This is a genomic window from Phycicoccus jejuensis, assembly GCF_044797865.1.
Classification (GTDB): Bacteria; Actinomycetota; Actinomycetes; order Actinomycetales; family Dermatophilaceae; genus Phycicoccus; species Phycicoccus jejuensis.
On sequence record NZ_CP085209.1, the window covers coordinates 680914 to 738000 of the forward strand.

The 57087-nt window shown below is 65.2% G+C and carries 54 protein-coding genes, 1 pseudogene, 1 riboswitch and 1 other annotated feature (2 of these 57 cut by a window edge); of the genes and pseudogenes, 47 read left to right on the plus strand and 8 right to left on the minus strand.

The features are described 5' to 3' along the window. The 13 genes from LG324_RS03100 to LG324_RS03160 all read left to right on the plus strand — a co-directional run. Positions 1–464, plus strand: partial view of an extracellular solute-binding protein gene (locus tag LG324_RS03100; RefSeq protein WP_404351702.1) — the 3' portion only. Its footprint begins 424 nt before the window's first position; 464 of the gene's 888 nt are visible here — the last part of the coding sequence; its start codon lies off the left edge, out of view; its stop codon occupies positions 462–464. 124 nt (positions 465–588) lie between these two features. After that, positions 589–1320, plus strand: coding sequence for an ABC transporter permease (locus tag LG324_RS03105; protein WP_404351704.1), 732 nt, complete (start codon positions 589–591; stop codon positions 1318–1320). Next, the gene (locus LG324_RS03110; RefSeq protein WP_404351706.1) at positions 1317–2132 is read left to right on the plus strand and encodes an ABC transporter permease; all 816 of its coding nucleotides are present in this window, start codon (positions 1317–1319) and stop codon (positions 2130–2132) included. The genes LG324_RS03105 and LG324_RS03110 overlap by 4 nt, the downstream gene beginning before the upstream one ends. 89 nt (positions 2133–2221) lie before the next feature. Continuing rightward, positions 2222–3295: an ABC transporter ATP-binding protein gene (locus tag LG324_RS03115; RefSeq protein WP_404351708.1), complete on the plus strand. Its 1074-nt coding sequence runs from the start codon at positions 2222–2224 to the stop codon at positions 3293–3295. Positions 3296–3423: 128 nt separating this feature from the next. After that, positions 3424–4350, plus strand: coding sequence for a LysR family transcriptional regulator (locus LG324_RS03120; RefSeq protein ID WP_048696987.1), 927 nt, complete (start codon positions 3424–3426; stop codon positions 4348–4350). Positions 4351–4511: 161 nt separating this feature from the next. Next, the gene (locus LG324_RS03125) at positions 4512–5966 is read left to right on the plus strand and encodes an NAD(P)/FAD-dependent oxidoreductase (protein ID WP_083433649.1); all 1455 of its coding nucleotides are present in this window, start codon (positions 4512–4514) and stop codon (positions 5964–5966) included. Next, positions 5959–6747, plus strand: coding sequence for an FAD-dependent oxidoreductase (locus LG324_RS03130; protein ID WP_083433650.1), 789 nt, complete (start codon positions 5959–5961; stop codon positions 6745–6747). Before LG324_RS03125 ends, LG324_RS03130 begins: the two co-directional genes overlap by 8 nt. Before the next feature lie 30 nt (positions 6748–6777). Next, on the plus strand, positions 6778–7011 hold the full coding sequence (locus LG324_RS03135) for a hypothetical protein (RefSeq protein WP_048696996.1): 234 nt from the start codon (positions 6778–6780) through the stop codon (positions 7009–7011). A 14-nt stretch (positions 7012–7025) separates the two neighbouring features. Further along, complete coding sequence (locus tag LG324_RS03140) at positions 7026–7862, plus strand: class II fructose-bisphosphate aldolase (protein ID WP_226283161.1); 837 nt, start codon at positions 7026–7028, stop codon at positions 7860–7862. Beyond that, positions 7859–8677: an HAD-IA family hydrolase gene (locus LG324_RS03145; RefSeq protein WP_053084050.1), complete on the plus strand. Its 819-nt coding sequence runs from the start codon at positions 7859–7861 to the stop codon at positions 8675–8677. Before LG324_RS03140 ends, LG324_RS03145 begins: the two co-directional genes overlap by 4 nt. After that, positions 8668–9942: an ethanolamine utilization protein EutH gene (eutH, locus tag LG324_RS03150; protein WP_048697000.1), complete on the plus strand. Its 1275-nt coding sequence runs from the start codon at positions 8668–8670 to the stop codon at positions 9940–9942. Before LG324_RS03145 ends, eutH begins: the two co-directional genes overlap by 10 nt. Then, positions 9939–10934 carry a phosphotransferase gene (locus LG324_RS03155; protein ID WP_192912060.1) on the plus strand — a complete coding sequence of 332 codons (996 nt, stop codon included), beginning with the start codon at positions 9939–9941 and terminating at the stop codon, positions 10932–10934. The genes eutH and LG324_RS03155 overlap by 4 nt, the downstream gene beginning before the upstream one ends. Next, positions 10909–12231, plus strand: coding sequence for a transaldolase family protein (locus LG324_RS03160; RefSeq protein WP_053084051.1), 1323 nt, complete (start codon positions 10909–10911; stop codon positions 12229–12231). Before LG324_RS03155 ends, LG324_RS03160 begins: the two co-directional genes overlap by 26 nt. A 390-nt stretch (positions 12232–12621) precedes the next feature. Here LG324_RS03160 and LG324_RS03165 read toward each other — a convergent pair whose 3' ends face one another. Together LG324_RS03165 and LG324_RS03170 are read right to left on the minus strand one after the other, a co-directional pair. Next, positions 12622–12915, minus strand: a complete 294-nt coding sequence (locus tag LG324_RS03165) for a hypothetical protein (RefSeq protein ID WP_318843261.1) — start codon at positions 12913–12915, stop codon at positions 12622–12624. A 280-nt stretch (positions 12916–13195) separates the two neighbouring features. After that, positions 13196–13999 (minus strand): amino acid permease, encoded by an 804-nt coding sequence (locus LG324_RS03170; protein ID WP_318843262.1) that lies wholly within the window; start codon positions 13997–13999, stop codon positions 13196–13198. Positions 14000–14541: 542 nt separating this feature from the next. On the opposite strand from LG324_RS03170, the gene LG324_RS03175 reads away from it, so the two are divergent. The 11 genes from LG324_RS03175 to LG324_RS03225 all read left to right on the plus strand — a co-directional run bounded on the left by LG324_RS03175 (position 14542) and on the right by LG324_RS03225 (position 28258). Beyond that, the gene (locus LG324_RS03175) at positions 14542–15903 is read left to right on the plus strand and encodes a glutamine synthetase family protein (RefSeq protein WP_048699970.1); all 1362 of its coding nucleotides are present in this window, start codon (positions 14542–14544) and stop codon (positions 15901–15903) included. Between the two features lie 70 nt (positions 15904–15973). Continuing rightward, positions 15974–17275, plus strand: coding sequence for an aldehyde dehydrogenase family protein (locus LG324_RS03180; RefSeq protein ID WP_404353173.1), 1302 nt, complete (start codon positions 15974–15976; stop codon positions 17273–17275). A 91-nt stretch (positions 17276–17366) separates the two neighbouring features. Beyond that, positions 17367–18134 carry a 3-oxoacyl-ACP reductase gene (locus tag LG324_RS03185; RefSeq protein ID WP_048702000.1) on the plus strand — a complete coding sequence of 256 codons (768 nt, stop codon included), beginning with the start codon at positions 17367–17369 and terminating at the stop codon, positions 18132–18134. Continuing rightward, entirely contained in the window at positions 18134–18832 is a 699-nt protein-coding gene (locus LG324_RS03190) for a gamma-glutamyl-gamma-aminobutyrate hydrolase family protein (RefSeq protein WP_048702002.1), read from the plus strand. Before LG324_RS03185 ends, LG324_RS03190 begins: the two co-directional genes overlap by 1 nt. A gap of 219 nt (positions 18833–19051) precedes the next feature. After that, positions 19052–19855 (plus strand): FadR/GntR family transcriptional regulator, encoded by an 804-nt coding sequence (locus tag LG324_RS03195; protein ID WP_239700637.1) that lies wholly within the window; start codon positions 19052–19054, stop codon positions 19853–19855. A 139-nt stretch (positions 19856–19994) separates the two neighbouring features. Then, a riboswitch (glycine riboswitch) is annotated at positions 19995–20091 on the plus strand. A gap of 148 nt (positions 20092–20239) precedes the next feature. Next, the gene (gcvP, locus tag LG324_RS03200) at positions 20240–23122 is read left to right on the plus strand and encodes an aminomethyl-transferring glycine dehydrogenase (protein ID WP_192912063.1); all 2883 of its coding nucleotides are present in this window, start codon (positions 20240–20242) and stop codon (positions 23120–23122) included. Continuing rightward, positions 23119–24234: a glycine cleavage system aminomethyltransferase GcvT gene (gene gcvT, locus LG324_RS03205; RefSeq protein ID WP_192912064.1), complete on the plus strand. Its 1116-nt coding sequence runs from the start codon at positions 23119–23121 to the stop codon at positions 24232–24234. The genes gcvP and gcvT overlap by 4 nt, the downstream gene beginning before the upstream one ends. Before the next feature lie 60 nt (positions 24235–24294). Then, positions 24295–24669: a glycine cleavage system protein GcvH gene (gene gcvH, locus LG324_RS03210; RefSeq protein WP_192912065.1), complete on the plus strand. Its 375-nt coding sequence runs from the start codon at positions 24295–24297 to the stop codon at positions 24667–24669. Position 24670: 1 nt separating this feature from the next. Next, positions 24671–25942, plus strand: a complete 1272-nt coding sequence (gene glyA, locus LG324_RS03215) for a serine hydroxymethyltransferase (RefSeq protein ID WP_192912066.1) — start codon at positions 24671–24673, stop codon at positions 25940–25942. 16 nt (positions 25943–25958) lie between these two features. Next, positions 25959–26888 (plus strand): lipoyl synthase, encoded by a 930-nt coding sequence (gene lipA, locus LG324_RS03220; protein WP_192912067.1) that lies wholly within the window; start codon positions 25959–25961, stop codon positions 26886–26888. Then, a complete protein-coding gene (locus LG324_RS03225) occupies positions 26885–28258 on the plus strand; it encodes an L-serine ammonia-lyase (protein ID WP_192912068.1) in 1374 nt (457 codons plus the stop codon). The genes lipA and LG324_RS03225 overlap by 4 nt, the downstream gene beginning before the upstream one ends. Before the next feature lie 70 nt (positions 28259–28328). On the opposite strand, the gene LG324_RS03230 is transcribed toward LG324_RS03225, so the two are convergent. Then, positions 28329–29069 carry a FadR/GntR family transcriptional regulator gene (locus tag LG324_RS03230; RefSeq protein WP_192912069.1) on the minus strand — a complete coding sequence of 247 codons (741 nt, stop codon included), beginning with the start codon at positions 29067–29069 and terminating at the stop codon, positions 28329–28331. Positions 29070–29598: 529 nt separating this feature from the next. On the opposite strand from LG324_RS03230, the gene LG324_RS03235 reads away from it, so the two are divergent. Further along, a complete protein-coding gene (locus tag LG324_RS03235) occupies positions 29599–30681 on the plus strand; it encodes an IS110 family transposase (RefSeq protein WP_192912052.1) in 1083 nt (360 codons plus the stop codon). Between the two features lie 23 nt (positions 30682–30704). Here the strand turns inward: LG324_RS03235 and LG324_RS03240 are convergent. Both LG324_RS03240 and LG324_RS03245 read right to left on the minus strand, forming a co-directional pair. Continuing rightward, positions 30705–31969 (minus strand): IS3 family transposase gene (locus LG324_RS03240; protein WP_404353117.1). Its coding sequence is split into 2 segments (ribosomal slippage): positions 30705–31678 and positions 31678–31969, totalling 1266 coding nucleotides; the frame shifts between segments, so codons are not numbered across the junction. Then, positions 31557–31685: a sequence feature (AL1L pseudoknot), on the minus strand. Its footprint overlaps the gene before it by 129 nt. A 59-nt stretch (positions 31970–32028) precedes the next feature. After that, entirely contained in the window at positions 32029–33111 is a 1083-nt protein-coding gene (locus tag LG324_RS03245; protein WP_192912052.1) for an IS110 family transposase, read from the minus strand. A gap of 492 nt (positions 33112–33603) precedes the next feature. Here LG324_RS03245 and LG324_RS03250 point away from each other — a divergent pair, with 492 nt between their 5' ends. Next, positions 33604–35187 (plus strand): P-loop ATPase, Sll1717 family, encoded by a 1584-nt coding sequence (locus LG324_RS03250; RefSeq protein WP_404351717.1) that lies wholly within the window; start codon positions 33604–33606, stop codon positions 35185–35187. Positions 35188–35196: 9 nt separating this feature from the next. Further along, positions 35197–35967 (plus strand): FRG domain-containing protein, encoded by a 771-nt coding sequence (locus LG324_RS03255; RefSeq protein ID WP_404351719.1) that lies wholly within the window; start codon positions 35197–35199, stop codon positions 35965–35967. A 128-nt stretch (positions 35968–36095) separates the two neighbouring features. Here the strand turns inward: LG324_RS03255 and LG324_RS03260 are convergent, their stop codons facing one another. Beyond that, positions 36096–36590: a putative immunity protein gene (locus tag LG324_RS03260; protein WP_404351721.1), complete on the minus strand. Its 495-nt coding sequence runs from the start codon at positions 36588–36590 to the stop codon at positions 36096–36098. A 334-nt stretch (positions 36591–36924) separates the two neighbouring features. Between LG324_RS03260 and LG324_RS03265 the strand changes: the two genes are divergently transcribed. The 3 genes from LG324_RS03265 to LG324_RS03275 are packed head-to-tail and all read left to right on the plus strand — an operon-like array spanning position 36925 to position 38408. Next, positions 36925–37797, plus strand: coding sequence for a tyrosine-type recombinase/integrase (locus LG324_RS03265; protein ID WP_404351723.1), 873 nt, complete (start codon positions 36925–36927; stop codon positions 37795–37797). 58 nt (positions 37798–37855) lie between these two features. Further along, positions 37856–38179, plus strand: coding sequence for a hypothetical protein (locus tag LG324_RS03270; RefSeq protein ID WP_404351725.1), 324 nt, complete (start codon positions 37856–37858; stop codon positions 38177–38179). After that, positions 38163–38408, plus strand: a complete 246-nt coding sequence (locus tag LG324_RS03275; RefSeq protein WP_404351727.1) for a hypothetical protein — start codon at positions 38163–38165, stop codon at positions 38406–38408. Before LG324_RS03270 ends, LG324_RS03275 begins: the two co-directional genes overlap by 17 nt. 19 nt (positions 38409–38427) lie before the next feature. Here LG324_RS03275 and LG324_RS03280 read toward each other — a convergent pair whose 3' ends face one another. Then, the gene (locus tag LG324_RS03280) at positions 38428–39627 is read right to left on the minus strand and encodes an IS110 family transposase (protein WP_404351729.1); all 1200 of its coding nucleotides are present in this window, start codon (positions 39625–39627) and stop codon (positions 38428–38430) included. Positions 39628–40155: 528 nt separating this feature from the next. Here LG324_RS03280 and LG324_RS03285 point away from each other — a divergent pair. The 16 genes and pseudogenes from LG324_RS03285 to LG324_RS03360 all read left to right on the plus strand — a co-directional run bounded on the left by LG324_RS03285 (position 40156) and on the right by LG324_RS03360 (position 54911). Continuing rightward, a complete protein-coding gene (locus LG324_RS03285) occupies positions 40156–40596 on the plus strand; it encodes a helix-turn-helix transcriptional regulator (RefSeq protein ID WP_215512004.1) in 441 nt (146 codons plus the stop codon). 1367 nt (positions 40597–41963) lie between these two features. Further along, the gene (locus LG324_RS03290; protein ID WP_404351731.1) at positions 41964–42362 is read left to right on the plus strand and encodes a hypothetical protein; all 399 of its coding nucleotides are present in this window, start codon (positions 41964–41966) and stop codon (positions 42360–42362) included. A 92-nt stretch (positions 42363–42454) separates the two neighbouring features. Then, entirely contained in the window at positions 42455–43093 is a 639-nt protein-coding gene (locus LG324_RS03295; RefSeq protein ID WP_404351733.1) for an SAF domain-containing protein, read from the plus strand. A gap of 4 nt (positions 43094–43097) precedes the next feature. Further along, a complete protein-coding gene (locus tag LG324_RS03300) occupies positions 43098–43919 on the plus strand; it encodes a hypothetical protein (protein WP_404351735.1) in 822 nt (273 codons plus the stop codon). Next, positions 43916–45517 carry a CpaF family protein gene (locus LG324_RS03305; RefSeq protein ID WP_404351737.1) on the plus strand — a complete coding sequence of 534 codons (1602 nt, stop codon included), beginning with the start codon at positions 43916–43918 and terminating at the stop codon, positions 45515–45517. Before LG324_RS03300 ends, LG324_RS03305 begins: the two co-directional genes overlap by 4 nt. Further along, the gene (locus LG324_RS03310; RefSeq protein ID WP_404351739.1) at positions 45514–46380 is read left to right on the plus strand and encodes a type II secretion system F family protein; all 867 of its coding nucleotides are present in this window, start codon (positions 45514–45516) and stop codon (positions 46378–46380) included. Before LG324_RS03305 ends, LG324_RS03310 begins: the two co-directional genes overlap by 4 nt. Beyond that, the gene (locus tag LG324_RS03315) at positions 46377–47282 is read left to right on the plus strand and encodes a hypothetical protein (protein WP_404351741.1); all 906 of its coding nucleotides are present in this window, start codon (positions 46377–46379) and stop codon (positions 47280–47282) included. The genes LG324_RS03310 and LG324_RS03315 overlap by 4 nt, the downstream gene beginning before the upstream one ends. Positions 47283–47317: 35 nt before the next feature. Next, on the plus strand, positions 47318–47542 hold the full coding sequence (locus tag LG324_RS03320) for a hypothetical protein (protein WP_404351743.1): 225 nt from the start codon (positions 47318–47320) through the stop codon (positions 47540–47542). Positions 47543–47642: 100 nt separating this feature from the next. Then, entirely contained in the window at positions 47643–47969 is a 327-nt protein-coding gene (locus LG324_RS03325; RefSeq protein WP_404351745.1) for a TadE/TadG family type IV pilus assembly protein, read from the plus strand. Further along, positions 47966–48394, plus strand: a complete 429-nt coding sequence (locus tag LG324_RS03330; RefSeq protein WP_404351747.1) for a TadE/TadG family type IV pilus assembly protein — start codon at positions 47966–47968, stop codon at positions 48392–48394. The genes LG324_RS03325 and LG324_RS03330 overlap by 4 nt, the downstream gene beginning before the upstream one ends. 60 nt (positions 48395–48454) lie before the next feature. Further along, positions 48455–48838 carry a pilus assembly protein TadG-related protein gene (locus tag LG324_RS03335; RefSeq protein ID WP_404351749.1) on the plus strand — a complete coding sequence of 128 codons (384 nt, stop codon included), beginning with the start codon at positions 48455–48457 and terminating at the stop codon, positions 48836–48838. Continuing rightward, positions 48835–52071, plus strand: coding sequence for a hypothetical protein (locus LG324_RS03340; RefSeq protein ID WP_404351751.1), 3237 nt, complete (start codon positions 48835–48837; stop codon positions 52069–52071). Before LG324_RS03335 ends, LG324_RS03340 begins: the two co-directional genes overlap by 4 nt. 229 nt (positions 52072–52300) lie before the next feature. Then, positions 52301–53469, plus strand: a pseudogene (locus tag LG324_RS03345) (IS3 family transposase). A gap of 54 nt (positions 53470–53523) precedes the next feature. Beyond that, the gene (locus LG324_RS03350; RefSeq protein WP_404351754.1) at positions 53524–53943 is read left to right on the plus strand and encodes a TIR domain-containing protein; all 420 of its coding nucleotides are present in this window, start codon (positions 53524–53526) and stop codon (positions 53941–53943) included. Further along, a complete protein-coding gene (locus tag LG324_RS03355; protein ID WP_404351756.1) occupies positions 53940–54386 on the plus strand; it encodes an HIT family protein in 447 nt (148 codons plus the stop codon). The genes LG324_RS03350 and LG324_RS03355 overlap by 4 nt, the downstream gene beginning before the upstream one ends. Positions 54387–54392: 6 nt before the next feature. Further along, positions 54393–54911 (plus strand): hypothetical protein, encoded by a 519-nt coding sequence (locus LG324_RS03360; RefSeq protein ID WP_404351758.1) that lies wholly within the window; start codon positions 54393–54395, stop codon positions 54909–54911. Between the two features lie 450 nt (positions 54912–55361). Here LG324_RS03360 and LG324_RS03365 read toward each other — a convergent pair whose 3' ends face one another. Next, on the minus strand, positions 55362–56411 hold the full coding sequence (locus tag LG324_RS03365; protein ID WP_404351760.1) for a hypothetical protein: 1050 nt from the start codon (positions 56409–56411) through the stop codon (positions 55362–55364). Positions 56412–56489: 78 nt separating this feature from the next. On the opposite strand from LG324_RS03365, the gene LG324_RS03370 reads away from it, so the two are divergent. Next, positions 56490–57087, plus strand: the beginning of a protein-coding gene (locus LG324_RS03370) for a helicase-related protein (protein WP_404351762.1). The gene runs 2699 nt beyond the window's last position; 598 of the gene's 3297 nt are visible here — the first part of the coding sequence; it begins with the start codon at positions 56490–56492; the stop codon falls past the right edge of the window.

Consider the following 57087-nt stretch of genomic DNA (forward strand, 5'->3'; position numbering starts at 1 on the left):
TCGATCGGGCCTTCGCTAAGTTGGACACCATCAAGGAAGATTTGGTGTTCTGGTCTACCGGGGCGCAAGCAACACAGATGGTTGAGTCTAGTCAGGCGGCGATGGGCATTTTCTGGTCCGGTCGCGTGTTGGGGGCTGTTGAGAACGGTGCCAACTGGGAGCCTGTTTATGATCGCCCGCTCGTGCAGTACGACGAGCTGGTCATCCCTAAGAGTGCGCCGAACCCAATTGCCGCCATGGCGCTGATCAACTACGCTCTAGGAGCTGAGCAGATGGAGATCGTCACACAGGAAACCAGCTACCCTGGGACCAACGTGAATTCGGATCCGAAGCTTGATCCTCTCGTCGCGAAGTATCAGGCCAGTCAAGCTCCGTACGTTGACCCTGTCACCGTTGATAGCGCATGGTGGGGCGATAACATTGGCAGCCTCACTGACCGGTGGACGACCTGGATCAATGGTTAGAAGCTCGTCCACGGCGGCGCGAGCGCTAAGACCCAGTGCGAGCCGACCGCGGTGGAGTCGAGCGCTGGTAGCCCCTGCGCTTCTTCTCATCGCGTTTGCGATTCTCTACCCTCTTGCCACCAGCGTGTGGCAGTCGATCACCTTGCGGGAGGAGGGGACGAACGCGTACGCATGGGTCTTCGGCAACTCGGTCTACTTAAAGATCATCTGGCGTACCATCACTACGGGTCTCTTTGTTGCGGCAATATGTCTTGCAGCGGGGTACCCGCTTGCTTATCTCATATCGAGCAGCGGGCCACGTGTTGCTGCGGTTCTTATGGTGTTCACGATCCTGCCCTTTTGGACGAGTTTACTGGTTCGGGTGTTTGCTTGGCTTATCCTGTTCCAGCCGCACGGGATTGCGGACAACGCGCTGGGCCTCTTCGGGTTCGACGGGGTGCTGTTGGGAACTCGTTGGGCGCCTACCATTGCAATGGCGCAGTTGTTGTTGCCATTCATGGTCCTACCGCTGGTTGCGAGCATGCGCGGCATAGACAAGGGGCTGGTGCGTGCGGCTGAAAGTTTAGGAGCGTCTCCCTTCAGGGCTTTTCGGTCCATATTTCTTCCCTTGTCTATGCCCGGGGTCGTCGCGGGTAGTCTCATCGTGTTTATTATGAGTCTGGGGTTTTATTTGGCACCCGCCCTTCTTGGATCGCCGTCGAGTTCGTTGCTTGCTCAAGCTATGTTTCAACAGGTGGGGTCGTTGCTGAACTTCGGACGCGGCGGGGCGTTGGCAACACTGCTACTGGTCGTCACTTTCGGTGTACTAGGCACCGCGCTTGCGGTTCGCAGAGTGTTGAGCGGGGGGCGACCATGACCGCCGTGCGCGCGCGACGCCTTCTTTTATGGCTCGCTGGTCTGCTCGTTTTGCTGTGGCTGACTCTGCCAACCCTCATCATCATTCCCGTCAGCTTCACGGATAAGGCGTCGTTCTTATTCCCTCCAAAGGGTTGGTCACTTCGCTGGTACCGAAACCTGTTCGAGGATCCAGCGTGGCGTGACGCTGCACTCAACTCGGTCTTGATCGCAGCGCTGTCAGCATTGATCGCCGTGGTTTTGGGCACAGCGGCCGCTGTAGGCCTCTTTCGATGGGGCAGGCTTCGTGGGAGGGAGCCCATCCGAGCAGCCTTGCTTACGCCCCTCATTATTCCGGAGATCGTGCTAGGTATAGGAATATATGCGGCGTTTTTGCGTCTCGGTCTCGTCGGGACGCTGCCTGGCTTTCTTTTAGCCCACTCCGCTTTGGGGATGCCTATGGTGGTAACTACGGTCCTCGCGAGTCTCGCCAGTTTCGACGAGAATCTCGAACGGGCGGCAGCTAGCCTTGGTGCCGGTCCGTGGTCGACCGCTCGGCTAGTTACCCTCCCGCTTGTTTCGCCTGGTCTGATAGCCGGGGCGCTGTTCGCCTTCATACTGTCGTTCGATAACGTTGTGATCTCGATTTTCCTCCAGACGCCAGCACTGACCACCTTGCCGGTTCTGATTTGGTCGTCGATGACTCGGGATACGGATCCAACTGTCGCAGCGGCTGCCTCTCTTATTCTCCTTTTTACCGTTTCCGTCCTGGCCTTAGCGCTGTGGATCATGGGCCGTCGAACACAGCGCACGAAGAAGGGCATAATGTTATGACGAATTCCGCCCGTGCCACCGGGGCCCGCATCGACATTAGTCATCTCACTAAGACGTATGGATCACAACGTGCCGTGGATGATGTGTCGGTGTCTGTTGAGCCCGGTGAGTTCATGACGCTGCTCGGGCCTTCTGGCTCGGGGAAAACTACTACCTTGAACCTCATCGCTGGCTTCAATACGCCGGACGAAGGCAGTATCCACGTCAATGGTCGCGATGTTGGGCACCTCCCACCTCATAAGCGAAATTTGGGGGTGGTCTTCCAGAACTACGCTTTATTTCCCCACTTGAGCGTTAGCGATAATGTGGCGTTCCCGCTAAAGCAGCGTCGGGTTAGCTCATCAGAGCGGAAAAAGCAGGTTGCGCAGGCGTTGGAAACGGTGCACTTGCATGGAATGGCTGACCGGCGACCAAGTCAGCTTTCAGGTGGGCAACAGCAGCGTGTAGCCCTGGCACGGTCTATCGTTTTCAAACCCTCCGTGCTACTGATGGACGAACCATTGGGCGCGCTGGATCGCAAACTTCGAGACAGCATGCAATTAGAGGTGCGCCGGATCCATCGTGAGGTTGGAAGCACTGTTATCTTCGTGACCCACGATCAGGAAGAGGCACTGGCTCTTTCCGATCGCATTGCGGTTTTTCGTGACGGCAGAATCGAACAGATCGGCACCGGTAGGGAGTTGTATGAATCTCCGGCTTCCATCTTTATCGCAACGTTCCTCGGGGAGTCCACGTTGATTGCGGGGAAGGTAAGAAGCGATGGTCGGGGTTCTTTCGTCGAAGGTGCGGCGAAGGTCCGCGTGAACGGCTCTTTGCCTGATGGGTCAGCAGGTGTCGTTATGGTGCGGCCGGAGCGGCTCCGACTGGAAGCTGCGGGAGCGGTCTCGGCCACCGCGGAGCAAAACGCAGTCGAGGTTACGGTACTGAACGAGATGTACTTGGGTTCCTCGCGCAGGCTTGGCGTCCGATTGCCTGACGGGACCACTGGCCTGGTCAGGGAGCCAGCTAGTACGGCCTCTGCAGTTCGCGCCGGAGACCGTGCCGTTCTTCGATGGCCTGTGAATGACGGCGTCCTCCTAGTTGCAGACCCTGCGGCGGAAGCGGTCAGCGCATCGCCCGCCTTCCAGGAAGGGCACGTGGCCCCGGGACGGTCGGCCGGTTAGTGCCAACCGGGGCCACGGCCTTCCGGTGGCCCGGGGTCTGCCTTGGGGTGCCGTGACAGCCTGGGAGGTCAAGACCCTGCCCCCGCCGAGCGGTTGGGCTAGAACGATGCGTCACAAGGGGATACGAAGTGCCGTCACTGCAGGATGTCTGGAACGTCACTCGTCTGAGGTTGCTTGTAGAGCTGGAGAAGTGCAGCAGCTTGTCGCAGGCGGCCGAGGCGGTTGGTGTCAGCCAACCTAGCGCCAGCGAGCATATTCGCTTGTTGAACGCTGCCGCGGGAGAACCGATTGTTGAGCGCTACGGACGGTCGCTACGGCTCACCCACGCGGGTCGCGTGTTAGCCGTCTACGCCTCCCAAGCACTCTCGAACCTCACTGCCGGCGAGTCCGCCCTTGCCGCCCGCGCGGGACTGCGCACCGGCACGCTCGAGCTCGGCGCGTCTTCGGTGCCTGGAACTTATTTGGTTCCAGACATCATCGAGCAGTTCCAGCAGGAATGTCCCGATGTCAACGTGCACGTGTCGGTGGGATCGACCGCAGAAGTTCGTCAATGGCTAAGTTCGGGTCGAGTCACGTGCGCTGTCACGTGTGGTGATATGCGCGACGAGCGCCTGACAGTGACCGCCCTTGGCCCTGATGAGATCGTCGGTGTAGCCAGACCCCGCTTCCTTGACCTGTCCTCGGACGGCTATGTGGACGCCGCCGCCCTCGATGATTTCACGCTTCTGGTTCAAGAAACGGGCTCAAGCACCCGCGAGTACGCCTTGGGACTTTTGTCCGGCACTGACTACTCGTTCCGCAACGTATGGGAACTGGGTTCGGTGGACGCGGTCAAGCGGGCGGCGCGTCGAGGCCGTGGAGTCGGCTTCCTGTCCACTCACACCATTGCGGACGAGCAACGGCGGGGGGAGGTCGTCGCTTTCCGGGTGACGGATTTGCCTTCGCCAGCGCGGCGAGTGTGTTGGGTCCGGCTGACGCGGGCGTCTGTCAGTCCCGCCGAAACGTACTTCGAGTCGATGCTGCGGTCGCACCTCTCCCGCGCGGGTGGGGTGTAGTCGTTAACCGGACGTATCGGGTAATCCGATACATAGCCGGCTGGAACTCCCATCTGCCGATGTGGCAGGCGCGAGTGCCGAGGATTCATTGACTCGACTTATAGTCCGCTCCTATCGTTCAACGATCGTTAGTTGATCCCAGACGACTTTAGGAGCGGCGGATGCAATCAAGCGGCCTCCCACTTGTGGAGACTCCAGATGTCCTGATCGTGGGGGCGGGTGTCATTGGTACGTCGATTGCTATGGCCCTCTCCCATCTTGACGTGGACGTTGCGGTCGTTGAGCGGCGACACGACGTCGGCGAGGAGACGTCCCGCGCCAACAGCGGTATCGCTAATTGCGGCTGGTCTCTTGCGCCGGGCAGCCTTGAGGCGCAGTTGGTTTGTGCCTCGAGTCCGCGGTGGGAGGACATTGCCTCGAGGCTAGGTGTCACGTTTCGCCGGGTGGGCCTGACCCTTTTGGCCTTCTCGGAGGAGGAGGCATCCGGGATCTCGGCGTTGTGCGAACGAGCCACGGAGAACGGCGTCACAGTCCGAGAGGTGCGCGGTGATGAACTCGCTGAAGTTGCTCCGCACGCCTCTGGTCGGGCGGTAGCCGGCATCTATGTCCCCGATGAGGGGGTCGTCGACTCAGTGCGGTTGCCAGTCGCATTCGCCGAGCTCGCCTCCGTTAACGGGGTGCGCTTCTATCTGGGGGAGTCGGTGGTCTCAGCCTCTTTAGGCAATGGACAGGTCGAAGAGGTGCTGACGACAAAACGTCGCTTCCGGCCGCGGTTTGTCGTGAACGCCGCTGGCCTGGGGGCGGACTTCGTTTCGAAGTCTCTAGGCGGCGACGAATTCTCCATCACTCCGCGCCGAGGGCAGTGGGTTCTGCTCGATAGGGAGTTCGGGAAACGAGTTCCGTCGATCCTCACCGGAATGCCGGGGAAGCTCGGTCACGGTCCGATGGTTATCCCGACCGCCCACGGGTCGGTGCTCATCGGTCCGGACGCAGAGGACCTCGAAGACAAGACAGATAAGTCTACGACCGGAGCAGGTCTTGACGACGTGGTGGATCGGTGTCGTGTCTTGATGCCGGACATTGACACGAAGTTCGCTATCAAGACCTTCGCGGGTCTGCGACCCCACAGCGACAAGACGTACCGCGTCGGCTGGTCTGAGACTGCAGGGAACCTCCTCCAAGCCGCGGGCATTCGCTCGACAGGGGTCTCCTCATCGCTGGCGATGGGAGACCACATCCGTGATTTGCTCGTCGGAGCGGGGCTCAGCGATCGGCTGGACGCGGGAGCTCGTAACGACCTCGAGTACACGCCGCCGCTATGGGCGGACGGCGACTACGCGCGGGTTGCTAAGGACCCGTTGGGCCGCACGGTGGTGTGTGCCTGCGAGAAGGTCACCGCTGCCGACATCCATCAAGCCCTGCGGGAGCCGTTGCCGGCGACATCCATCGGGGGAGTGGCCAGACGGACCCATGCGACGTGGGGGCGTTGCCAAGGTTCGGCGTGCCTGTCCGGAGTCTCGTTCATCACCTCGCTCTATACCCCAGGAGAGGCGTGGGAAACGCCGATGCATGAGCCGGGATCAACGCTTGGCGCGGGGGTGACGACCGGTGAGTGACGTGGTCGTTGCGGGTGCTGGACGTACCGGCATCTTGGTGTCGCGGATGCTCGCGGAGCGTGGAATCGGTGTAACGCTCGTCGAGCGATTGCCGGCTCCGGGGGGCCAGGAGCCGGAGACCGATGCCGCTCAGCTTGCTCGGGCCGCGTCGCGCGCCGGCGTGCGGATGATGCTTGGCACTCTCGCGGCCGAGTTCCGCCAGGGTCAGGTCCATACCCTGGGGGTAGAGGGTGCAGTCACGCTGTCGGCCGATGCACTCGTCGTGGCTACGGGATCTCGGCCGCAAACGCGTGCCGAGCTTGGCATCGCAGGGGAGCGCGGTGCCGGGGTCATGCCCGGGTCCGCGACCCGGCACCTCCTGGACTCGGGTGTGCTTTTGGGCCGTCACCCGCTGGTGATCGGAGACGGTCATTTGGCTGAGGAGCTCTGCTCGGCCTTAGGCTCTGCCGGCGCCATCACGGTGACGTCGGTTCGAGCCGGGTCGGACGGGGTTGATCCATGGCCTGGCACGAACACCTTCACCGATGCCCGGGTTCTGAGCGTGCACGGTTTTCCCCGGGTGAACCGGGCAGTGGTGTCCCAGGGCGATCGCCTGACCCATGTGCACGCGGACGCGGTGATCTTGGCTGCCAGTCGGGTTGCGATGCGCAACATCGAGGGGGCTGTCTTCGGAGGACCCCACGTCGTCGAATGCTTCAGCCTCGCCGAACCCAAGACGTTCGACAACGCCGAAGCAGCGGCGATGCAAGCCTGCGAACAAACCATGCTCACGTTGCGCTGACCGTCAAAAACGCCTGATCAGGAGACCCCAATGCAAGTGCTTTCACCAGTTGGAGAGTTCAAAGTCGCCGTCGACGGCGTACGTATCCGTGACGGCCGGCTGGTTGTTCACATGTCCATGGGCGCCTGGCGCTCCGAGGCCACGCTCGAGCGTGGTGACCTGCCCTACGTTGGTGTCGCCGCGAGCTTGCTCTTCGGCACGTTCTATATGGGTCGTCAGTCAGTAAAAATCGCCCTCAAGGCCCGAGAGTTGGGCTCACGATGACTGTGGCTAAGTTGGTGCCCGTCCTTGAGGCCGCCACGGCGGGCGGCTATGGCGTCCTGGCGGTCAACATCGTGAACGGGCTGACGCTCAGGGCGGTGGTTGATGCGGCCGAAGAACTACGCGCACCGGTGATAGTTCAGACGTCCGTCAAGACGGTCCTGTCGCAAGGTATTCCCGAGACCATGTCCATGTATCGCCACGCCGCCGAGCGCGCGACCGTGCCGGTGGTGCTCCATCTAGACCACTGCACCGATCGAAATGTGCTCCTCGACTGCCTGAAGGCTGGCTGGGGTTCTGTGCTTTTCGACTGTTCGGGTCGCACGCTCGAGGAGGCGACCGAGCAAACCAAGCAGGTAGTGAGGGAGGCTCGGAGCTTTGGGGCGGACGTCGAGGGTGAGATCGAGGGGATAACGGGTGTCGAGGACGGGGTCGGCAGCGACGACAAATCGGAGCTTTACCCCCTGGATGACGCAGTGCGCTTCATACGCGAGACAGGGATCGACTGCTTCGCGCCAGCCATTGGCAACGCACACGGTGACTACCCCCAGCTTCCCAACCTTGACGTCGACCGGGTGGACTCGCTGGTGGACGCGACCGGGCTCCCTATGGCGTTGCATGGCGGGAGCGGGCTGAGCGACGACCAGTTTCGGGACCTGATTTCCCGTGGCTGCGCCAAGGTGAACATCTCCACCGCACTCAAGCAGGCATACATCGACGCGCACCGGGATTTCCTGGCGGAGAACCCGGACTGCCATGAACCCTTGACGTTGATGGCGTTTGTGTCGAGCCGCGTGAGCATGGTCGCGCAGGGGCTCATCAAGGTATTCGGCAGCGAAGGGCGTGTCGCATGAGGGCGCTCATCTTCGATTGCGACGGCGTACTCGCAGAAACTGAGCGCGACGGACACCGGGCGGCCTTCAACCGGATGTTCGCCGCGGAGGGTCTCGACTTCGAGTGGACTGAAGACGACTACGCCTCGGTGCTGAGCGTCGCAGGCGGCAAGGAGCGACTGCGCCGGTTATGCACCGACGCGTTCGTGGAGCGACACGGGCTACCGACCGAGCAGGCAGCACTTGATGAGCTCGTGGCGTTGTGGCATCGACGCAAGACGCAGATTTTCTTGGACCTCGTCGCCGAGGGGCGGATGCCATCTCGCGCCGGCGTCCGACGCCTCGCTTCTGAGGCGCGCGCCGCTGGGTGGCGTTTAGCCGTGGCGTCCACGTCCGCTGTCGTGTCGGTGGAGGCAATCGCTGAACAGGTGCTGGGCCGAGAGTTGCTGGGTGAGTGCGTGATCGCTGCTGGTGACATGGTGGAGAACAAGAAACCCGCGCCGGACATCTACCTCCATGCGGCACGTCTGCTGGGGATCGACGCATACGACGCCGTGGCCGTGGAGGACTCGCATGTCGGGGTGTCGGCCGCCGTGGCCGCCGGCATGCGCGTAGTAGCAACAGTCAGTCATTACACGGCAGATGAGGACTTGACTGCAGCCGACATCGTTGTCGACGGCCTCGGGGAGCCCGACGGTGCTGCAATCGCGGTGTACAAGAACGACACAAAAACAGAGATCAAAACTCATGTCGCTTTGGAGCACGTCGCCTCGTTGTTGGGTCAATCAGGGGCTATGCGTGGAGCGGCCCTGCCGAAGGTGGACTCATGGAAATAATTAGCGACACGGTCATCTACATTATGATGGCGTTCGTCCTGATCGGCGCGGTGGCGGCTATCAGAGACGATCAGGGGGGCATTGGCAAAGAGTTCATGCAAGGCCTGCACTCGATCGGCTATCTGTTCATCCCCGTCGCCGGAGTGATGGCTTCGCTTCCATACCTGAGCATCTTCGTCGAGAAGGTCCTAGGGCCAATTTGGTCGGCTCTAGGAGCCGATCCGGCCATAGCCGCCACGACGTTCATTGCGTCCGATATGGGTGGCTATCAGCTGGCAGAGGCAACGGCCCAAAGTGACGGCGCATGGATCACCGCCATGGTCACCGGCTACATGGCCGGAGCGACAATTGTGTTCACGATTCCGGTGGGCTTGGCGATGTTGCAGAAGGCAGACCACAAGTATATGGCACTTGGCATCATGTCCGGGATTCTTACGATCCCGATTGGTGTCGCGGTGACTATGCTTATCGTCTTGGCGACCGGGGCCGATATCCGGTCCGAATCAAGCACCACCGGGCCAGCGGACACGCCGATCTCCGGGCTTGATGTGGGCGCCCTCGTCGGCAATCTGGTGCCCCTTGTGATCGTCGTGCTTTTGATCGCCGCCGGTCTTAAATTCTTGCCCGACCTGATGATCAAACTTTTCATGGTCTTCGGCCGATTCATTGACGCGGCGGTCAAAATCATTCTGGCCCTGTCAATCGTCGAGTACTTCACCGGGGTCTTTTCGCGTGTTTTTGGTTCCTGGGGCTTCGACGCCATCATTGCCACTGAGGATAATACGTTCCGAGCGCTGGAAGTCGCTGGATACGTTGGAATTATGCTTGCCGGGGCGTTCCCGATGGTTTACGCAATTCAGAAGTACATGTCGCGTCCGCTGAACGCAGTGGGTTCAAAGTTCGGCATCAGCCAGCCAGGTATGGCTGGAATTCTAGGTGGATCGGCCAACGTGCTGGCTTTGTTCCACCTGATCAAGGAGATGCCCCCGAAGGACAAGGTGCTGGCCGTAGCCTTCGCCACGACGGGGGGATTCCTGCTCGGCGACCACCTGTCGTTCACAGCGAACTTTCAACCGAATCTGATTGTCCCCGTCCTGATCGGCAAGTTGACGGCTGCCCTTCTCGCCATGGCGCTGGCCTACAAAATCGCTGTGCCAACCGCCCGCCGGCTGGAGGCAGCCGACCTCGAGCCTGGCCTCGCCTCAAGCCCCCCAGTTGCGGGGCTTGGCGCGACCGGGACAGAGACGCGGGGGTCTGACGAATGACCCAATCCCTGAACAACGTCGCGGCTTGTGACCCGCCGTGCGTCCGACAGGCGGTAGCCCGGCTGTGGCCAGGAGCCACCTGGTCCGCGGAGCCGCTTGACGGCGGCATGACGAATCGAAACTTCAAGGTCGAGGTACAGATAACCGACCGAGAGCAACGTACGGTGGTCGTTCAGGAGCAACTGCCTGACGCGCTCGCAGCACGGGTCGGTATTCATCGTGAGAACCAAGTTCGCGCCATGGCCATGGTGCTGGACTTGGGTTTGGCACCCGAAGTGCTCGGACAGTGGACAGAACCCCGGGTTCTAGTCTCCGAGTTCGTAGAAGGCGCGTTGCTGTCCGCGGTCCCGGATCGGGTTCATGCGACCGCGCTGGTGGGTCAAGCCCTGGCGAAGCTGCACAAGCACACGCAGGGCGTGGTAATGACGGGTCCTATTTCCGACCCATACAGCGGCACCGCGTGGATCCTGAATCAGGTCAAGAGCGAGGCCCCGGCCACGGCGGAGACGTTCGCGTGGACGATGGACATTCTCGCCCGCATTCAGGCTGCGTGCGGGCCGTACACGCCCAGTCTGCTCCACTCGGATGTCTCCGAGGGCAACGTGATCATCCTTCCCGACCGGGCGGTGCTCATCGATTGGGAGTACGTCGGAGCGGGCGACCCCTACTACGACGTAGGGGACTTCGCTGAGAAAGTGAAGCTCTCCAGCTCGGAGGAGGAGGCACTTCTGTGCGCCTACGACGGCGTCCTAGTGCCCACTTCGTTGGCTATGGCGCGCTTGTACCGGTTTGTCAGCATGCTGCGCGAGGCATTGTGGTCCGTCCGAGCAGGTACGACGGGCTTCACAGAGTTCGACTACGCCAATTACGCCCGTGCATGCCTAGCAAGGATGAGAGAAATTTCGCAGTCCTCGGAATTCGCTGACAGCTTGCACCTACTCGAGAACACCAATCAAGGAGAAATGAATGACTTACGCCAACGGCACAGCTGACCCCGTAGGCCTGGATGCGACACGGTTCGAAACCAGAATCGGACACGAGGGCTACGTCCGGCGGCTCCCGGAGCGAGTCACCCGCACCATCACCGCCAGCAAATTGGAGGTCACCGACCGGTTCCGGGAGGTAGTAGACCTGTTCGGCGAGGACCACCAGGAGACCCCCGCAGGGTTCCGCATCGAGATGGCTACCCACGGTTCGGTCACCAGCGTCGACCTCGTCCGAGACATCGGATACGAACGGGGCGGCACGCCCCGGCCAACGCCGCTGCTGTTCTCGGCCGACTCCGCCAACCCCTACGAGGTCTCGGACTGCGCGCCCCTGATCGCCAACGTCACCTGCAACCCTGGGATCGTCTACGACCTCTTCATCAATAACCCGGACGCAAACATCGGTGGACACTTCACGACCCTCGACGAAGTCCTTGTGGAGTTGAGCAAGGCGGCCGGACCAGGATGCGATGTCTCAGTCGAGATCGCGAACCCTTATGGCGACATCAACGAGATCCTGGAGGAGGTAGCGCGCTACGAGGAGATCCTGACCCGGCACCGGCTGGTGGTGAAGGTTCCACATACCGGCCCGCTCTCCGCAGACACGGCTGGCGACCTTCTCAAGGGCAACGGATTGCTTCGCAAACGCTACAACTCTGGTGCCCCGCGCGACATGCTGCGGGGCCACGCGCTCGCTCGGCAACTGCACGACCTTGGGCACCGGGTGAACTTCACTTTGATGTTCGAGCCGCACCAAACGCCGTTGGCGCTGCAGGCACGCCCCTACTTCATCAACGCCTTTGTGCGGCACCGAGCTGACGCCACGAGGCGGATGCGTGGATTCGTCGCTGCCTACGACGCGACTTCAGACGAGCAGTTCGTCGCGGACCTCAGGGACTACCTCGTTCGCATGGACTACCTCGGTACCGACGACAAGGCCTTGGACCTCCTGACGGTCCTGCGGTTGACTCGCACACTTCTGCGTCAGCGAGACGATGGCCCCGACGACGGTATGGACAGTGTCCGCAGGTCGCTGCGCTGGCTATCCACCACACACCTGCCGGAGACCCGTCTGATCGTCTGTTCGATGGACGGCGAGCAGATGTTTCCGGATCTCATGACCATGCTCAGTGAACCCGAGTTCTTACCACTACACCGGCGGGTGCTCGTTACGGCCGATCCGGCCTACCTGGCTCGGTGGACTACCAGCCCACACGTAGTGACCTACCAGCGTCGATTCCTGTCCGCCGTCCGTTCGGCACCGGACGCACTCAGCGCCGGCACATCGTCATCCAGGTCCTGATCGTCCACCAATCGTGTTAGCACCACACAAGGCCATCCACCCCTCGGCCGTCTCCTGGCCCTATGCCCCGTGGTGCGGGCTATGGGTCCCGGAGTGGCAGAACGCCGGGCATCACCGCGGACGGCAGCTCGGGTCCCCGTGGCGGGGTCCGCGATGGGCGGCCCCCGCCAACCGGGCGACGGCACCATTCCGAGCCGCCACGAGGGACCCGAGCGTGGCTACCGGTCCCTTCGGGAAACCGGGCCAGATACGCGTGATCGGGCCAGCCCCAAGACGTCCGCCTCACCGTTCGGTGCCGCCATTTGCCCGTGGTATTGAGTTCACCCAGTTCCGTCCCTGACACGAGCTTTGCAGCATCTCCCAATGAGACTAGCCGACCGTTGAGACGGCTCAGGACAACTCGGACTCAGCCTGCTGAATGGCCGCGAACTCCTCCTCGGGGGCGCTTGCGACGAGGCGGTGTCGGCTGTAGAACCAGAAGTAGGCCAGCGCAACAACGAAGATGAGCGCCGTGATTCCGGCCGCCTTCTCATCCACGAAGAACGTCGCAATCACTGCCGTCAGCGCGAGGGTTAGCGCAACGGCGGTCGTGACCACTCCGCCGGGAGTGCGGTAGGGCCGCTCGAGCTCGGGCTCACGGATCCTGAGCACGATATGCGAGACCATCATGAGCACGTACGACACGGTCGCACCGAACACAGCGATGTTGATCAACAAGGCGCCGCGAACACGATCGAGAAAAAGCTGGCGACTAGGCCCGCTAAGCCCACGTAGTTGACGAAGTCGGCTACCCAGGTGTCCCCGCCAAAGGCGGATCGGATGGCCTCCGGAAGAGGGTTGTCCGAGTCCGCAATCGCCGAGGACCCGGCACCGCCGGGCGCAATGAACAGCATCAGTGCAGCCGGTCACGAGCAGAATCGTCATCGCAGTGATGATCCCGCGTGGCATGTCCCGCTCCGGGTCGTTAGCCTCTTCTGCTGCCAACGGGACTCCCTCGACCGCAAAGGAAGAACCAAATTCCGTACACCAGTTCGCCTAGAACGCCGGCATACCCGAACGGAATGAAACTGTTCGCGCCGGCCGCGCCTGTCGGCTCGATGTCAAACAGGTTAGCGAACTCAAACTTCGGAGCCATTGCGATCACAAAGACCACCAGCGCAACGAGGGCCACGGCCTCGACGGCTACGGCTCTCTGGTCCGCGGCCCTCCCGCCGTAGGGCCCGACAACCCCGAGCGTCGCCACGGTGATGGCAAACATCAACCGCATTGCCTCACCCACGCCGTACAGATGGATCCCAACGAACACGGCATAGCACGCCAGGTAGATCGGCCACCCACTTGTCAGGCCGAACAAGCCAAGAGCCTCAATGTAGCCGCCGATGAACACCGAGATGGCCGCTGGAGCTATGGCGTACTCGATCAGGATGGCCATTCCCGTTGCGAAGCCTCCAAGTGGCCCCAACGCCCGGCGCGCGAAACCATAGCCAGCGCCCGCCACCGGCAGAGCGGACGCAAGCTCGGCCAGACCGAAGACCATGCACGTGTACATGGTCGCCATTAGGACCGTCGCAATGAATAGACCACCCCACCCGCCCTCTGCCAGCCCAAAGTTCCATCCGGCGAAGTCCCCCGAGATCACGTACGCGACCCCGAGCCCCGCGAGCAGGACCCAACCCGCAGCGCCCCGGCGCAACTGGCGATGCTCCAAGTAGTCAGAACTGACCTGCTCGTAGTCGACTCCACGCGCTCGGCGTCGTGCAGTGCTCATGCGGCTCCCTGTCCTCATCGGTACGGCACCTCGCGCCACGCGCGCAAAGGGGCGATGAGGGTGACGCGCGCCACACGCACGTGTCAACCCCCAGGAGGCTTGCGGCCGAGGGCCCCTGCACTTGGGCCTAAAGGATTGTCACCAAGCCATTGACATGGCGAGGACCGCACTGCTTCCATGGTCGCAATGGACCGCAGTCAGGCCAAGCCGGCCGCGAGCGGTCCTTGGGACCTCCTCGACTGCAACACGGCGAGGCGGGCACGTCAGCGCAGGCGAAGCCCGGGATGGCGGGGTAGTTCGGGCATCTTGCGAGGGCTGGCACAGCTCGTGTCCTGAGACTAAATCTGGAGCTGAACTCGGTTTGCTAGGACTCACCATTGGCGCGCTTACCGACCATTAGTCGTTGACGCTCGTTCTTGTACCTGAAACACTGTTGGATCGAACACGATGGGAACGCGCCGCGTTCGGACCCCTCAATGGTGTGTTACACGGCCATTGCTTGGGACAAGCGACGCAGGCCTGCTTACGAAAGGGATGGCTTAGTGACACGGCGAAACGCGCGGCTCTTAAGCGCAGACGAACTCGTAGCCCGTATTGAGGCGGACCTGATCGACACGGTGATCGTGGCGTTCACGGACATGCAGGGACGGCTCCTGGGCAAACGCTTCCACGGTCGGTACTTCGTGGATGTGGTTGCAAAGCATGGCACCGAGGGGTGTAACTACCTACTCAGTGTAGACGTTGATATGAACACGGTTGAGGGATACGCCATGAGCTCGTGGGAAAAGGGCTACGGAGACATGGAGTTCGCCCTCGACTTCGACACAATCCGCGTTCTTAAGCATCTGCCAAAGACCGCGATCATCCAGTGCGACCTAACGTGGCTCGACGAGAGTCCCGTGATCCAGTCGCCACGCACGATCCTCAAAGCGCAGGTTGAGAAGGCAACGCAAGCCGGCTACGTCGCCAAAGCGGGTACCGAGCTGGAGTTCATCGTCTTCGATACAACCTACGAAGAGGCCTGGTCGTCGAACTACCGGGATCTGACACCTTCTAACCAGTACAACGTGGACTATTCGATCCTCGGCACTTCTCGCGTCGAGCCACTCCTACGCGACATCCGTAACACGATGTACGCGGCGGGCATGGATGTTGAATGCGCGAAGGGGGAATGCAACTTCGGTCAACATGAGATCGGCTTCTTGTACGACGATGTCGTTGCTACCGCCGACAACCACTCGGTATACAAGACCGCCGCCAAGGAGATCGCCGCGCAGCACGGCCAAGCGCTGACGTTTATGGCTAAGTATAACGAGCGTGAAGGCAACTCCTGCCACATCCACCTGTCGCTGCGTGGCTTGGAGGACGAGATCGTGTTCTGGCGCGACGGCGCCCGCACACCGCTCTACGACCAATTCATCGCGGGGGTCCTAACGATGATGCGAGACTTTACGTTGCTGTACGCGCCGAACGTCAATTCATACAAACGTTTCGCCGACGGTTCTTTCGCCCCGACCACCGTTGCGTGGGGACTCGACAACCGCTCCTGCGCGATCCGGTTGGTGGGGAAGGGAGCGGGGGCGCGGATGGAGAACCGCGTGCCTGGCGGTGACGCGAACCCATACCTAGCTCTCGCGGCGATGCTGGGCGCTGGCCTCTACGGCATCGAGCACAAGTTGGAACTCGAGCCGGAGTTGACCGGAAACGCGTACACCTCCGACAAGCCAAAGGTCCCGAACACCCTGCGTGAAGCGCGCGACGCCTTCACCACGTCGGCGGCCGCCAGGCAGATTCTCGGCGACGAAGTTGTCGATCACTACACCACCATGGCCGACGTCGAACTCAAGGCCTTTGAAGCGTCCGTCACCGACTGGGAGCTGCGTCGCAGCTTCGAACGCATGTAAGGGAGCCCCCGTGAGCGACACATATACCGTGGTGAACCCTGCGACTGAACAGGCCGTCGCAGATGTGCAAATGGCCGACCTCGCGGCCGTTGATGCCGCAATAGACCGAGCGGCCGCAGCCCTGCCAGCCTGGCGGGCCATCACGCCTGGGGAGCGCGCCACTCTGCTGCGTCGATTTGCTTCGGTTGTCGATGCGCACGTGGAGGAACTTGCCGAACTCGAAGTACGCAATTCCGGCCACACGTGGGGCAACGCGGTGTGGGAAGCGGGCAACGTCCGCGACGTGCTCAACTACTACTCGGCGAGTCCAGAACGTCTGACTGGACACCAGATTCCCGTGGGTGGTGGTGTCGACATAACTTTCCACGAGCCGCTTGGTGTCGTCGGCATCATCATGCCGTGGAATTTCCCGATGCCTATCGCGGCCTGGGGTTTCGGTCCTGCGCTGGCGGCCGGCAACACCGTCGTCCTTAAACCGGCCGAGCTGACTCCGCTGACCGCCATCCGTCTGGGTGAGTTGGCGCTGATGGCCGGCCTGCCTGAGGGCGTTCTTACGATCGTGCCCGGACGAGGATCGATTGTGGGTGAGCGGTTCGTGACCCACCCGACCGTTCGGAAGGTATGCTTCACCGGCTCGACGGGGGTCGGTAAACGCATCATGGCTGGCTGCGCCGACCAAGTGAAGCGCGTGACGCTCGAGCTTGGCGGTAAGAGCGCCAACATCGTGTTTGCGGACGCCGACCTAGCTAAGGCCGCGGCAGCTGCGCCGTCCGCAGTGTTCGACAATGCTGGGCAGGATTGCTGCGCCCGCTCTCGCATCCTTGTGGAGCGCTCCGCCTACGACGAGTTCGTATCGCTGCTCGAACCGGCCGTGCAGGGCGTCAAGGTACTCGACCCCTCTGATCGCTCCAGCGAAATGGGCCCCCTCATTTCGGCGGCACAGAAGGCCACCGTGCAGGGCTACGTCGACGACGTTGAGGTAGCTTTTTCCGGCTCGCGCCCCGACGGCCCCGGGTTTTGGTTCGCACCGACGGTCGTCTTGACGGACGATCCAAGCGAGCGCATCTGGCGCGATGAGGTGTTCGGTCCGGTCGTGGCGGTGATGCCCTTTGACGACGAGGCGCAGGCAGTTCAACTCGCCAACGACACCGAGTTTGGTTTGTCCGGGTCGATTTTCACGCGGGACGTCGGTCGGGCGCTGCGAGTATCGCGCGCCGTCGAGGCCGGAAACCTGAGCATCAACTCTCATTCGGCCGTGCGCTACTGGACACCGTTCGGCGGGTTCAAGCAATCCGGTCTGGGCCGCGAGCTCGGTCCCGACGCGCCCCACTCGTTCACTGAGGTCAAGAACGTCTTCATCAGTAACGAGTAGTTGGACCCCACCGGCGAGCGGAAGTTGGCGTTCGCCCCTCACGCAACCGTCTCCCCATTATTGGATGATCATCGAAAAGGAAGTGGAAGTCATGGCAGGACGCATCGAAGGCAAGGTCGCCGTCGTTACCGGGGGTTGCTCCGGCATCGGCCTTGCGGTCGTGCAGAGGTTCGCTGCAGAGGGCGCGAAGGTGGTCATCGGCGACGTCGACGACGTAAAGGGGCCCACGATCGCTGAGCAGGTCGGCGGCACCTACGTGCACGTGGACGTTACAGACAAGCGGCAAGTCGACGCACTGTTCAAGACGGCGTTCACCACCTACGGATCGGTGGACATCGCGTTTAACAACGCCGGGATCTCGCCGCCGGAGGACGCCTCGATCCTCGACACCGAACTGGAGGCGTGGAAGCGGGTCCAGGAGGTCAATCTGACCAGCGTTTACCTGTGCTGCAAGGCCGCGCTGCCCTACATGCTCGAGCAGAAAAGCGGCTCCATCATCAACACCGCCTCGTTCGTCGCCGTGATGGGTGCGGCTACGTCGCAGATCTCGTACTCGGCGTCGAAGGGCGGTGTGCTGTCGATGTCGCGCGAATTGGGTGTGCAATTCGCTCGCGAGGGCGTGAGAGTTAACGCGCTGTGTCCAGGACCGGTCAACACGCCCTTGCTGCAGGAACTGTTCGCAACGGACCCGGAGCGTGCCCAGCGCCGACTGGTACACGTTCCGCTCGGCCGGTTTGCTGAGCCCGCGGAGATGGCCAATGCTGTTTTGTTCTTGGCCTCCGACGAGTCAAGCTTTATCACCGCCTCTACCTTCTTGGTGGACGGCGGCATTTCAGGCGCCTACGTTACCCCTGTGTGATGCACCCGGTCATCGGCATATCTGCCGCTCGTGAAACCTCGCAATGGGGGGTGTGGGACGAAGTAGCGGACGTTCTGCCCGCAAGCTATTCGCAGTCTGTGGAACGGGCTGGCGGGGCGCCAGTGCTGCTCCCGCCGAGCGTCCCGCGGGTAGCCGCATCGGTGGTACGTCGGCTGGACGGGCTCGTGATCGCCGGGGGCCCCGACGTGCAGCCGATGAGGTACGGGGAACGGCCGCACGAGCGGACTATGGGCTGGCGCGAGGACCGTGACGCGTGGGAGCTCGCCCTCCTCGACGAAGCCGCCAGGATCAACCTGCCCGTGCTAGGCATCTGCCGAGGCATGCAACTCATGGCGGTGCACGCTGGGGGAGTGCTTGAACAGCATGTGCCTGACCGCGTCGGCTCACAGCAGCACTCGCCGGGTGGGAACTCGTACGGCGACATCGCGGTTGACATCGTTGTCGCCAGCCGACTGGCTCGAGCTATAGGGGCGCGGGGCGCCGTGAGGTGTCACCACCATCAAGCGGTCAGCGCCCATCCGGGCTTCGAACCAGTCGCCTGGGCCGCCGACGGAACCCTGGAGGCGATGGAGGACCCGCAACACCCGTTCCGGCTTGCAGTGCAATGGCACCCGGAGACCCAGGAGGACGCGGGCTTGTTCAGGGCATTGGTCGCAGCCGCGGCGGCGGCTCCTTGATCGGCGTCCTGGTCGCGGTGCGTTCACTCGTCCAGCGAACCAGCTTGACGGGCCCCACGCGCCCTCCTCGCTCCACGGCTCGGCTGGTAGACGTTCGGTGTGCGGCTCAGACGATGGACGATGCTGCGGGAGCGCCGCCCTGCCACGTGAGACCTGCGTTAAGTATTTCCGGGAGCATTAGCGAGCGATGGCACCAAGGTCGCGACTATGGTGACCGAAATGAATGACGAGTCCGCCAACGAGGCCCTGCTCCGACCGGTGCGGTCGGGCAATGTCTTTGAAGAGACCGTCAACCGGCTATTGCAGCTGGTGTGGCTTGGCGTGTACGAGCCCGGTGACGCCCTGCCGCCCGAGCGGGAACTCGCAAGTAAACTGGGAGTGGGCAGGGACACCGTCCGGCAGGCGATCAAGTCACTATCGGACGCGGAATACTTCACCACCAAGCGCGGACGGTACGGAGGGACGTTTTTCGCAGACACGGTGCCGAGGCGCCACTCGACGGTGTCGAGACGTGTGTGGACGCCAGCGGACATTGCTGACCTGCTCGGCATGCGTGAAGTCCTCGAGGTTGGGGCCATCCGGTTGGCTTCGAGGCGAACCCTGACGGCTGTGGAGCGCGACGTGCTGTGGATGCGTCTCAGTGAGGTTGAGCAGGCCGGACCGGACGATTATCGAAGGCTGGACTCTCGCCTGCACCTGACTTTTGCAGAACTGGCAGGGGTACGAACGTTGACCCCACTGTTAGCCGACAACCGTATGGCGCTCAACGAACTGCTCGATCAGATACCGCTGCTCGGCCCCAACATTGCGCACTCCAACCACCAGCACCGTGCCGCCGCGATGGCCGTGCTGACAGGCGACGAGTCAGGCGCAGCCGGAGCAATGCAAGAACACCTGTCGGGGACGGCGGCCCTTCTCCATGGGTTCCTGGACGGGGCGCCGACGCGCCAGGGCAACGAGGATCGCGACGCGACCGATCTTGTTGAGACCGGTCCCCATGGGCCGCCCGGGCTCCCCTCCTAACGCACCCTGTCGACGTGTCCTTACAGCTTGACCCACCAGGGTCGCGATACTTTCGCTGAGCTCCATCCCGTGGTCCGTTGACATCACTCGGTGCCACGACTACGTTCTAGACTTAGATAACTGAAGACTATTCGCCGCTTGAACCACAGCGGGAGAGTCCTTCCTCTACTCGAGGGGGGCGCCGAAGGAGCAACTCTCCCCGAGAATCTCTCAGGCCCCGTTACCGCTGTCGTGAGGCGAACTCTGGAAAGTCAGGACTAGTGTCCTGCACCCACGGTGCAAGTTGCCCACTCGGCAGCGAAGCTCTCAGGTTTTCCGATGACAGAGCGGGGAGGCCACCCACCAGGTGTCGCATTCGCGGCCCTAGGACCAGGAGCCTCTGCTATGACATCGTTGAGTGCAGACGACTACGACCGCGGTTTTGTTGGTCGTCACATCGGTATTGACGCCGAAAGTCGCGCCAAAATGCTCGCCGAGATCGGTTTTCCGGATCTGGACAGCTTGATCGACACGGCTGTCCCTGGGAAGATCCGCACCACCAGCGGTCTTCGTCTGCCGGAACCGGCCACGGAGGCCGAAGCGGCCGGAGAACTGGCGACCCTTGCGGGAAGCAATGTCGTTTCGGTGCCAATGATCGGTCTCGGCTATTACCCATCGCTTACCCCAGCGGTGATCCGGCGCAACGTGCTTGAGGATCCGGCCTGGTACACGGCCTACACCCCTTACCAACCCGAAGTCAGCCAAGGCCGACTTGAGGCGCTGCTGAACTTCCAGACGATGGTCGGCGATCTGACGGGTCTGCCCATGTCCAATGCCTCCCTTTTGGACGAGTCCACTGCAGTGGCGGAGGCCGTTATGGTCATGCGCCGCGGATCGACGTCAAAGTCCAGCAAGGTGCTGGTCGACACGGACACGTTGCCGCAAACCCTCGACATTCTTCGGACACGCGCCACGGCAGTTGGAGTGGAGGTCGTCGAAGTCGACGTTACCCAGCCGCTGCCGAAGGATGACTTCTTCGGCCTAGTTGTCTCCTACCCCGGCGCCTCCGGAGCGGTCCGTGACCACCGGCACCTCGTGCGCAGCGCGCAGGACCGCGGCGCCCTAGTCACCATCGCCGCCGACCTTCTGGCCCTGACCATGTTTCTCTCGCCGGGAGAGTGCGGCGCCGATATTGCGGTCGGATCAACCCAGCGCTTCGGGGTGCCGTTGTTCTACGGTGGCCCTCACGCCGGTTACATCGCGGTGCGTGACGGGCTGCAACGTCACCTTCCCGGACGATTGGTAGGTGTCTCTCGGGACAGCGACGGGAAGCCCGCGTACCGCCTGTCGCTGCAAACGCGAGAGCAGCACATCCGTCGCGACAAGGCGACCTCCAACATCTGCACCGCCCAAGTGCTGCTGGCCGTCGTAGCTTCCATGTACGCGGTCTACCACGGCCCTGTCGGGCTGAGACGAATCGCGGAACGGGTCCACGCCCATGCCAACGCCATCGAAAGCGGGCTCCGAGAAGTTGGTATACCGGTCGTACATGGCGCTTACTTCGATACCTTGCTGGTGCGCGTCCCGGGCCATGCCGACGAGGTGCTCGCGGCCGCGGCCGCTAAGGGCCTGCGGCTGCGGGGGGTGGATTCCGACCACGTCGGAGTCAGTTGCTCCGAGATCACCACCAGCTCACACGTGGACCTGGTACTTGAGGCGTTCAGCACCCTTGAGCAGGTCGACGTGATGGATCAGCGGAAACCCGATGCCATGCCCTCGACGCTGCGGCGCGAGAGTCCGTTCCTCACGCATCAGGTTTTCCACAGCTATCGTTCAGAGACCGAGATGCTGCGGTACCTACGTCGCCTTTCGGCTCGCGACTTTGCGCTGGACCGAGGCATGATTCCGCTGGGTTCATGCACTATGAAACTGAATGCGACGACCGAGATGGAGCCGATAAGCTTGCCCGGCTTCGCGAACTTGCATCCGTTCGCCCCCGCCGAGGACGCCTCCGGATACACCGAGCTTGTGCGCCAATTGGAGGGGTGGTTGGCCGAAATTACCGGTTATGCCGCGGTGTCAATTCAGCCCAACGCCGGCTCGCAGGGGGAGTTAGCGGGACTTTTGGCCATTAGGGGTTGGCACCGGGATCGCGGAGACGAGCAGCGAGATGTCTGCTTGATCCCTTCTAGCGCGCACGGGACGAATGCTGCGTCCGCGGTCTTGGCGGGGATGCGAGTCGTTGTTGTGGGTTCTCACGACGATGGCACGATCGACTTGGGGGAGCTGGAAAAAAAGTGTATTGAGCACACTGACAACCTGGCCGCCATCATGGTGACCTACCCGTCGACGCATGGTGTCTACGAGGACAGCATCACCCAGCTCTGCGACGTCGTGCACGCGCATGGGGGACAGGTGTACGTGGATGGGGCAAATCTCAACGCCCTACTTGGTATCGCCAAGCCCGGCGAGTTCGGAGGCGACGTCTCCCACCTGAACCTGCATAAGACTTTTTGCATCCCCCATGGTGGAGGTGGACCCGGGGTCGGGCCGGTCGCGGTAGCGGAACACCTAGTTCCGTATATGCCGACCCACCCCTTACATCCAGACGCCGATCGTCGCGGGAACCACGGAAGCATCAGCGCTGCTCCCTACGGGTCAGCCGGGATCCTTCCCATCCCGTGGGCGTACATCCGGATGATGGGTGGCTCCGGCTTAACCGAGTGCAGTCACGTTGCCGTGCTGAACGCGAACTATGTCGCCCATCGACTGGCGTCACACTTCCCAATTCTGTTCACCGGCGAAGATGGGTTGGTCGCACACGAGTGCATCGTCGACATCCGACCAGCCACTGCGAAGACCGGGGTCACCGTCGAGGATGTCGCCAAACGGCTGATCGACTACGGCTTCCACGCCCCCACGATGTCTTTCCCGGTCGCGGGCACGCTGATGATCGAGCCGACCGAGTCTGAGAGCCTCGCGGAGATCGACCGGTTCTGTGATGCGATGATCGCAATTGCAGCCGAGATAAAGCAGGTAGCCGCGGGCACTTGGTCGGTGGAGGAGAGTCCGCTGCGCCACGCGCCCCACACCTTGGCGGATCTCGTGGGTCAATGGGGGCGCTCGTACCCGAGAACAGTCGGCGCGTTCCCGGCCGGTGTGGATCCCGACAAGTACTGGCCTCCCGTGGGGCGCATCGAGAACGCGCATGGTGACAGGAACCTCGTCTGCTCTTGCCCGCCCCCTGAAGCGTTTGCCGCTGTGGGACCACAGGGAGCTTCGGCATGACGTCGCCTCTAGCGGCAAGGACCACACCGCTGCATGACATTCATCGGCAACTCGGCGCGACGCTTACAGACTTCGCCGGCTGGTCTATGCCGCTGAAGTACACGTCTGAAGTCGCAGAACACCACGCGGTCAGACGCGCGGCGGGGATGTTCGATCTGTCCCACATGGGTGAACTCGAGTTGAGTGGCCCCGAGGCCGGAGCCGCCCTCGACTACGCCTTGGTCAGTATGCCGTCACGGATGCAGGTTGGTCAGGCCCGCTACTCCATGCTGGTTTCCGCCAACGGCGGCATCCTCGACGACCTCATCGTGTACCGACTCACTCAAGAGAAGTTCATGGTTGTGGCCAATGCCGCCAATGTGCGAAGGGTGTACGAGGAACTGGTGGCACGGGCAAGCGGTTACACGAGCGAGGTTCGCGACGCCTCCGCGGAGTGGGGCCTGATCGCGGTCCAGGGGCCCTCGTCGGCGCTGATTGTCGCCGAGGCGACCGGGGATGACGTGTCGGGTCTCACCTATTACTCGGTCGCTGGAGCCAGGGTGGGCAAGCATGATGTGCTGCTGGCCCGTACCGGGTATACCGGCGAGGACGGCTTCGAGGTGTACTGCGCGGCGGACGCCGCCGTTGAGGTCTGGTCGGAGTTCGCCGTTCTGGGCAGCCCGCATGGGCTGGTCCCCGCTGGACTTGCCTGCCGTGACTCCCTTCGGCTCGAGGCGGGTATGCCACTTTATGGTCAGGAGCTGACCTCTCAATTAACTCCGTTTGACGTCGGTCTCGGCAAGGTGGTCGTGCACGACAAGCCCGCCGGCAGTGTCGGTGCTGCGGCGCTCTTAGAAGCCCGTGACGTCGACCGCGCTCGCCGTCTGATCGGTCTGGCTAGTGTCGGGAGGCGCGCACCGCGAACCGGACATGCCGTGCTCCGGCCCGGCACCGGTGAGCGAATTGGGACCGTTACCAGCGGTGTCCCGTCCCCGACCCTCGGGCATGCGGTCGCCATGGCAATCGTCGACGCAGACGACGTAGAACCAGGCACCAAACTTGAAATCGACGTCCGCGGGCGGACCGAGCAGGTCGAAGTAGTCAAGCTTCCGTTCTACCGACGCCACCGCTGATGCGCGGGTCGTGGCACGAACCCACCCGGGCAGACAACTACTAGCTTGCAGGAGATTCCTATGACCATCCCAACTGACCTCAGCTACACCGACCAGCACGAGTGGCTCAAGGTCGACGGCGACAACGCGCGCGTCGGAGTGACCGCTTACGCATCCGAAGCCCTCGGCGACGTCGTGTTCATCGAGCTCCCGGCCATCGGCAGCAAACTTTCTGCTGGCGAGCCCTGCGGCGAGCTTGAATCCACAAAGTCCGTCAGCGATCTCTTTTCTCCTGCTAACGGAGAAGTTGTCGAGATCAACCAGGCGGTCGTGGACAACCCGCAACTGCTCAACGACGACCCGTTTGGTACCGGATGGCTTTTCGTCATGCGCTTAGAGGGCGAAGCCCCGCTGCTGGATGCTACGGCCTACGCCAAACTTACGACCGAGGGCTGAGATGACCATGCTTAACGAGTCTTTGGCGTCCTACGACCCGGAAGTTCACGCCGCGATCCGAGCGGAACTAGACCGTCAGCAGTCCACCCTGGAACTCATCGCAAGCGAGAATTTCGCACCCGTTGCGGTGATGGAGGCTCAGGGGTCGGTCCTGACGAACAAGTACGCGGAAGGCTACCCCGGACGGCGTTACTACGGGGGATGCGAGCACGTCGACACCATCGAGCAGCTCGCCATCTCGAGAGTAAAGGAGCTGTTCGGCGCGGAGCACGCCAACGTTCAGCCCCATTCTGGCGCCCAGGCTAACGCCGCCACCATGGCCGCCCTGCTCCAGCCGGGTGACACCATCCTCGGTCTGGACCTGGCACATGGCGGACACCTCACTCACGGCATGCGCCTCAACTTCTCAGGCAAGCTGTACAACGTCGCGGCCTATCACGTCGACGACACCACCTACCGCGTGGACATGGAGGAAGTACAGCGATTGGCGGTCGAACATCGGCCGAAACTGATCGTAGCCGGTTGGTCGGCCTACCCGCGCCACCTGGACTTCGCCCATTTCCGCAAGATCGCCGATGAGGTGGACGCGTACCTCATGGTCGACATGGCCCACTTCGCCGGCCTCGTCGCGGCTGGCCAGCATCCCAACCCCACGCCTTTTGCTGATGTCGTGACCACCACCACCCACAAGACGCTCGGCGGGCCCCGCGGTGGTGTCATTCTCACGAATCGTGCGGATCTGGCAAAGAAACTCAACAGCGCCGTATTCCCCGGCCAACAAGGTGGGCCTCTTGAGCACGTGATCGCGGCGAAGGCCGTGGGTTTCAGAATGGCCGCGTCGCCAGAGTTCCGCGACCGACAGATCCGCACCCTGCTGGGGGCAAGCATCATTGCCGATCGGCTGGCTGCTCCAGGCATGGCAGAGGCCGGGGTATCGGTGCTCACAGGAGGCACCGAGGTCCACCTGGTGCTGGTAGACCTTCGTGAGTCGGAGCTCAACGGTCAGGAGGCCGAGAACCGGCTCCATTCAATTGGACTCACTGTGAACCGGAACGCCGTGCCATTCGATCCCCGCCCGCCGATGGTCACCTCGGGGTTGCGTATCGGCACCCCGGCGCTCGCTACGCGGGGGTTCACGGAGCAGGACTTCGCGGAGGTCGGTGACATCATCGCCGAGTCGCTGGTGCCAGCGTTCGACGACAAGGTGGCGAACCGGTTACGTGACCGCGTAATCAACCTAGCGGCCGCTCGACCGCTGTACCCGGAGCTCTAGGATGACTAGCGCAACTATGAACCTCCCGCCGGAGGGGCGTAAGTTGCTGCGGCTCGAGGTACGCAACTCCGAGACCCCGATCGAGCGCAAGCCGGAGTGGATCAAGACCCGGGCGAAGATGGGACCGGAATACACCGCGCTGCAGAGCCTGGTGAAGTCCGAGGGCCTGCACACGGTGTGCCAGTCCGCGGGCTGTCCCAACATCTTCGAGTGCTGGGAGGACAAGGAAGCCACCTTCCTCATCGGTGGCGACCAGTGCACCCGCCGCTGCGACTTCTGCCAGATCGACACCGGCAAGCCGCAGCCCCTCGACCGTGACGAGCCCCGCCGCGTCGCCGAGTCGGTGCAGAAGATGGAGCTGAAGTACGCCACCATCACCGGGGTCGCGCGCGACGATCTGCCCGACGGTGGCGCCTGGCTCTACGCCGAGACGGTCCGCGCGATCCACGAGCTCAACCCTGGCACCGGCGTGGAGAACCTCATCCCCGACTTCAACGGTGAGCCGCACCTCCTGCGCGAGGTCTTCGAGTCCCGTCCCGAGGTGCTCGCGCACAACGTCGAGACCGTCCCCCGCATCTTCAAGCGCATCCGTCCGGCGTTCCGCTACGAGCGCTCCCTCGACGTCATCACCCAGGCACGCGACTTCGGACTGGTGACCAAGTCCAACCTCATCCTCGGCATGGGCGAGACCCGCGAGGAGGTCAGCCAGGCGTTGCGCGACCTCCACGAGGCGGGGTGCGAGCTGATCACCATCACCCAGTACCTCCGCCCCTCGCTGCGCCACCACCCCGTCGAGCGGTGGGTCAAGCCCCAGGAGTTCGTGGAGCTCAAGGACGAGGCCGACCAGATCGGGTTCTCCGGCGCCCTGTCCGGTCCGCTGGTCCGCTCGTCCTACCGTGCGGGTCGCCTGTACAACTTGGCCATGAACCGGAGGAACCATCGATGACACTCAGTGCGTTCGACCTCTTCTCCATCGGAATCGGACCTTCGTCCTCACACACGGTCGGCCCTATGCGCGCCGCCAAACGTTTCGTCGATGATCTTGTGGCCACGGGGACGTTGGGTGACGTCAGGCGAGTACGGGCCCAGTTGTTTGGTTCTCTCGGGGCCACTGGTCGCGGCCACGGCTCGCCTAAGGCCGTCATCCTGGGTTTGGAGGGTGAAGACCCGGCCGAGGTGGACACAGATACCGTTGATGCCCGAGTCGCCCGCAACAACGCCGACGGGGTGATCACGCTTGCCGGCACGCACAAGGTCGGGTTCAATTCCAAGACAGATTTGGTGCTGCACCGACGCAAGTCACTGCCTGCGCATCCCAACGGAATGACCTTCGAGGCCTACGACGCTGGCGGGTTCATCGTGGCCGAACGCTCGTACTACTCCGTGGGCGGCGGCTTCGTCGTCGACGAAAGCGCAACAGGCGCCGACCGCCTGGTGCCAGATTCGACCCCTGTCCGCTTTCCCTTCACCACCGGCCGGGAGCTCCTGTCCATCTGCGCCCGTGAGGGTCTGAGCATCAGCGACGTGATGCTGGCCAACGAGCTGGCGTGGCGCACCGAGGCGCAGATCCGACAGGGTCTACTTCATTTGTGGTCGGTAATGGCGGCTTGTGTGGAGACAGGGTGCCGCCGAGAGGGCGTCCTCCCCGGCGGGCTCAACGTGCCCCGGAGAGCACCAGAACTATACCGCGACCTCACGAGCGGGCGGGGATCCGATGACCCCTTGAGGGTCATGGATTGGGTGAACTTATTCGCGTTGGCCGTGAACGAAGAAAACGCATCCGGCGGACGCATTGTCACCGCACCGACTAACGGCGCGGCGGGGATTGTCCCGGCTGTGCTGCACTATTACGTGCGGTTCGTGCCCGGCGCGGACGACGATGGGATCGTGCGTTTCCTGCTCACAGCTGCGGCCGTCGGCATCCTTTTCAAAGAGAATGCGTCTATATCAGGGGCCGAGGTCGGCTGCCAGGGCGAGGTCGGATCGGCCTGCTCCATGGCTGCTGGGGCCCTGTGTGAAGCGCTGGGCGGAACTCCTGAACAAGTAGAAAATGCCGCCGAAATCGGCATCGAGCACAATCTAGGACTGACTTGTGACCCCATCGGCGGCCTGGTGCAGATCCCGTGCATTGAGCGCAATGCGATCGCCTCGGTCAAGGCCATCAACGCGGCACGGCTAGCTTTGGGCGGAGACGGTTCGCACAAGGTGAGCCTCGACAAGGCAATCCGGACGATGCGCGACACCGGCCGCGACATGCTCTCTAAGTACAAGGAGACCTCGCGTGGCGGCCTCGCCGTCAACCTGATCGAATGCTAACAAGCCTCAGTGAACACCGACGGCGCTTGAGGCCACCAACGGTTGCGTCGACCTGCCTGCGGAATCGGAACTAGGGGGTGCGCTCTCCCCTGCGATGCAGAGCACGTTCCTGCTCAGTGTGGCTCAGGATCGATTCCACCTCAGCACGAGCCCGCACGATATGAAGCATCATCGCGTCAGCTGCAGCTGGTGGTTCGCGTCGCTCGATAGCCTGCAGTACGGCGGCGTGGTCATGGATGGACGATCGCTGCAGCGGTGTAAATGAGCGCCGATCAAGCGTGGAGAAGGCTACCGCTCGGGCGTCTTCGATGGCTTGTCGGAGGAGGTGATTGCCGCTCATTCGCGCGACGGTCAGGTGAAATTTCGAGTCTGCCCGGCGGAAACTGTGTACGTCAGTGCTTCTGGCCATAGCAGCCTGACAAGCGGTCAGCTCGTCGAGGTCCACTTCAAGGTGTCGTTCGGCGGCTAGTCGTGCGGCCGTGGACTCCAGCGCCAATCGCAACTCGAAGACCTCACGGACCCTTTCTTCATGTCCGGAATCTGCGCCTCGCAGACCGTCGATGTTGGGTGCCACGGTTGTCCCGCCGCTGCCACGTCTAGTCACCAACAAGCCCTCGCCCTGCAGGACTCGCAGCGCTTCTCGGACTGTCACCCGGGACACGCCCATACCCTGAGAAAGAGCTCGTTCGGCTGGAAGCCGATCTCCTGGAACAAGCAGCCCCAGGGTCAAGGCGCGCTGGATCCGCTCCACGACGGCCGCGTATGCGGGCGGCGTGTGAAGCGGGGCCACGAGGAAATCGTCATGTGACATCGCTTGCACCATACTCGTCCGACCCCTAAGGTCCCTTGGTATGCAAACCGCACCAAGGAAGCCGGGCTGATCCCGCTGACACGTTGGCGTCGAGTCCGGGGCCATTCCTCGAGCGGCGCCGCTTAGGACCTGTGGCACGTACCGCCACTATTTGCTCGTTGGCTATCCGTTATAGGGACTCGACGAAGTGCAGTCGCCTTCCAGGCCGCGTCGGGATCTGAATAGCCTGTAAGTCTTCGTCTCGGCTGGCCTGGGGCTGGCTGGCAGGGTTGGCGTCGGTCACCCGGTGCGCGTTGTGACTCCTGAATCGCCTGACCCCCCTTGGGGGTGTCATGCCTGGGATCTGTCCAGCGTGCGCTGGGTGCCGGCGCCGACCCTGGCCCACAACGATGGCTTGATCAGAAGCATGTCCACCAACGGGATTGCCGTCCCGGTGGTGTGACTCATTACAGGCCCGCCTCGTCGTGACTTCTCACCCGGGCTGACGCCGGCAACGACGTCCAACCCGAACAAGTGAGGAGAACATCGCATGCCCAGTCTGCCGGTCACGGTGGCTGAGACCTACCGCTACGTCGTAGGGGTCGACACCCACGCCGCAACCCACAGCTACGCCGTCGTCGATGACCGCGGGGCACTGCTCGACCAAGCCACCTTCCCGACCTCCCCGGCCGGGCTGCGTCGCGCGAGGGACTGGATCGGTCGCCGCACCCAAGGTGATCTCGACTCGGTGCTGATCGCCGCCGAAGGAACTGGCTCCTACGGGGCTGTTCTCAGCGACGTCCTGTCTGATGCGGGCTACCGCGTGGTCGAAGCACCAACCCCTCGGCGCGAACGTGGCCGCGGGAAGACCGACGCTCTTGACGCTGTCCTCGCTGCCCGTGCCAGCTTGGTCATGCCGCTGGCCTCGCTACGTGATCGCCGCGCCGGTCAAGCGCACACCGCGCTGCGGGTCCTCACCGTCGCCCGTGAGCACCTCAACGTCGAGCGGACCAGGTGCATCAACGCACTGACCTCGATGCTGCGCAGTCACGACCTCGGCGTCGATGCCCGAAAGTCTCTGACTTCCCAGCAGGTCACCACCATCGCTGGATGGCGACGTCGCGAGGAAGGGATCGGGACGGCGACCGCCCGCGCTGAGGCAGTCCGACTGGCCAAGCGCGTGCTCGTGCTCGATGAGGAGCTGTTCGAGAACCGTCAGCGACTGACCGAGATCGTCACCGCCGAGGCGCCCGAGCTCCTCGAATTGCGCGGCGTAGGCGCCGTCACCGCAGCCATCATCCTGACCGTCTGGTCCCACCCTGGACGCATCCGTAGCGAAGCGGCCTTCGCCGCGATCGCCGGCACTGCACCAATCCCCGCCTCGTCCGGCAACACCGTGCGTCACCGCCTCAACCGCGGCGGCGACCGCCGGCTCAACCGGGCACTGAACACCATCGTGCTGACCCGCATGCGAACTGACCCAGACACCCGGGCCTACGTCCAACGGCGCCTGGCCGAGGGCAAGACCAGCAAGGAAATCCGACGCTGCCTCAAGCGCTACGTCGGACGGCAGATCTTCCGCACCCTCGCCGCGACCCACCCAGGACCAGAAGTGCTCGCGCCAGCTGCTTGACACGACATAGAAGCATCCCGGGTTTAGTGGAGGGCGGGTTCTCCCGGTAGCGGTTGCTGTCGGGGTGTGTTTCGACGGTAGTAGTGCTCTTCGTACTCGGCGGGCGGGAGATATCCCACGGCGCTGTGCAGGCGGTGCTCGTTGAACCAGTGAACCCAGGACAGGGTCGTCAGCTCCAGGTCGTCGACCGTGCGGAACGGGCCGTCGCGGCGGACGCACTCGGTCTTGTACAGGCCGATGATCGACTCGGCCATGGCGTTGTCGTAGGAGTCGCCCACGGTGCCGATCGAGGCCAGGGCGCCGGCGTCGGCGAGGCGGTCGGCGTAGCGTATGGCGGTGTACTGCGCCCCGGCGTCGGAGCGGTGGACCACTCCGGTCACGTCGTGCCCGGCGCGGGAGCGGACCCACAGCGCCATCTCCAGGGCGTCCAGGGGCAGCTCGGTGGGCATCCGGTTCGCGGTGCGCCAGCCCACGATGCGGCGGGAGTAGACGTCGGTGACGAACGCGGTGAAACACACCCCGGCCCACGTCGGCACGTAGGTGAAGTCGACCACCCACAACCGGTTCGGGGCCGGCGCGGTGAAGTCCCGCTTGACCAGGTCCTCCGGCCGGGCGGCCGCGGGGTCGGGCACCGTCGTCTTCCAGGTGCGGCCACGGGTCGCCCCGCGCAACCCGGCCTGGCGCATCAGGCGTTCCACCGTGCAGCGGGCCACCTCGTGCCCGTCGCGGCGCAGCAGGTGCCACACCTTCCGGTACCCGGCCACGCCCCGGCCCTTGGTCCGGTCGGCGTGCACCGCGGTGATCAGTTCGAGCAGCTGGGCGTCGCGAACCGCCCGAGCCGACGGTGGGCGGCCGATCGCCGCGTAGTAGGCGGACGGGGCGATCTTCACGCCGTGCTCGGTCAGCACGCGACAGATCGGCTCGACCCCGAACCGGTCGCGGTGGTCGGCGATGAACGCGATCACCACGGAAGTCGCGGGTCGAGCTCCCGCGCGAAGAACGAGGAGGCCGCCAACAAGATCTCATTGGCCCGCTTCAGCTCCTTGACCTCGGCCTCGAGGTCCTTGATCTTCTTGGCGTCATCGGTGGTGGTGCCCGCCCGACGGCCGGCATCGATATCGGCCTGCTTGACCCACCCGCGCAACGTGTCCGCGTTGACGCCGGTGCGCGACCCGATCCGCACCACCGCCGCGTTCACCGACAGCTCAGGGTCCTGCTCACGCGCCTCCACCACGAGCCTGATCGCTCGCTCCCGCAGCTCCTGCGGGTACTTCCTCGGTGCTGGCATGGTCATCATCCTTCGCGGATTCAGACCCTCCATCAACCCCGGGATGCTTCTATGTCGTGTCAAGCAGCTGGCGCGAGCACTTCTGGTCCTGGGTGGGTCGCGGCGAGGGTGCGGAAGATCTGCCGTCCGACGTAGCGCTTGAGGCAGCGTCGGATTTCCTTGCTGGTCTTGCCCTCGGCCAGGCGCCGTTGGACGTAGGCCCGGGTGTCTGGGTCAGTTCGCATGCGGGTCAGCACGATGGTGTTCAGTGCCCGGTTGAGCCGGCGGTCGCCGCCGCGGTTGAGGCGGTGACGCACGGTGTTGCCGGACGAGGCGGGGATTGGTGCAGTGCCGGCGATCGCGGCGAAGGCCGCTTCGCTACGGATGCGTCCAGGGTGGGACCAGACGGTCAGGATGATGGCTGCGGTGACGGCGCCTACGCCGCGCAATTCGAGGAGCTCGGGCGCCTCGGCGGTGACGATCTCGGTCAGTCGCTGACGGTTCTCGAACAGCTCCTCATCGAGCACGAGCACGCGCTTGGCCAGTCGGACTGCCTCAGCGCGGGCGGTCGCCGTCCCGATCCCTTCCTCGCGACGTCGCCATCCAGCGATGGTGGTGACCTGCTGGGAAGTCAGAGACTTTCGGGCATCGACGCCGAGGTCGTGACTGCGCAGCATCGAGGTCAGTGCGTTGATGCACCTGGTCCGCTCGACGTTGAGGTGCTCACGGGCGACGGTGAGGACCCGCAGCGCGGTGTGCGCTTGACCGGCGCGGCGATCACGTAGCGAGGCCAGCGGCATGACCAAGCTGGCACGGGCAGCGAGGACAGCGTCAAGAGCGTCGGTCTTCCCGCGGCCACGTTCGCGCCGAGGGGTTGGTGCTTCGACCACGCGGTAGCCCGCATCAGACAGGACGTCGCTGAGAACAGCCCCGTAGGAGCCAGTTCCTTCGGCGGCGATCAGCACCGAGTCGAGATCACCTTGGGTGCGGCGACCGATCCAGTCCCTCGCGCGACGCAGCCCGGCCGGGGAGGTCGGGAAGGTGGCTTGGTCGAGCAGTGCCCCGCGGTCATCGACGACGGCGTAGCTGTGGGTTGCGGCGTGGGTGTCGACCCCTACGACGTAGCGGTAGGTCTCAGCCACCGTGACCGGCAGACTGGGCATGCGATGTTCTCCTCACTTGTTCGGGTTGGACGTCGTTGCCGGCGTCAGCCCGGGTGAGAAGTCACGACGAGGCGGGCCTGTAATGAGTCACACCACCGGGACGGCAATCCCGTTGGTGGACATGCTTCTGATCAAGCCATCGTTGTGGGCCAGGGTCGGCGCCGGCACCCAGCGCACGCTGGACAGATCCCAGGCATGACACCCCCAAGGGGGGTCAGGCGATTCAGGAGTCACAACGCGCACCGGGTGACCGACGCCAACCCTGCCAGCCAGCCCCAGGCCAGCCGAGACGAAGACTTACAGGCGGTTCAGAGAGCCGCTCAACCTGCCAGCGCGGAGAGGCCGAGCTCGACATAGCCGCGCTGCGAGCCGGAGCCTCGCTCCGTGCGAGGCTAGGTCGGCACGCTGCCTCGGGCAATGGGAGATCTAGGGACGGCGTCTTAAGGTGTGTCGGGAGCAGCAACGATTCCGACGCACGATGACAGGGGTGCCATGGCCGAGCCATTTGAGGGGGAGGAGCCCTTCGGGAAGCCCGACGGGGCGTCTGACGACATCAATCCGTCGCGCAACGGAATCGTCAGGTTTCCTGCCCGGTTTGGGGGCGTGGCACGAGACCCTGGGGACGAGAAGGTTCGTGTCGTCGTCGGCCAGCTGGGCAGCGGAAAGTCGCTGCACCTGCGGCGGATGCAGAACCACGTCGCCCAGGATGACTCCTCCGGGGACCTTGCCACCGACGTGGAGACCAACTCTCAACTTACGACGGAGTCCGTCCTGAAGTTTGCGGAGTTGCTGAAGCTAAAGGGGGGGAACACTGAGGACTGGAAGGCGCTATGGAAGCGCGGGATCATTAGAAGCGCCGCGACCCAGATTCTGTTCTCGAAGCACATCCAAGGGGGCGCCGGCCAAGATGAGGGCCGCCAAGCACTGAGGAGGCACCTGAGATTCCTGGGGAACCCGGAGACGCCGCACAAGGTCACACAAGAGGTTCAACTGATTATCCAGTCTTACGACACCGAGCGGGCCCTTCGCCGCTATCTCAGCGACAAGCGCTGGATGGACATCGACAACTACGTCGCAGACGTGCTCAGCCAGTCCGCTGGACTATTTCTCTACATCGACGACGTGGACAAGAATTTCCGGTGGGCGCCTGCGCTGTGGATTCAATGTCAGCGCGGACTGTTCTACACGGTTATGGACATGCTGCGCGAGGAGCGCTACCGCGCCAAACTCCATGTCGTCATGGCCTTGCGAGACGTCGCCTTCTCCTCAGTCAAAGTTAGTGAGCATGCGGCACGCTACTTGGACAAGACGCACATCAACATTCTGTCCTGGAATCGGGCGTCTATGGACTACCTCCTAGAGGCCAAGCTGCGATCCCTTCCCGAGGACTACTTTAGCGATCCCGAGTCCCGCTCGGTCCAGTCTTGGCTCGGCGCGGCTTCGATTCGCAATAGCCGATCGAGCGCGGAACTCGAACCTCTAACCCAGTACCTAATCCGGCACACCAGTATGGTCCCCCGGGATCTCATCCGGATGGGCAACGATCTGTGTACGGAGATCCGAGCATCCAGCGGTGGCAAGCCCTCGGCCGAACGGATCCGCGAGATCGTTTCGGCCAACGGTGCTGCGGCTGCGAGTCGCCAGGCCGTCCAAAGCGCCAACCAAGCGCTTAGCGACGCGATTCCGCCGGACGCGTACCGCCACGACTACGACCACGTGTTTCTGGCGCCAAATATGTACGCCCTTCAGGAAGCGCGTGATCACGTCTTCGCGGCCATTGCCGCGGCTCCCACCGAGCACTTTGGACCCACAGAACTTGCGGCGATCGAATCCTTGGCCAAGGAGTCGTTCAACTCAGAGCAGGTCAGAATGGCTGACACCCTGTGGCAGCAAGGTTTACTTGGATACGTGGACGCCTCTGGCAGTGGGCACTTCTACAAGGTAGACAGCCTCGACGGGTCGAGCCTCGTAGTCCCTCGACACTCTGGGGTGGCTCACTACGTCTGGAACCCATTGGTGTTCGACTTGCAGCTGGGGATGCAGCCCACGCTGCCTCACCCGGTCTGGCCCAACTGAAGGAGCGGAGTGACTCAAAAAGGATGGTCTCAAGAGATCGGCCTAAGCGACTGGGGCGAGTACACCGAGTTTGTGCGCGATGTACTTGCTGATGGTCACAACGGACGCGCGCTAAACACCCTGTGGTTTCGCGGGCAGGGAGACGCGGATTGGCCTCTAATCGCCAGTTTTGACAGGATCTTCGGGCAAGTTGCGGGACGGCTTCGCGCCAAAGTATACGACTCGATGATCGATGTCTTTCGCGAACGCAGCGCGCTGCTCGGGAGCGTGGCAGACATGGGGCACGAGGAGCTCATCTGCGTAATGCAACATTATGGCGCTCCGACTCGCGTTCTGGACTGGTCGGGCAGCCCGTATGTCGCGGCGTACTTCGCCTTTGCTAGTGCTGGCTCGATGGGAGTGGAACGGAGTGACTCTGAGTGCGCTGTATTCATCCTGAACGCCGACCCTGAGTTATTCAAGGGCTTTCACACCGTCAAGTTGATCAACACAATCGCGCACGAGAACCCTCGGGCCGTAGCTCAACGGGGGCGCTTCACTCTGAATCTAAGTTCCGAGACGGATTTGGTCGCCGAACTGGGCAACCTGTCAGCCGCCGGCCGGGAGGATGACTCCTGGGTCATCACGAAGATCACGCTGCCTCGGGGGGATGCATCTCTGGCCCTGAGAGATTTGGAGCTCATGGGGCTGTCCTCCGAGTCGTTGTTCCCCGGGCTCGAGGGCGTTGCGCGTTACTCGTTCTTTCGCGCGTTGGACATGGCGGGGCTGTTGGACGGCTGACCCCGCCGGCCCGGCACCCAATGCGCGCTCCTCGGCATGACAGCACGGGTTGAGGCGCGTCACAGCGCCGCATGACGGGCGCATGTGCCTCCGGATGGGCTGTTCACGCGGGCCGACCCTGGGCCACGCTAGAAGTCGTGTCCCTTGACCAGGCGGATAAAAAGTCCAGTCCGTCGCTCCTCGATCTGGATTCGGTCCATCATCTCTGCGCGCAGATGCTCGGGGAGATGCCGCGCCTGCCACTCGCGCTCGTCGACGACCCGCTGCAAAACGTCTTCTCCGCCGGTCGCAGCGATCGCTTTCAACGCATACCAAGCCCCGCCGTAAGCATGCTGCGGAACGTGCGCGGTCGCAACGGCTTGACCGGCCGCATGCGCCGCTTCGCAGGCTGCTTTCTCTCGACCCTTGAGGTCCTTCGCCGCGGCATGCGCGTCGAGTGAGGCCTTTCGGATGACCGCCATGCTGAACTCGCCGGTCCGAACCCAGTCTGCTCCGGCTTCCAGAGCCGCTCGGGGACGGGAGTCGCCAGGGGCCACATCCTCGAACAGGTTCAAGACCCGCCCAGCGCAGTCCAGAGCCCAGATGGCCATCGCGCGCTGATCGTCCCGGCTGTACTTCTTCACTCCCAAAGTCTGCCCGAGGCTGCTGAGCCAACATTCGTCTGCGAACTCTTCCGGCATCAAGCTCGTCAAGCGGCAGCTGGTTGCTAGCGCGGGCATGCGTCTCGATCTGGCCATTGGCGACCCAGCGCTGCCCCCGGGCTGACGGAGGACCAGCTCGGACCTGCGTCTGTCCGCCGCCTGACGGGTCTGTTCGGAGCCGCGTGTCGGGACTAGCGTTCGCGTGGTCCGGGTGCCCGGTCGCTGTCGCGGCGGGCGGGTGCGGGCAGTGACTGGTCGCCGCGTGAGGTGTGCCATGTCCGCTTCTACTGCTGTGCTCCCGTTCCAGCCGTCCACCATGTCGACCGCTCAGCTGGCGGCAGTGTCCTACCTGGCGCGGTATTCGGGGCGGACGCACCGGTTGTACGCGTTTCAACTGCGGGAGTGGTTCTCCTGGTGTGAGGGGCACGGCTTGGACCCGCTGGTCCGGATCCAGCGCGCCCATGTGGAGCTGTACATCCGCGGGCTGGGGGAGAGGGGGCTGATGGACTCCTCGGTGGTGACGATGATGCACGGGGTGCGCGGGTTCTTCCGGTTCGCGCACATCGACGGCCTCGTCCCGGCCGACCCCGCCGTCTATGCGCGCCTGCCGAAGGTCCACCGCGATGAGTCCCGCACCCAGGGCCTCGACCGGCTGGAGCTGATCCGGTTCCTGCAGGTCTCCCAGACGATCACCGTCCACCACGGGGCGCTGGCGTTCCTGCTCGGGATCAACGCGCTGCGTGCGTCGGAGGCGGCGGCGGTGCGGATCGAGGACTACGCCGAGACGCTGCGTGGGCACCGGGTGCTGCGCCTGGTCGGCAAGGGCAACAAGCCGGCCACGATGCCGGTCACTGTCCCGGTGCTGCGGGTCCTCGAGGCCTGCCGCGGTGAGCGCGCCGACGGGCCGCTGATCCTCCGCCCCCAGAGCGGGAACCCCATCGACCGGCGCGACGTGTACCGGATGGTCGCCCGGATCGCGAAGGCCGCCGGGATCCCGCGGCACATCTCCCCGCACTCACTGCGGCACGCGGCGATCACCAACGCGCTCGACGCCGGGGTACCGCTACGGGACGCGCAGATCCTCGCCCGGCACGCCGACCCCCGCACCACCGAGCACTACGACCGGGCCCGCGGGAACCTCGACAGGCACGGCGTGCACTTCCTGACCGCCTACGTCGCCGGCGTCTGACCACGTGACTCCGAAGGAGTCTGTACTACATCGTGCGACGTTGCCGTACACTTCTCACATGGCCGAGGAGATCCGGTGGGACCCCGAGGCCATCGACTACATCCGCTCGCGTGGCGACCGCTACCCCGGCGCCGACAGGATCGAACCCGACTGGACTCAGGAGGTCATGCAAGATGTCGACCTCCTCGCGCTCGAACCGGACCCGAAGTCTCGGATGGGAGCGTCTCGGTTCATTGGCCACTCCCGCTCCGCCGGGCGGGTGATCGTCGTGATCGCCTACCGCGACCTCGACGGCGACCTCCACGGCATCAACGCCTGGCCCGCCACCGGCGCGGACCTCACGCTCTACCAGCAAGGAGACGATGATGGCCAAGACGATTGATCCAGCACTGGCCGAGAGGCTCCGGGAGGAGTCCGAGCAGACCAAGGCCGACACGTACCCCGCCGGAACCACCGGCCGCCGACCGAACCGGCAGAAGGTGTACTCGGTACGGCTCAGCGCCGAAGAGGAAGCCGAGGTTCAGCGCGTCGCCGCCGCCAGGCACCTCCCCGCCTCAACGCTCGTCCGCTCCTGGATCCTGGAGCGACTCGACCGGGAACGTTCCGCCTGAAGTAGGCTCCCCTCTGTTGTCAAGTGGCGGGTTCGAGGGGCCTGGGGCTGGTGGTCTTCCGTGGTGTCGTGGTCGCGGGTAGCGTCGTTGGTGCGGGTCCGGGAAGTGGCTGATCCGAAGTGTCGGTGTGCGGGTGGAAGCCGGCCGCGCTGGATATGAGTGACGCCCCGCGGTGCCCTCGCGGGCCCGCGTCCATGCCCGCCACGGCGTCGGCTCGGAGCTGGCGGAAGAGGGCGTCGGAGATGCGCCGTTTCAGGCAGCGCATGGCCTCCATCCGGGTCTTGCCGGCGGCGAGCTTGCGCCGGTAGTAGTCCCGGCCGGGTCCGTCGACGCGGATCTGGCAGGCGGCGGCGATGTGGATGACGTGGTTGGCCTTGCGGTTCCCGGCGCGGGAGAGCCGGTGGCGGATCTGCTCCCCGGAGGAGGCGTCCAGCGGTGCGGTGCCGGTCCAGGACGCGAACCGGTTGCGGTCGGTGAACCGGGCTACGTCGCCGACGTCGGCCAGGATCCGGGCGGCGACCACGGGCCCGACCCCGGTCAGGTCCATCAGGTGCGAACCGCGGGCGAGGACCAGGGCCTTGAGCTCCTTGCTCGAGGACTTGACCTTCTTCTCGATCGCGGCCATCTCGGCGAGGTACTCCAGCGCGAGGAGCTTGCGGGTCTTGCCGACCTGGTCCCGCGGCCGAACCGAGGCCAGGATGGCCTTGGCCTGTAGCACGGTGATGTCCTTCTTGGCCTGTCCCGGAAGCAGTTCGGACAGGACCCGGTGCAGCCGGTTGACTGCCTGGACCTTCGCTCGGGTCAGCTCCTCGCGGCGGTCGACCAGCATCCGCAGCACCTCGAGGTCGGCGTCGTAGGACAGCACCCGCAACCTGCGGTTGCGGACCGCGACCACCGCGACGGCGTGCGCGTCGTGGGCGTCGGTCTTGCGGTTGTGGCCGGTATCCAACAGCCTGGCCCGCGCGGACAGCTTCGCCGGCACGTCCACCACCTGCTCCCCGTCGGCCAGGAGCCGCTGACCCAGCGGGCGGCCGGTGCCGTTGCTGCCCTCGACCGCCCACACCCGCTCCGGGTAGGACGCCACGTGCCGGCGCATCGCGGCGTACCCGGCCTTGTCGGTGCCGAAGCGCCCGGTCGCCAGGACCGTCTCGGTCTCGTCGACCACCTCGATCGTGGCCGACAGCCGGTGCGGGTCGACCCCGATGAACACTCTCGCCATGACCTTCGCCCTTCCCGTCGTCGTTGTCGGGTTGACGCCGGGCGGGCATTGCTACTGAGAGCAGGGCAGTCCCCTCGGGAGCCACGCGCCGGCAACGGCACCCGGCGGGAGCAGACCGCAAGAGAGCCACACCCGTCACGCTGGTGGGCAGCCGCTAGGAGAGCCTCCCGCCGAGCACCTGGACCGAGTCTGGCCAGACACCGGCCCTACCGACAATCGTCAAGTAGCCGCATTAGGGGCGGTTGGCACGGCAGCGGAGACCACAAGGCCAGCGGACCAGGGTCATGCCGAGCCCTTGCTCGGCACCTGGCAGCGCAGGCCAGCAGCCGGGCGACGCGGCGCAAGACAACAGTAGGACGGAGCCGAGTAGCCGCAAGGTGTCGCCTCGCCGATATGACATCGTCCTGACGTGCAACCGTTGCTGTGACGGCGAGCAGCGACATGCAGCATTCCGAGGCGCTGGGCAGGTTTTGGTAGCTGCTTTCGCAGCCGCCGAGTAGCAAGCAGGTGACCATAGGATCTGGCTTGATGGAGACTGCTCCCGCACTCGACGGCGCCGCACTGCGCAGGGCTCGCGAGCGCGCGGGCTTGAGTCAGAGTGGGCTCGCGCGGGCGGCTGGTGTCGCAGACGGGCAGCGGATCTCGCGTTGGGAGCGGGGTGAGGCTCGTCCTCGGTCTGCGGCAGCGCTCAGGCAGGTCGCGGTGCTGTTACACGTGTCGCCTAGAAGCCTGCTCCTGCCACCTACGGGCCCCCCTTCCTTACGGTGGCTTCGATATGCCGCCGGCACCACGGTGGAAGAGCTGGCTGCCGCAATCCATGCGTCTCCCGGGACCGTAAAACGCTGGGAAGCATCAGGCCTGCTCAAGCCCACCGATTCCACGGTGTCCGCGGTCGCTGCTGCGCTGGGAGCCAGCGCCGACGATGTCCGAGAGGCCCTCCGTCAAGGCTCTGACAGTTCGAGCGCTTAAGGGGCTGAGTCGGCGCTCAGCGCGACGGTGTCGGGGTTGTGTGGTGCCATGGAATGCGTCGGCGATTGACCGACTCTTCTCCACGTGCATCGCGCGCGACGTTTGTGAGGGGGTGCAGTGAAACCCACATCGTTCACAGAGGCGTGTCGCACCTGTTGCCTAATGGTACCTCAGAGCCTAGGCTCTAAGTGAGCGTATGTCTGGCTGCTTGACCCCTCGTGGTGAGGCCGCTTGCTTAAGGGGTTTAGAGACCGTTGAGGAGAACTCATGAACGTAACCACTCGAGGCGCTACCGCGACAGTCGCCCTCGTCTCGGCGATCGTCTTGGGCGCGTGCGGTCCAGATGCGCCGACTCAAGAGCCAAGTGTGTCGCCGACATCAACCATGAGTTTGACTGCGTCGCCGAGTCCTAGCCCGTCACCTAGCGCGAAGCCGACAGACTCGAACTCGCCACAGGCGCGGGCCCAGGCGACAGTCGTGCAGTACTGGGCGATGCTCGACAATCTGGCTTCAGATCCTTCGACCTCACTCAGTGACCTAGCCACGGTGGCTCGGGGGAGTGCGCTGACTCAATGGCAGCAGATCCTTACCAAGCGCCGAGGGCAGCAGTACACACAGACCGGCAGGGTCAGTGTCGAAGACGCGAGAGTCAAGGCTAACGGTCCAGGGCGTTGGGATGTATCAGCGTGCATAGACGCCCGCGGGGCCAACGTCGTCGATAAGAACGGTAAGTCCGTTCGCGGGACGGGTCCCCTGCGGGTCAGGTCCATGTTCGTAGTAGAGCGCGACAGGGAGACCTACTTCGTCACCGAAGAGGATGTGGTGGAGGAGTGCTAGCAAGATCCCTAGTAGCGGCCTTGGTTGCCTCAGTTCCAGGTGTGTTGTTTCCGGTGCTGGCCGAAGCCGGTAAGCCAATCAGTTGTCCACCGGGCTCGGTCTGGGACTCAACCCAAGCCACGTGCGTCATTGTGGTCACGGATCCGGGTACACCCGGGGATGGAGGAGGAGCTGGGGGCGGAGGAGCTGGGGGAGGGGGAGGAGCAGGGGGAGGGGACAAACCGCCGGTCTGCCGCTTCACGGAGGAGGTTCCCTGTGAGAGTGCGGACGGCTTCGGATACTGGAGCAACAATCTCGGTTGCTACGTGGGGCCTTCGCATACTGACTACCCCCCCAACTCTCCTATCTGGCAGGGCCACCATCCCGAGGGCGCGATCTACAGCTGTTACAACCCGTTCATCGAGGGGACCCGGAACTACGACTTCTGGGCCGCGGCTCAGCCTGCCGGTCCGGCGGCTCCGCCGGACCCTCGTGTTCTTGCGGAGCGGGCAGTCGCCGAAATGGGTCTGCGGGCCATCACGATCGGCCTGGTGCCTGAGCCCGACGCGGGGAAGGTCGGGCTGGTCGGTGTTCCGAACTGGATGTGGGTGGAGGAGCCGAGCGAGAACACCTACGGTCCGATCACGCGTACGGCGACCGCGGGGGCTTACAGCGTGACGGCCACGGCGAAGGTCTCGAAGGTCGCGTGGGACATGGGCGATGGACAGGTCATTGCCTGTGACGCCGGCACGCCCTATCAGGACTCCCACGGCCTGAGCAGCTCCCCGACGTGTGGGCATACCTACACCCGCCAGGGCGAGTACACGGTGCGGGCCACGTCCTCGTGGGTGATCACGTGGGCCGGGATCGGGCAGAGCGGAACCATTCCGGTTGACCTCACCCAGACCGCGCAGGTGACGATTGGGGAAGCGCAGGTGTTGAAGCAATGACGACCCAACGAGAGGGCACGCGCCCAGCGGCCCCGTTCCGCTCACCGTCTCGCAACGGACACCAAAGGCCCGCTGGGGCCGTCCCCGTCGAGGTGGCCGGGGCGCTCCCGCAGCCGCCGAAGCCGCGCCGGCGCTGGGGGCTGTTCGCCGCGATGGTGGCACTTGTCTGCCTTGGCGCGCTCGGCAATCTGTGGCTGGTGCAGGCCACGAGCGACACCGCGACGGTGCTGGCCGCCAGGTCCACGATCGAGCGGGGGGCAGTGATCTCCGGGGATGACCTGGTGGCGGTCTGGGTGGGTGCCGACCCGTCTCTGCAGACCGTCGCCGCGGACCAGCTGGACGACATCGTCGGGAAGCGGGCCGCGGTCGACGTTGCGTCCGGGTCGCTGCTGACCCCCGGCTCGGTGACCAGCGAGGTCCTGCCGGCGGAGGGTTTCTCCCTGGTGGGTGTCTCGGTGACACCGGACCTCATGCCGGGAACCGCGCTGATGGCGGGCGACCTCGTCCGGGTGGTCGCCACGGCCGGTCAGCAGGGGGCCATCAACCCGGCGAAGACAGAGGTCGAGGCCGTCGCGGGTGAGGTGGTCTCGGCCGTCACGGGGGAGGACGTCACCGGCCAGGGGGCCTCCACGGTGGTCACCCTCCAGGTACCCGCCGAGGACGCGACCACCTTGGCGGCGATGGCGGCGACGGGGAACGCGGCCGTGGTCCTGGACTCGCGGGCACGGTGACCTGATGAGCCTGATCGTGTTGTGCTCGGCGGCCGGGTCGCCCGGAGTGACAACGACGTGTCTGGGTCTGGCGTTGGGCTGGCACCGGCCGGCGTTGCTCGTCGAGGCCGACCCGACCGGCGGGTCGGCGATCGCCGCGGGCTACCTGCGCGGAGCCATCATCCCGCCGGAGGCGATGATCGACCTGGCACTGGCCGAGCAGTCCGGCGGTGTGCTCGAGGTGCTGCCGCAGGTGTCCCAGCCGCTGCCCGACTCGCAGGCATCGTGGGTGCCGGGCACCCGATCGCACGAACAGGCCCGCACGCTGCTGTCCCTGTGGGAGCCGCTGACGCCGGTGCTGCGGTCGCTGCACGCGACCGGGCAGGACGTCCTCCTGGACGCGGGGCGCCTCGGGCTGTACGGCTCTCCTGAGCCGCTGATCTACGGCTCCGACCTGACTTTGCTGGTCACCCGGACGGACATGGTGTCCCTGGCGGCGGCACGCTCGTGGGCGGAGACCTTGAGGGAGCGGTTCGCCCGTACGGGAGGGTCGTCCGCTCTCGGGGTGCTGCTGCTGGGGGAGGGCCGCCCGTTCCGGGCCGGGGAGGTCGCCAAGGTCTTGCAGGTGCCCGTCCTGGGATCAGTGGCGTGGGACCCGGCGGCCGCCGAGGTCCTCTCCGCCGGGGCCCAGCCCCCGAAGGCGAACCTGCGGGCTCGCCTGACCGGCCGGGCCGGCTGGCAGGACTCGGCCCTGCTGCGCAGCTACCGCGGGGTGCGGGGGGCGATCGCGGGGCAGCTACGCGAGATCGACCAACAGCTGTCCGTCACCGGGGGAGGGGCGCGATGAGCACCGAGGAGATCTACGACCGCACCGACGGCTCTGACCCTGCCGGCCTGCCGGTGCTGCTGTCCGCGCCGGCGGTGCGGCCTGGCCGTCAGCGGGGAGCCTTCTCCATGACAGCCCACACGAGCCTGCCCCGCCCTGCCGCCCTGGACCGGCTCCGCAAACGCCAGGACGCCCCCTCACCGACCTGGGAACCTGTCGACCTCAAGGCCGCCGACGCCGTGGTCGATTGGTCCCAGGTCGCGATGTTCCGCACGATGGTGGCCACCCGGCTGGCCGGCGCCCTCGGCGGCTCCTGGAGCGGCGGGGACAGCGATGGTGAGCGGCCTGGTGCAGGTGCGAGCCGAGCCGAGCAGCAGGCACTCGGGCTGGACCTGATCGAGGAGGTGCTGCGCGAGCACAGCGCAGACGTCGCCGCGGCCGGGGAGCAGTCCTGGACACCGGCCGAGCGGACCGCGACCCGACAGGCCGTCTTCGACGCGGTCTTCCGGCTGGGGAGACTGCAGCCCTTGGTGGACGACGACCGGGTGGAGAACATCTTCCTGCTGGGACACGACCAGGTCCTGCTCGAGCTCACCGACGGCTCCCGCGTGCCCGGTGCCAGGGTCGCCGACAGCGACGAAGAGCTCATCGACTTCCTGCGGTTCCTGGCCAACCGCAGCGAGTCCAACCCGCGCCCGTTCTCGGAGTCTCACCCTCGCCTGCACATGAAGCTCGACGGCGGTGCGCGGATGGCGGCGACGGCCTGGGTGACCTCCCGGCCCAACGTCGTGATCCGCCGGCACCGGCTCAAGGTGGACGACCTGAGCGGGTGGGTCGAGCGCGAGGGGCTGTCACCGGCGTGCGCCAACCTCCTGGCCGCAGCCATCCGTGCCGCGTGGAGCGTCACCGTGGCCGGCCCGATGGGCGCCGGCAAGACCACGCTGGTGCGTGCGTTGTGCGCCGAGATCCCCCGGGAGGAAGCGATCGGCACCTTCGAGACCGAGCACGAGCTGTTCCTGGGAGAGACCGGCAACCACGACATCGTCCTGGACTGGGAGGCCCGCCCCGGTGTCGGCGAGGTCGGGCTGAACGGGCGGGCCGCCGGCGCGTTCGAGCTCTCGGACGCCCTGACCGACTCCTTCCGCTTCAACCTGTCCCGTCAGATCGTCGGTGAGGTCCGTGGCCCGGAGGCGTGGACGATGATCAAGGCGATGGAGTCCGGGACGGGATCCCTGTCGACAACGCACGCCGCGAACGCCGGGGCGTGCGTGCGCAAGCTGGTCACCTGTGCCATGGAGGACGGGGCGCACGTCACCCGCGACCTGGCGGTGGAGAAGCTGGCGGGCTGTCTGGATCTGATCGTCCAGCTCGGCAAGAGAGTGGAGACCCTCGCCGATGGGACCCAGGTCCTGCGCCGGTGGGTCAGTGAGGTCGTGCTGGTCGAGCCGGGAGAGCGAGAGATCGGCTACAGCCTGACCCACCTGTTCGGGCCCAGCAGCTCCGGCCCCGCACGCGCGACCGGGAACCTGCCACCCCGGGTCAGCGAGCAGCTGGCGGAGCACGGCTTCGACGCGCGCCTGTTCATGGCCGAGGCCGACCGCGGGGGGTGGACCCCGTGACCACCCTCTTGCCGATCATGCTCGGCGCCGCCATCGTTCTTGGCCTGGTCGGGGCCGCGATGGCGTTGCGCCCCCACACACCCCGGCCGCGTGCCGAGCGAACCCCCTCCAAGCTCGGCACGCGGCTGGCCTCCCTCCCCAGGCGCACCCGCATCACCCTGGGCGCAGCCGTCGCAGCCGGCCTTCTTGTGGCCCTGGTCACCGGCTGGGTGGTCGCCGTGGTGGTCCTGCCGGTGGCCGCGCTGGTCCTGCCCTACCTGCTCTCGGCTCCGCCAGCGGCGGCGCAGATCCGCCGGGTCGAGGCGATGGAGGAGTGGACCCGGTCCCTGGCCGGGGTCCTGGGGGCCGGCATCGGTCTGGAGCAGGCGCTGACGGCGACGCTGCGCTCAACCCCGGAGCCGATCAAACCTGAGGTCGCCACGCTGGTGGCCCGGCTGCGGGCCCGCTGGGACACCGAGGAGGCCCTGCGGGCCTTCGCCGAGGACCTCGACGACGTCACCGGCGACCTGGTCGCGGCCAACCTCATCCTCGCCGCCCGGCGCCGCAACCGCTCCTTGGCCAGCGCCCTCCAGGGCGTGGCCGAGTCCGTCGCCGAGGACGTGGCCTCCCGCCGCAAGATCGAGGCCGGCCGGGCCAAGCCGCGCGGCAGCGCCCGACTGGTCACCCTCTTCTCCCTGGGGGTGCTGGTCGTCCTGGCCTTCACCGGTGACTACGTCGAGCCGTATACGACCCCGATCGGCGAGGTCGTCCTGGTGTTCCTGCTGCTGGCCTACGCGGGGGCACTGTTCTGGATGCGGAAGATGGCTGAGGGCAAGCCGCTGCCCCGTTTCCTCGGCGCTCACGCCAAGGCGGAGGCGCGATGACCACCCTGCAGATCTCCCTCGCCCTGGGCCTGGTCGTCGGCCTCGGCGTCGCCGGCATCGCCTACGCCCTGGTCCCTGTCCAGCCAGACCTGGGTGACGTGCTCGCTCGCCTCTCCCCGCCCGCACGTCGGCGCTCCGGAGCGCCCACCGCCTCGGTCGACCCCGACATCGAGGAACGGCTCGGGCTGTGGGCGGAGCGGACCCTACCGACCCGACTGCTGGGGGTCCCACCGGCCCGCGACCTGGCGGTGGTGCGCAAGACACGGGCGCAGTTCTACGGCAAGAAGGTCCTCTACGGGCTGCTCGGGATGGTCCTGCCCACCGCCGTGACGGGGTTCTTCGCCCTCATCGGCCTGCGCATCCCGTTCGTGGTCCCCGTCGGGGCGACCCTCCTGCTCTCGACCGTGCTGTTCATGACTCCCTCCCGCGACATCGGCCAGGAAGCCAAGAGGGCCCGCACCGAAAGCGCACGCGCCCTGAGCGCCTTCATCGAACTGTGCGCGCTGGAACGCAACTCCGGCGCCGGGACCGTGGTCTCGCTCAGCAACGCCGCCGAGGTCGGGGACTCGTGGATCTTCCGCCGGATCAGCGAGGAGCTTGCCCGTTCGCGCTACAACGGACAGCCACCCTGGGACTGCCTGGAGCAGCTCTCCGAGGACCTCGGGCTGCCCGAGCTGGCCGAGATCGCCGACACGATGCGCCTGGCCAACGACGAAGGCTCCCAGGTGTACCGGCAGCTGCGCGCCCGCAGCGCCTCGGTGCGCAGCGCCCTGCTCAGCGCAGAGCTCGCCGAGGCCGGGCAGGTCGAGGAACGCATGTACCTCCCCGGCTCGCTGCTCGGTGTCATCTTCCTGGCGCTGCTCATGGCGCCGCCGCTGCTACGGCTGCTCAGCGCGAGCTGACCGCGAACACCGACACCCACCGAAAGGACACCATCATGGACAGCAAGCCAACCGCGAGGACCGCATACCTCGTCGCCGCCCTGCACACCGCCGGTGTGCGTCTGCGCGAGCGGCTCACACCCACGCACGCCCAGCGCGACGAGCGCGGAGCCTCCACCCTCGAGATCGTCTTCTGGGCGGTGGCCCTGCTGCTCCTGGCCGGCATCGTGTACGCCGCCCTGACCGCCTACATCAACGGCAAGATCCCCGGAATCCGCTGACGCGATGTCACACCGCCGCTCGATGCCCTCGCGCGCTGACCGACCCGGTCGCGCGGGAGAGCACGAACGCGGCGTCGCGACAGTCCAGATCGTCGTGCTCATGCCGACACTGTTCACGCTGCTGTTTCTCGGGGTTCAGGCCGCGATGCTCTCCCACGGGCGGACCGTCGCGATCGCCGCGGCGCAGGAGGGTGCCCGAGCGGCCGCTGCGCAGAACGGGACGACGGTCTCCGGCCGCGCTGCGGCGACAGCGTTCGTCGCCGCCGCCGGTGGGGACGGCGTCCTGAAGGGAGTGCGCGTCACGGCGCAACGCACTGCGTCCTCCGCCACCATCACCGTGACCGCGACGACCATGTCCGTGGTCCCGGGATGGACTCCCAGGGTCACGCAGAGCGCGTCCGCCCCGACCGAACGGATCACGCGATGAAGGGCAACGCTGCGCGCCGGGAGCGCGGCGCTGCGGTGATCGAGGTCGTCATCCTGGTCCCCGCGCTCGGGCTGATCCTCGGCCTCATCGTCGCCGGCGGCCGGGTCGCCCTGGCCCACCAGGCGGTCGAGGCCGCGGCCGCCGAAGGGGCCCGCGCCGCCTCGATCGCTCGGACCCAAGCAGCCGCAGGGTCCTCCGCGCAGGCTGCGGCACAGAGCAGCCTGCAGGCCCAGAGCACCAGGTGCCTGACCACGAGTACGAAAGTCGACACCTCTGGCTTCGCCCGGCCCGTCGGGACACCGGCGTCGGTGCAGGCCACCGTCACCTGCCGGCTGGACCTGGCCGGGCTCCTGCCTGGGCTGCCCGGAGCGATGAACATCACCGCGTCCGTCGCCTCGCCGTTGGACACCTACCGAGAGCGGTGAACGACGATGTGCGATGAGCAGCGGCACCGGGTCGCCGAGCGTGGATCGGTCACCGTGTGGATGATCACGACCGCGCTCAGCCTGGTGCTCATGGTCGGCTTGGCCGTCGACCTCTCCGGTCGGGTCCTGGCCAAGCAGCGCGCCCAGGACCTGGCCTCCGAAGCGGCCCGGGCCGGCGGCCAACAGCTCCAAGGCGCTGCGGCGGTGCGAGGGGAGGCCGCTGAGCTGAACCCGTCGGCCGCGGTGGCGGCGGCTAACACCTACCTGTCCAGCGTGCCCGAGGTCAGCGGCTCCAGCCGGGTCCGCGGCGGCACCACCGTCGTGGCCGACACCCAGATCGTCTACACCACCAAGTTCCTCTCGATCATCGGAGTGCGCCAGCTGCGTGTCACCGGGCGCGCCGAGGTCGAGGTCAACCGCGCCGTCAACGGGAGCCGACAGTGATCCGACAACGACTCCTTGGGCTGGCAGCCACCGGGCTGCTCCTGGGCATCCTCCTCGGGCTTCCCCTCGCCCTGCTCGCCGTCGGCGCCGACCCCGTCCCGTCGTCCGTCCCGAGCGTGAGCCAGGTCCTCGCTGCGCTGACTAGCCCCGACGACGGCACCCTGTTCCTGCAGGCAGTGACGCTCGTCGGCTGGGTGGCCTGGGCGCTCCTGGCCCTGAGCATCGTGTTCGAGCTCACCGGTCGCGTCCGAGGGGTGCGAGCACCCCACCTCCCCGGCCTCGCCCTCCCCCAAGGAGCAGCCCAACAGCTCGTCACGGCAGCAGCCCTGCTGTTCGTCGTGGGCTCGACCAGCCTGTCCACCGCCGACACCGCGCAAGCAGACGTCCCAGCCGCCGCACCGAGCGCAACCGCGACAACGCCCACCGCGGCCAGCGCCGGGCCACACACGACGACACCACCACGCAGCCAGAGCCCCACATCCTCGGCAACGCGCCTCTACACGGTGATGGAAGGGGACTCCCTCTCCGGCATCGCGCAGCGTGAGCTGGGGGACCTGGAGCGCTGGCCGGAGATCTACGCGCTCTCCAAGGACACCGCCCAGCCCGGCGGGGTCCGGCTGAGCGACCCGGACCAGATCGACGTCGGCTGGACTCTCACCCTGCCCGCGGTCGCTGAACCTCGCGCCGGCACCACGCGCCTCTACACGGTGATGGAAGGGGACTCCCTCTCCGGCATCGCGCAGCGCGAGCTGGGGGACCTGGAGCGCTGGCCGGAGATCTACGAGCTCTCCAAGGACACCGAGCAGCCTGGCGGGGTCCGGCTGAGCGACCCGAACCAGATCGCCGTCGGCTGGACCCTCACCCTGCCCTCGGTCGCCGAACCTCGGCCCGCCACGACAGGCACACCCCGTGCCAGCGGCCGCGAGACGGCGTCCCGGCCCGCGCCGCACGCGGCGCCGGAGACCACCACCGCGAGCGGCTCCTCGCCGACCACTGCTCCCACCCAGCCCTCGGTGAGGCCGAGTCAGGCGCCGGACCCGTCGATCTCAGCGCCGGCAGAGGAACTCCAGGACGACGCGTCCGACGCGACGCCCGTCTGGGTCCTGGCCGGGCTCAGTGGATCTGGGACGCTCCTGGCAGGGTCGATGCTCCTGCTGCTGCGCCGCCGGCGTAGGGCACAGTTCCGTCACCGCCGGCCGGGCCACACCATGACCGCCCCCGGACAGGTTCTGGGGCCGGTGGAGAAGACGGTCGTCACCATCGGCGCGACCAGCGCCCCCACCGTGGAGTACATGGACACCGTGCTGAGGCGCCTGGCCTCCTCGTGCGCGGCGACGAACCGGCCCCTACCCGAGCTCGCCGCGGTCGAGCTGACCGACACCGCGGTCGTCCTGCACCTGAGCAACCCTTCCTCCCTGGACGAGCCATGGACCGGGACCGTCGATGGCTACCACTGGAGGCTGCCGGCCGACACCGCCGTCGAGCTCGTCAGACCCGACACCACGGACCAGCCCGCGCCCTACCCGCTCCTGGTGACGATCGGCTCAGGCGACGACAACGAGCTGTGGCTGCTCAACGTCGAGGACCTCAACGTCTCCATCACCGGAGACCCCACCTACGGCGAGGACTTCGCCCGGTACCTGGCCGCCGAGATCGCGTGCAACCCCTGGTCCGCCGGCGTCGACGTCGCCTGCGTCGGCGTTGCCACCGAGCTCGCCCCGCTCAACCCGGACCGCATCCGCGCCTACGACCCCACCGACCGCTCCCACGACCCGATCGCCGAGATGCTCGCCGACAGCGTCCACACCATCGACCGCGCCCGCGACGTCGGCACCGACGCCGCCACCGCACGTGCTCACCAGGCCGGCGCCGACACCTGGCCGGCCCGGCTGCTGCTCGTCGACGCCGTCAACGACAACCCCGCCCTGGACCAGCTCGTCGAGGTCGTCACAGCCCACGCCGGGCACACCGCCACCTCGGTGGTCCTGCGCGGTCACCGCAACAACGCCCCCGGCACCGTCCTGGAGATCTCCGCCGACGGCAGGCTCAGGCTGCCCGCCGCGGGTCTGGACCTGATGGCCGTCGGACTCACCTCTGACGAGGCGCAGGGGTGCGCCGCGCTCCTGGCAGCCAGCGAGAGCGTCGACGAGGTCCCGGTCCCGGTCGACCAGAGCGCCACCCAGGGATGGCAGGCCCTGGCCGACGAGGCCGGAGCCCTGCGGGCGGAGCACGCCCTGCCGCGCACCGACCCCGCCGGACCCCACGAGCCCAGCCGGAGCCTGCTCGAGGCCGACGACGAGACCTACCTGGCCGTCGCCGCCACCACCAGCACCGACCTGCAGACCCTCGCACCGCGCGTCCCGGAGACCACCCGCACCCAGGTTGAGGACGCCGACCCCACCCTCGATGAGGACCTGGCGATGTGGTTCCACCAGGACTGTGCCCTGCCCCGGCTCTACCTCCTCGGCCCGGTCCGTGCCACAACCCGCGGCAAGCCGCTGACCAAGCGCAAGCCCTACCTGACCGAGATGCTGGCGTTCATCGCGCTGCGCCGTCACGGAGCAACCTCGGCCGAGGTCGCACAGACCTTCTCCATCACCAAGGCCAAGGCCCGCGATTACGTCAACACCATCCGTGACTGGCTCGGGATCAACCCCCGCACCGGCCAGCCCCACCTGCCCGACGCCCGGCTGGCCCCGGCCGCCGCGATCCGCGACACCCCCGTCTACCAGGTGCTGGACCTACTCACCGACGCCGACCTCTTCCGCCGGCTGCGGGTGCGCGGCACCGCCCGCGGCGGAGCGGCCGGTGTGGAGGACCTCAAGCGAGCCCTCAGCCTCGTCGGCGGGCGGCCCTTCGACTACCCCCTCGAGCGTGAGGCAGGGGGAGGTTGGGCCTGGCTTCTGGAGGGCGACCGACCCGACGAGCAGCTGCTCGTCGGGATCGTCGACGTCGCACACGTGGTGACCGTGCACGCCCTGGCCGCGGGCGACCTCAGCGGAGCCCGGCTGGCTGCCGAGACCGCGATCGCCGTCGCCCCGCACGAGGAGATCGCCCGGCTGGACATGGCCGCCGTCGCCGCCGCGGAAGGCAACGCGGCCGAGGCCCAGCGCATCGTGCGCGACGAGGTCTGCAACCGCACCGACGACGAAGGCGTACCACCCGAGCTCGCCGCACGCACCACGGAGATCCTGGCCGGCCACCAAGGCTGGCGTCAGCCCCGCGCGAGTTGAGGGGTCCCGTCCACACATGACAGATCAGGTGCGCCGGAAGTTCCGGGCCTACCGGCACCAGGTGGCCATGTCGTAGGTCGAGACGCGCTCCAGACTGCGTTCACCTCGAGCGGCCCCTCAAGTTTGGGGTTTGGTCACAGCTTGCGAGCAGAGCCCGGGGGGGACTGCTGAAGGTTCGGTTGACACCTGATCTGTGGGGCCGAGGAGGTCCCGCTGGGAGGATGTCGACATGCCTGCACCCCATCCAAAGGAGTTCCGTGAGGACGTGGTCGCGGTCGCCCGCAAGGGCGAGACCCCGATCGCGCAACTGGCCAGGGACTTCGGGATCTCCGAGTCGTGTTTGAGGAACTGGCTCAGGGCCGCTGACGTCGAGGACGGGATCCGTCCTGGCGTCACGCGGGCCGACTCCGAGGAGCTGCGAGACCTCAAGCGACGCAACCGGGCGCTGGAGCAGGAGAACGAGGTGCTGCGCCGAGCGGCCGCGTACCTGTCCCAGGCGAACCTGAAGCTGGGCCAGTCCCCAAAATGACCTTCCCGCTGGTCCTGGACCTTGCCGCCGACGGCATCCCCGTCGCGGTGACCTGCGGGCTGCTGGGCTTCTCCCGGCAGGCGTTCTACTCCTGGCGGGCGGTCCCGGTCTCCGAGCGGGACCTGGTCGACGCGTACGCGACCAACGCCGCCTTCGAGGTGCACGCCGAGGAGCCGGGGTTCGGGTACCGGTTCATCGCCGACGAGCTCGCCGACGCCGGGCACGAGGTCTCCGAGCGGCGGGTGTGGAAGGTCTGCTCGCAGGCTGGGATCGTCTCCGCGCACGCGAGGAAGCGGGGCCGGTCCAAGAAGCCGGGCCCGCCGGTGCACGACGACCTCGTCGAGCGGGACTTCACCGCACCCGGCCCGAACATGCTGTGGCTCACCGACATCACCGAGCACCCCACCGGCGAGGGCACGCTGTACCTGTGCGCGGTCAAAGACGTCTGGTCCCGCCGGATCGTCGGCTACTCGATTGACTCCCACAGGACCCGGCACCTCGCGGTTGACGCCTTGGAGATGGCGGTGGCCCGCCGAGGCCGCGCACGAGTCACCGGGTGCGTGGTCCACGCGGACAGGGGCTCTCAGTTCCGCTCCCGGACCTACGTCGCCGCCCTCGGCCAACATCACCTGAAGGGGTCGATGGGCCGTGTCGCCTCCTCGGCGGACAATGCCGCGATGGAGAGCTTCTTCTCCCTGCTCCAGAAGAACGTCCTGAACAGCCGCCGCTGGCAGACCCGTGACCAGCTGCGCCTGGCGATCGTCACCTGGGTCGAGCGCACCTACCACCGCCGGCGCCGGCAACGCGCCCTCGGCAAGCTCACCCCGGTCGAGTTTGAGACCATCAACCATGCCGCTCACGCGGCCTGAAACACCACACCGGAAGTGTCAACCAGACCTTCAGCAGTCCCGCAGATCTTGCGCATGGGCGCCATCGCCGGTCAGGAGATCCTGCCCGCCCAGAACTGGGAGGCGGTGAAGAAGCAGGGTGATGCAGCGGTACATCAGTGGATCGACAAGGAGATGGCCCGAAAGGCCGCGGTCGTCGTCCTCATCGGTTCTGAGACCGCCAGTCGCAAGTTCGTCAAGTACGAGATCCGCAAGGCGTGGGACACGCGTAAGCCGCTCCTCGGGATTCGCATTCATGGCCTGCTTGACTCGAACCAGCGTCCTTCGACTGCGGGAACGAACCCGTTCTCACTGTTCGGGTTTTCCGACAGCACCAAGACGTTCGCGGACTTCGTTCCCGTATTCACGCCGTCCGGGCAGGACAGCAAGCAGGTCTATGCGAGCATCGAGGCGAACCTCGACAGCTGGATTGCGAAGGGTTACAAGAGGCCATGACAGATGACGCCACCCTTGAGACAGCGCCGCAAGACTGTTGCCCTTTCTGCGCGATCGTTCGCGGTGAGTCAGCAGCGCGGCTCGTCCTCGACACCAACGAGGTGCTGGTGTTTTTCCCCCGTGAGCCAGCCGTGGTCGGTCACGTCCTAGTTGTGCCCAAGCGGCACATCGGGAACGTGTGGGACCTTGACTCTGCAACGGGCGCACTGCTCACTGAAGCCACTTTGCGCGTCGCCCATGGACTACGTGCAGCGCTTCGACCGGATGGCCTGAACGTGATCCAGTCCAACGGCGAGGCCGCCACGCAGACCGTTCAGCATCTGCACATCCACCTTGTCCCGCGCTGGTACGACGATCCGATCGGGGACTTCTGGCCTGCGGGAAGCCCTTGGACGGAAGCGGAACTGGACCGTGCGCAACAACGAATCACCGAGAAGCTGTGAGCCTCTATGCCCTATGACCTCGCCAGCGACCAGGACCGCGAAGACCGCCGCAAGCACCTCGACATCATTCAGGCGGTCGTGGCGCGGCAGGCCGCTTCATCGGCAGCGACCAAAGGCTGGGCCATCACGCTGGCGGCCGCGATTTTCGGCGTCGCGTTGGTGCGGGAGAACGCACTGCTCATCGTCCTCGGCGTCGTGGCAGTGGTTGCTCTGTCGATAGCGGACGGCATGTACTTGCACAACGAGCGGTGTTTTCGAGACCTATATGACGCTGTGGCGCGCAACGAAGTCGAGTCGTTCTCAATGGATCTCGCCGTGATCCGGAACCTCCGGTTGCGCAACAAGTCCTACTTCTCGTGGTCCGTCACGTCGATCTATGCGCCGCTGATCGTCGCAGGGATCCTGCTCTTCGGAATTGCCCTGGTTACGGGTGGCGATGAGCCGACTTCTGCGCAGGACGGTCCACGCAGCAAGGCAACAAATTCGTGGTGCGAACCGGTCGGACCTGATCACGGTCGGCGCTGACCCTCAGGGCCGAGCTTCGGCGCCAAACACCGACTCGTTCGTCCGGGGCGACATTGGATCGGTTGGGAGGGACGTCGCGTCCAGTCCCCTTGCTGGCCGAGGCGGTCAAGACTTCTCCGGTTTCGGCCGGCGCCAACAGTGACTCGCTCACCTCCAGCGGGGTTGGCGTTTGGACCGCCGGCTGCGGCTTGGTCGCGCCAAAACGCGAGAGATAACGGACGCTGGCAACAGTTGGCGGCATTTGGCAGCGGCTGCGACCTCCAGGCGGCGCTTGGGCGCACCTTGCCTTCGCCGTTCCCGGTCCGATGGCAAGCCCTTGCTGCGCTCGGCGAACGAAGCTTCTCGGCACAACCCCCGCGGCGTCGTAGTTACGTGGCGCGCCCCACGCCCTCACCCATCAGAGTCGCGGCTCTACGTCGCTGGCCCGATAAGAGAGTCCGTGGCCTCTCCCTACGGTCGCGCTTGTTCAAGGATCGCGAAAGTGTCGTAGCCATCGAGAACCATGTAATGCCGGACATGGCGGAAGTCAGAAGCCAGGCTACGCAGCATGCTCACTACTTCTGGCTTCACTTCATGACAGTGCTGAACCACCAAGACTTCGGCCGGGGTGCTTGCCAAACGCTGTAGCTGATCGCCGTTCTTACCGAGCATACCGATTGTCATTGGCCGAGCCAACGTGCCTCCCGCAGGTCCCTTCAGCAGAAACGCCGCCGTGTAGGACCGCCCCGCCACCCGCAGCCGCGCAGTCCAGAGGTCACTTTGCTCCCCACCCCAGTCCTTAGGAACGACCGGCTCGCCGAGCACAAATGCCAGAGTCCGCTTCACCTCCGCCTCAGGGATGGCTCGCATGACCTCCAAGTCCTCAACGCGAGGAGCCCGGGCAAAGTCCACGCTCCTAAATTGTTCGACTTCATCGGGAGCGAAACGCTGCCCGCCGCCAGGTCGGTCCAGCCGATCCACCCAGCCGCCCACCTCACTGAGGAGTCGAGCTCCAATGGCTACAGGCCGAAGCTCGATGTCACCAGGTAGGCACCCCGCCACCTGCGCGAGCATGTATTGGGTTCGAACGCCGGACAGTTCACTGTTCGCTGTCGAGCAAGTCAGCCGGCTGGGATCGAATGTGCCGTGGACCGCCGCGGCGCCATGGCTGGTTTCGATGACACTGTGAAACGAGCTGCGCAGATCGGTCTCACCCTGGTCAACCCGTCGCCTCTCCGAGGCAACCTCGCTCCAATGAAACGGCAGTTCACACCAGACCAGAACTCCCGGGTGGCACTGCTCGGTGGCTATCGCCATATCGAGAGCTTGGACCGGGTGCACCGCCAACCACTTCTCTAGCTCTCTTGTGTAGGCGTCCGCGTTGCCCGACATGATTCTCTGCCGAGCCCGGCGGACGATGCGGCTACGAGCCGCGTCGTCGAACAACGCATCAAGCATCCCCACATGCAGGAACCACGCATAGAGGGACTGCGACTCGGCCGGGAAACGTCGCAATCTCATGGGCAAAGCGTGCCCGAAACCACTGACACTGGAGTACCGCCCCCAGGTGGGGTCAGAGGGGTAGGGCAGGATCGAGACGTGCCAACGATCTTCGATAACCTCACTGCCGAGAGCCAGCTGGGGATAGCCCTGCGCCAGCACTTCAGCGACTCCTACTCGAGCGTCGACGTCGCGACCGGGTATCTCGACCTGCGGGGATGGTCTCACCTTGGGGATGTCATCGAGGGCAAGGAGCATGAGACGGGTACCGCGGCAGTGGCCCGGGTGCTTGTGGGCATGGTGGCGCCGTCGGACTCTCAGGCGATCTTGGACTCGCTCCAGTCCGAGCTCTCCGAGGACGGTCCAGGAGCATCGATCCACGACAGCAGCAAGGCCTTGGAGCAGAAGGAGCGCTTGGTCCGGCATCTGCGCACCCAGCTGATGCGTGGGCTGCCTACCAAGAGCGACCAGGAGACGCTGCGGCTGATGAAGCGCCAGCTGGAGTCTGGTCGCGTCCAGATCCGCGTATTCACCCGGCGCCCACTGCATGGCAAGACCTACATCTTGCGGGGCGGCGCCGGGCCGGTTCCGCTCTGGTCCTACGTCGGCTCCTCCAACTTCACCGGCGCCGGCCTATTCAACAACCTCGAACTGAACATCGACGTCGCGGAGCAGGACGCGAACGCCAAGCTCGCCA

What these genes read in the sequence shown, in the direction of transcription:
- LG324_RS03280 (WP_404351729.1), bottom strand. Translation starts at nt 39,627, where the DNA reads ATGGCGAGAGTGTTCATCGGGGTCGACCCGCACCGGCTGTCGGCCACG.
- LG324_RS03225 (WP_192912068.1), top strand. Translation starts at nt 26,885, where the DNA reads ATGACACTCAGTGCGTTCGACCTCTTCTCCATCGGAATCGGACCTTCG.
- LG324_RS03245 (WP_192912052.1), bottom strand. Translation starts at nt 33,111, where the DNA reads ATGCCCAGTCTGCCGGTCACGGTGGCTGAGACCTACCGCTACGTCGTA.
- eutH (WP_048697000.1), top strand. Translation starts at nt 8,668, where the DNA reads ATGGAAATAATTAGCGACACGGTCATCTACATTATGATGGCGTTCGTC.
- LG324_RS03360 (WP_404351758.1), top strand. Translation starts at nt 54,393, where the DNA reads ATGCCCTATGACCTCGCCAGCGACCAGGACCGCGAAGACCGCCGCAAG.
- LG324_RS03250 (WP_404351717.1), top strand. Translation starts at nt 33,604, where the DNA reads ATGGCCGAGCCATTTGAGGGGGAGGAGCCCTTCGGGAAGCCCGACGGG.
- glyA (WP_192912066.1), top strand. Translation starts at nt 24,671, where the DNA reads ATGACCATGCTTAACGAGTCTTTGGCGTCCTACGACCCGGAAGTTCAC.
- LG324_RS03265 (WP_404351723.1), top strand. Translation starts at nt 36,925, where the DNA reads ATGTCGACCGCTCAGCTGGCGGCAGTGTCCTACCTGGCGCGGTATTCG.
- LG324_RS03320 (WP_404351743.1), top strand. Translation starts at nt 47,318, where the DNA reads ATGGACAGCAAGCCAACCGCGAGGACCGCATACCTCGTCGCCGCCCTG.
- LG324_RS03160 (WP_053084051.1), top strand. Translation starts at nt 10,909, where the DNA reads ATGACTTACGCCAACGGCACAGCTGACCCCGTAGGCCTGGATGCGACA.
- LG324_RS03235 (WP_192912052.1), top strand. Translation starts at nt 29,599, where the DNA reads ATGCCCAGTCTGCCGGTCACGGTGGCTGAGACCTACCGCTACGTCGTA.
- lipA (WP_192912067.1), top strand. Translation starts at nt 25,959, where the DNA reads ATGAACCTCCCGCCGGAGGGGCGTAAGTTGCTGCGGCTCGAGGTACGC.
- LG324_RS03275 (WP_404351727.1), top strand. Translation starts at nt 38,163, where the DNA reads ATGGCCAAGACGATTGATCCAGCACTGGCCGAGAGGCTCCGGGAGGAG.
- LG324_RS03230 (WP_192912069.1), bottom strand. Translation starts at nt 29,069, where the DNA reads ATGTCACATGACGATTTCCTCGTGGCCCCGCTTCACACGCCGCCCGCA.
- LG324_RS03330 (WP_404351747.1), top strand. Translation starts at nt 47,966, where the DNA reads ATGAAGGGCAACGCTGCGCGCCGGGAGCGCGGCGCTGCGGTGATCGAG.
- LG324_RS03170 (WP_318843262.1), bottom strand. Translation starts at nt 13,999, where the DNA reads ATGAGCACTGCACGACGCCGAGCGCGTGGAGTCGACTACGAGCAGGTC.
- LG324_RS03315 (WP_404351741.1), top strand. Translation starts at nt 46,377, where the DNA reads ATGACCACCCTGCAGATCTCCCTCGCCCTGGGCCTGGTCGTCGGCCTC.
- LG324_RS03285 (WP_215512004.1), top strand. Translation starts at nt 40,156, where the DNA reads ATGGAGACTGCTCCCGCACTCGACGGCGCCGCACTGCGCAGGGCTCGC.
- LG324_RS03305 (WP_404351737.1), top strand. Translation starts at nt 43,916, where the DNA reads ATGAGCACCGAGGAGATCTACGACCGCACCGACGGCTCTGACCCTGCC.
- LG324_RS03190 (WP_048702002.1), top strand. Translation starts at nt 18,134, where the DNA reads ATGCACCCGGTCATCGGCATATCTGCCGCTCGTGAAACCTCGCAATGG.
- LG324_RS03125 (WP_083433649.1), top strand. Translation starts at nt 4,512, where the DNA reads ATGCAATCAAGCGGCCTCCCACTTGTGGAGACTCCAGATGTCCTGATC.
- gcvH (WP_192912065.1), top strand. Translation starts at nt 24,295, where the DNA reads ATGACCATCCCAACTGACCTCAGCTACACCGACCAGCACGAGTGGCTC.
- LG324_RS03180 (WP_404353173.1), top strand. Translation starts at nt 15,974, where the DNA reads ATGGCCGACCTCGCGGCCGTTGATGCCGCAATAGACCGAGCGGCCGCA.
- LG324_RS03355 (WP_404351756.1), top strand. Translation starts at nt 53,940, where the DNA reads ATGACAGATGACGCCACCCTTGAGACAGCGCCGCAAGACTGTTGCCCT.
- gcvP (WP_192912063.1), top strand. Translation starts at nt 20,240, where the DNA reads ATGACATCGTTGAGTGCAGACGACTACGACCGCGGTTTTGTTGGTCGT.
- LG324_RS03185 (WP_048702000.1), top strand. Translation starts at nt 17,367, where the DNA reads ATGGCAGGACGCATCGAAGGCAAGGTCGCCGTCGTTACCGGGGGTTGC.
- LG324_RS03325 (WP_404351745.1), top strand. Translation starts at nt 47,643, where the DNA reads ATGCCGACACTGTTCACGCTGCTGTTTCTCGGGGTTCAGGCCGCGATG.
- LG324_RS03145 (WP_053084050.1), top strand. Translation starts at nt 7,859, where the DNA reads ATGAGGGCGCTCATCTTCGATTGCGACGGCGTACTCGCAGAAACTGAG.
- gcvT (WP_192912064.1), top strand. Translation starts at nt 23,119, where the DNA reads ATGACGTCGCCTCTAGCGGCAAGGACCACACCGCTGCATGACATTCAT.
- LG324_RS03350 (WP_404351754.1), top strand. Translation starts at nt 53,524, where the DNA reads ATGGGCGCCATCGCCGGTCAGGAGATCCTGCCCGCCCAGAACTGGGAG.
- LG324_RS03335 (WP_404351749.1), top strand. Translation starts at nt 48,455, where the DNA reads ATGATCACGACCGCGCTCAGCCTGGTGCTCATGGTCGGCTTGGCCGTC.
- LG324_RS03135 (WP_048696996.1), top strand. Translation starts at nt 6,778, where the DNA reads ATGCAAGTGCTTTCACCAGTTGGAGAGTTCAAAGTCGCCGTCGACGGC.
- LG324_RS03195 (WP_239700637.1), top strand. Translation starts at nt 19,052, where the DNA reads ATGAATGACGAGTCCGCCAACGAGGCCCTGCTCCGACCGGTGCGGTCG.
- LG324_RS03270 (WP_404351725.1), top strand. Translation starts at nt 37,856, where the DNA reads ATGGCCGAGGAGATCCGGTGGGACCCCGAGGCCATCGACTACATCCGC.
- LG324_RS03300 (WP_404351735.1), top strand. Translation starts at nt 43,098, where the DNA reads ATGAGCCTGATCGTGTTGTGCTCGGCGGCCGGGTCGCCCGGAGTGACA.
- LG324_RS03110 (WP_404351706.1), top strand. Translation starts at nt 1,317, where the DNA reads ATGACCGCCGTGCGCGCGCGACGCCTTCTTTTATGGCTCGCTGGTCTG.
- LG324_RS03155 (WP_192912060.1), top strand. Translation starts at nt 9,939, where the DNA reads ATGACCCAATCCCTGAACAACGTCGCGGCTTGTGACCCGCCGTGCGTC.
- LG324_RS03365 (WP_404351760.1), bottom strand. Translation starts at nt 56,411, where the DNA reads ATGAGATTGCGACGTTTCCCGGCCGAGTCGCAGTCCCTCTATGCGTGG.